The organism is Streptomyces sp. CB02980, assembly GCF_014451325.2.
Classification (GTDB): domain Bacteria; phylum Actinomycetota; class Actinomycetes; order Streptomycetales; family Streptomycetaceae; genus Streptomyces.
Genome location: NZ_JACSCH020000016.1, coordinates 156,346 through 214,016 on the forward strand (window position 1 = coordinate 156,346; position 57,671 = coordinate 214,016).

Consider the following 57,671-nt stretch of genomic DNA (forward strand, 5'->3'; position numbering starts at 1 on the left):
CCCCAGCCCGCGTACCCGGCGAAGATCCGCAGCGAGCCGAGGGCCGGTCCGAGCAGCTCGGGCGGGGTCTCCAGGTCGACCAGGCCGATCGCCCCGTGCACCCGCCGCCAACCGAGGGGCCCCTCGTCACCGGGGATCACGGCGACGCCGAGCGCGGCGTCGAGGGAGACCGGGCCGCCCTGGAAGACCACCCCGGGTTCGCCGGCGAGGCCGGCCCAGGGGGCGAGGATGTCGCCGACGGTCACCGGCGTCGGCCGGTTGAGGACCACACCGAGGGAGCCCTCGTCGTCGTGGTCGAGCAACAGCACCACCGCGCGGTCGAAATTCGGGTCCGCGAGGGCGGGGGTGGCGACGAGCAGCCGTCCTGTGAGCGAGGACACCTCGGTCATGCGACACATGATCCCGCATCTTCGGCGTTCGCGGGGGGTCTCGGACGGTACCGAGGGGCGCGATGTCCGGAACTCGCCGACCGTCGCAGTTCAGAGGGGACGGGGCGGGCCCGTGACGGCGCCCGGGCGGCACAAGCGGACGGTAACGCTCCGCAAGATCATGAGAACAGAGGGTGTTGTGCCGAATTCATTACATCTGACAGGCCCCCCGAGGCACCCAACAGAGGTCTCATGGCCCCTTACCCTTTTCACTGGCCACCCGACCGACCCACTCCGGAACGCGAGATTCATGACCGGCACAGACGATGTCCTGCTTGTCCACGGCGGAACCCCGCTGGAGGGCGAGATCCGCGTCCGCGGCGCGAAGAACCTCGTGCCCAAGGCGATGGTCGCCGCCCTGCTCGGCAGCGGCCCCAGCCGCCTGCGCAATGTGCCCGACATCCGTGACGTCCGGGTGGTCCGCGGGCTGCTCCAGCTGCACGGCGTGACGGTCCGTCCGGGCGAGGAGCCCGGTGAGCTCGTCCTCGACCCGACGCACGTCGAGTCGGCGAACGTCGCCGACATCGATGCCCACGCCGGCTCGTCCCGCATCCCGATCCTCTTCTGCGGCCCGCTGCTGCACCGCCTCGGCCACGCCTTCATCCCGGGCCTGGGCGGCTGCGACATCGGCGGCCGGCCCATCGACTTCCACTTCGACGTGCTGCGCCAGTTCGGCGCCACCATCGAGAAGCGGGACGACGGGCAGTACCTGGAGGCCCCGCAGCGTCTTCGCGGTTGCAAGATCCGGCTGCCGTACCCCTCGGTCGGTTCGACCGAGCAGGTGCTCCTCACGGCGGTACTCGCCGAGGGCGTCACCGAGCTGTCGAACGCCGCCGTGGAGCCCGAGATCGAGGACCTCATCTGCGTGCTGCAGAAGATGGGCGCGATCATCTCCATGGACACCGACCGGACCATCCGGATCACCGGTGTCGACCGCCTCGACGGCTACACCCACCGGGCGCTCCCGGACCGCCTGGAGGCGGCCTCCTGGGCGTCCGCTGCGCTGGCGACCGAGGGCAACATCTACGTGCGCGGTGCCCAGCAGCGCTCGATGATGACCTTCCTCAACACCTACCGGAAGGTGGGTGGCGCCTTCGAGATCGACGACGAGGGCATCCGCTTCTGGCACCCGGGCGGCTCGCTCAACGCGATCCACCTGGAGACGGACGTGCACCCCGGCTTCCAGACGGACTGGCAGCAGCCGCTGGTCGTGGCCCTGACGCAGGCCTCCGGCCTCTCCATCATCCACGAGACGGTGTACGAGTCGCGGCTCGGCTTCACCTCCGCGCTCAACCAGATGGGCGCTCACATCCAGCTGTACCGCGAGTGCCTCGGCGGCTCCGACTGCCGCTTCGGCCAGCGCAACTTCCTGCACTCGGCGGTCGTGTCCGGCCCGACGAAGCTCCAGGGCGCCGATCTGGTCATCCCCGACCTGCGCGGCGGCTTCTCGTACCTGATCGCGGCGCTCGCGGCGCAGGGCACCTCCCGGGTGCACGGCATCGAGCTGATCAACCGCGGCTACGAGAACTTCATGGAGAAGCTCGTCGAGCTCGGCGCCAAGGTCGAGCTCCCGGGCAGCGCGCTGGTCTGACCGGCCGTACGCGCGCCTGACCGCCCGTACGCGCGCGCGGGGACCCGCTCCCCGCGCGCGCACCCGGCGTCCGACCGCGTCAACGGGCCTCTGACGGGCAAACGAAAGGGCGGCCACCCCCTGACAGGGTGGCCGCCCTTTCTGTGCCTCCAGGCGGCCTTACGCGGCCTTGGCGGCCTTACTTGCCCTTGGCGGCTTCCTTGAGCTTCGAGCCCGCGGAGACCTTCACGCTGTAGCCGGCCGGGATGTTGATCGGGTCGCCGGTCTGCGGGTTACGAGCGGTGCGAGCGGCACGGTGGGTGCGCTCGAAGGTCAGGAAGCCGGGGATGGTGACCTTCTCGTCGCCCTTGGCGACGACCTCACCGACGGTCTCGGCGAGAGCGGCCAGCACGGCGTCGGCGTCCTTGCGGGTCACCTCGGCGCGGTCGGCCAGGGCGGCCACCAGCTCACTGCGGTTCATGTTGTTACTCCCGTGTTCTTCTTGCCTGTGAGGCGTGCCACGCGGCGGAAGCCGCGTGATTGGGTACAGCGAAGCCGATGCTGCCAGGGCCTTCGGACAGTCCCCGGACCCGGGTCTAATGACAGACCCTCGCGCCCAAACACGCATCCTGCCCCCACCAGCGGCGGGAACGCCAATCCGGCACCCCCTGGGGTCACACGAAAAGCGCCAGAGCCCCGTGGTGGTGACGTTCTGTCGACTCCGCGAAAACCATGCGGAGCCGAAAAGCCACCCTAAAGGCGGGTTTACGCCTCCGCGAATCGCGACGCGCCGTCAGCGCCCGGTCGCCGCAGGGCCGCCGGCCGCCGCCTTGGCCGCGTTGCGCACGGCTCCGGCGACCGCACCCGCGACCTTGTCGTTGAAGACCGACGGGATGATGTAGTTCGGGTTCAGCTCGTCCTCGGTGACGACGTCGGCGAGGGCCGTGGCGGCCGCCAGCATCATCTCCGTGTTGACGGTACGGGACTGGGCGTCGAGGAGACCGCGGAAGACACCCGGGAAGACCAGCACGTTGTTGATCTGGTTCGGGAAGTCCGAGCGGCCGGTGGCGACGACGGCGGCCGTCTGGCGCGCGGCGGCCGGGTCGACCTCCGGGTCGGGGTTCGCGAGCGCGAAGACGATCGCGCCCTCCGCCATCGCGGCGACGTCGTCCGCGCCCAGCAGATTCGGGGCCGAGACGCCGATGAAGACGTCCGCGCCGACCACGGCCTGCTTGAGGGTGCCGGTGACGCCCTCGGGGTTGGTGTTGTCGGCGATCCAGCGCAGCGGGGTGCCGGGCGCGGCGTCGACGAGGTCCTCGCGGCCCGCGTGCACCACGCCGTGGATGTCGGCGACGACGGCGTGCTTGACGCCCGCGGCGATGAGCAGCTTGAGGATGGCCGTACCGGCGGCGCCGGCACCGGACATGACGACCCGTACGTCGCCGATGCCCTTGTTGACCACGCGGAGCGCGTTGGTGAGCGCGGCGAGGACGACGATGGCGGTGCCGTGCTGGTCGTCGTGGAAGACGGGGATGTCGAGGGCCTCGCGCAGCCGGGCCTCGATCTCGAAGCAGCGGGGCGCGGAGATGTCCTCGAGGTTGATGCCCGCGAAGCCGGGGGCGATGGCCTTGACGATGGCCACGATCTCGTCGGTGTCCTGCGTGTCGAGGCAGATCGGCCAGGCGTCGATGCCGGCGAAGCGCTTGAAGAGCGCGGCCTTGCCCTCCATGACGGGCAGGGAGGCCATCGGGCCGATGTTGCCGAGGCCGAGGACGGCGGAGCCGTCGGTGACGACCGCGACGGAGTTGCGCTTGATGGTGAGGCGGCGGGCGTCCTCGGGGTTCTCGGCGATCGCCATGCACACGCGGGCGACGCCCGGGGTGTAGATCATGGAGAGGTCGTCACGGTTGCGGATGGGGTGCTTGGACGCCATCTCGATCTTGCCGCCGAGGTGCATCAGGAACGTACGGTCGGAGACCTTGCCCAGGACGACGCCCTCGATGGTGCGCAGCTGCTCGACGATCTCGTCGGCGTGCGCCGTGGAGGTCGCGGCGATGGTGACGTCGATACGGAGCTTCTCGTGGCCGGAGGCGGTCACGTCGAGGCCGGTGACGGATCCGCCGTGGGACTCCACCGCCGTGGTGAGCTGGGAGACCGCGGTTCCGCTCGCGGGAACCTCCAGCCGGACCGTCATCGAGTACGAGACGCTGGGCGCCGTTGCCATGGCCGAGTTCCTCTGCTTTCCCTGAGCTTCGTTGCTACGCCGCCCCGGCTGGTTGCCCGGCGGCGCCCTCCGATGGTCGCACCTACCTGCCGGTAGCAGGTAATGCGGTCATTTTGTTTTCGGAAAGTAGTTTCCACCATACGAGAAGTGCCGGGGAAACAGAAGAGGTCCCCGTCACCAGCGGTGACGGGGACCTCAACTTCGTACATACGTCTAAGTGGCACCGACCCGCCATGCTCGCCTCGCGGCAAGTGGTCCCTCTGAGGGACGAAGGTTGGGCCCGGGGGCTTGGATCGAGCCGGTGCCACGACAAGGCTAACAAACCACCCTGGTTGGTGATTCCAGCGCCGCAGGTTGACCTGAAATCGGCGTCGCCCGCTCCGCGGGATCAGTCCCTCAGCAGGTCCGGGACCCCCGCCTCGTCCGGCATGTCCGCCGCCGCCGCGACCACCGTGAGCTGCTGCGTCGCCCGGGTCAGGGCCACGTAGAGAACCCGCAGTCCGGCCGGGGACTCGTCCGCGATCTCCGCGGGCGAGACGACCACCGTGGCGTCGTACTCCAGGCCCTTCGCCTCCAGGGAGCCGAGCGCCACGACCCGGTCGCCCAGCTCGGCCAGCCAGCGGGCCGCCTCCTGGCGCCGGTTCATGGCGACGACGACACCGACGGTGCCCTCGACCCGCTCCAGGAGCAGCCGCGCCTCGGACCGAACAGTTTCAGCCAGATCGGGCTTCCCCGCCGTCTCCCCGACCCGTACGAAACGGGGCTCGACGCCCGTCGAGCGGACCGCGCGCGGCGACTCCTTGCCCGGCATGGCGAGGGCGAGCACCTTGGCCGCGAGCTCGGCGATCTCGGCCGGGTTCCGGTAGTTCACGGTCAGCTCGAAGCGGCGCCGCGGCCGGGACCCGAGGGCCTCGTCGCGGGCCGCCGCGGCCTCGTCCGGGTCCGACCAGGAGGACTGCGCCGGGTCGCCGACGACCGTCCAGGTGGCGTGCCGGCCGCGCCGCCCGACCATCCGCCACTGCATGGGCGTGAGGTCCTGCGCCTCGTCGACGATCACGTGCGCGTACTCGGTGCGCTCCGCGGCGAGCCGTTCGGCCCGCTCGCGCTGGGTCTCCTCCCGTACGGGCATGAGCTCCTCAAGGCCCGTGAGCTGGTCGAGCGGGTCGTACTCGCGCTTCCTCCGGGGCCGGGCCGGGGTCCCGACCAGGGTGTGCAGCTCGTCGAGGAGCGCCACGTCGTGGACGGACAGCTCGGTGCGGCGCAGCGAGCGGGCGAGCCGGCGCACCTCGCCCGGGTTGAGGATGCGGCGGGCCCAGCGGCCGAGCCGGCGCTCGTCGGCCATCGCGTCGAGGACCCGGCGCGGGGTGAGTTCGGGCCACCAGGCGTCGAGGAACCCGAGGAAGGAGTCCTCCGTCGACACGTCCTCGTCGAAGGAGGAGCGCAGTTCGGCGGCGAGCTCGGGGTCGCTGTGCCGGCCGACCGCGCCCGACTTGGCGTACAGCGCGTCCAGGAGCAGCCGGCGGGCGCGCGGGCGCAGCAGGTTGACGGGGGCGGTGCCGCCGAGGACGTTGTGCCGGATGCGCCGCAGGTCGTCGGCCTCCAGCTCCAGACGGCGGCCGAAGGCGACGACCCGCAGCCGCGTCGGCGTGCCCGCCGGGACGGGAGCGTCCTCCTCCCCCAGCTCGGGCTGGATCCTGGGCGGCGGGGTCTCCAGGGCGCCGCGGGCGGCCTTGCGGAGCACGTGCAGCATCCGGGAGGAGCCCTTGATCCGGGCGACGGCCGGGTCGTCGTAGGCGGTGGCCTCGGCGCCGTCGACAAGGCTGCCGACCGCGCGGATGGCGACCTGCCCCTCCTCGCCCAGGGAGGGCAGGACACCCTCGGTGTACGAGACGAGGAGCGGGGTCGGCGAGACGATCAGGATGCCGCCCGCGTACCGCCGCCGGTCCTGGTAGAGCAGGTAGGCGGCCCGGTGCAGGGCCACGGCGGTCTTGCCGGTGCCGGGCCCGCCCTCGACGTACGTGACGGAGGCGGCGGGCGCGCGGATGACGAGGTCCTGCTCGGCCTGGATGGAGGACACGATGTCCCGCATGGTGTGGCTGCGGGCCTGCCCGAGGGCGGCCATCAGGGCGCCGTCGCCGATGACGGGCAGCTCGCGCCCGTCCAGGGTGGCCCGGAGCTCGGGACGCATCAGGTCGTCCTCGACACCGAGGACCTTGCGGCCCTTGGAGCGGATGACCCTGCGCCGTACGACCCGGCCCGGATCGACCGGCGTGGACCGGTAGAAGGGCGCGGCGGCGGGTGCGCGCCAGTCGATGACCAGCGGCGCGTAGTCGGAGTCGAGGACGCCGATCCGGCCGATGTGGAGGGTCTCGCCGATCTCGGCGGTGTTGTCGGGCCGTACGGCGTCCTCGGCGGGCTCGACGGAGGTGTAGGCCCCGTCGGGGCCCTTCTTCCCGTCCTTGCCGTACAGCAGATCGATCCGGCCGAAGAGGAAGTCCTCGAACTCGTTGTTGAGCCGGTTGAGGTGGATGCCGGCCCGGAAGACCTGCGCGTCGCGCTCGGCGAGCGCGCCGGGCGTGCCGACCTGGCCCCGCTGGGCGGCGTCGTTCATCAGGAACTCCGCCTCGTGGATCTTCTCCTCCAGTCGGCGGTAGACGTGATCCAGATGTTCCTGCTCGACACCGATCTCACGGTCTCTGACCGTGTCCACGGCTTCCTGCGCGGCCACCTAAGGCCCCCTTCTGACGTGCACTGGGCAGCCGTCGAGCGTACGCCACCGGAAGGCACCGTGTCAGGCGAGATCACGGTACGCCGCCCGACACCCACCCGACACGGCCCCCCGACCGCCCTCGCTACGGGCATTCACCCCACCGGGGCGACACCCAACCGTGGGCAACGGCCCCGCGGCGGCGGTGCCCGCCCGCCGCCCCCGTTGTGGGCACCCGTCCCCGCCGATGCGGCACCCACCGTCCCGGGACGGCGCCCCCGCCCGCCGCCCTCGTTGTGGGCACTCGTCCCCGCCGAGGCGGAGCCCACCCGCCCGCCGCCCACCCCGTTGTGGGCAGTCGTTCCGCTGGGGCGGAACGGGTGGGCACAACGGAACGGTGCCCTTTGCCGGGCCTAGGCTTCCGGGCCTGAACCCGCACCACAGGTGCGGTGCACAGTCGGGTGCGGGTCCAGGCACAAGGGGCGGAGGCGCCGCCGAGCGCGCCGTCCCGTGTGCCCACCCGTCCCGCCCAGCGGGACGATTGCCCACACGGCGGGGGGCGGGGTGGCGGGCACAGCCCGCACGGCGGGTGGCGAGGCGAGGCGCGGCGTGTGCCCGCACGGCGGGTGAGGGTGGCGCGGGCGCAGCCCGCACGCGCGGCCCGGCGTGTGCACGCACGGCGGGGTGGCGAGGGCGAGGCCGCGGCCCGCACGGGGCGGAGGCAGAGGCGCGGGCCCGCACAGGGCGGAGGCAGAGATGCGGGCCGCACGGGGCGGAGGCAGAGGTGCGGGCCCGCACAGGGCGGAGGCAGAGATGCGGGCCGCACGGGGCGGAGGCAGAGGTGCGGGCCCGCACGGGCGCGGAGGCAGAGGTGCGGGCCGCAGGGGGCGTCGGCCCCCGCACGTGGTGGAGGCGGAGGTCCCGGTGGGGGCCCGCGCCACGAGCCCCGCACGCGTCCCGCCGCTAGTCGTCGTACTTCGCGTCCGCCGCCGCATCCAGCGCCAGCCGGTAGCCGCGCTTGACGACCGTCTGGATCAGCTTCGGCGTGCCCAGGGCCGCCCGCAGCCGCGCCATCGCCGTCTCCACCGCGTGCTCGTCCCGCCCCGCGCCCGGCAGCGCGCGCAGCAGGTCCGCGCGGGAGACCACCCAGCCGGGGCGGCGGGCGAGGAGCCCGACGAGGGCCATTCCGGCGGGCGGGACGGGCCGCAGGAGGCCGTCGACGAGGACGGCGTGCCCGCGGACCTCCACCCGGTGGCCCGCCACGGGCAGGACCCGCGAGCGGGCCGGCAGCTCCTTGCAGAGCAGCTGGACGAGCGGCCCGAGCCGGAACCGCTCGGGTGCGTACGTGTCGATGCCCTCGGCCTGGAGCGGGAGCGCCGTCACGGGCCCCACGCACACCGCGAGGACGCCGTGCCTCAGCGCGGCGACGAGTTCGGCCCGTACGCCCCTCTCCTCGGCCCGCGACAGCAGCGACACCGCGGCGGGCGCGCTGGTGAAGGTGACCGCGTCCAGGCCCCCGGACAGGGCCCCGTCGAGGAGCCGGTCGAGCGGCCCGATGTCCTCCGGCGGCATCCAGCGGTAGACGGGCACGCCGACCACCTCCGCGCCGCCTGCCGTGAGCGCCTCCACGAAGCCGGGCAGCGGCTCCCCGTGCAGCTGGAGCGCGATCCGCCGGCCCGCCACGCCCTCGCCGAGGAGCCGGTCGAGGACCTCGGCCATGGACTCCGAACCCGGCGACCAGGACTCGGTGAGCCCGGCGGCCCGTACGGCTCCCTTGACCTTGGGTCCCCGGGCGAGCAGCTCGACGTCCCGAAGCATGGCGAGGAGCTCCTCGCCGCACCCCCAGCCCTCCGCCGCCTCGACCCAGCCGCGGAAGCCGATCGCCGTCGTGGCGACGACGACGTCCGGGGCGTGGCCGATGAGTTCCTTGGTGGCGGCGAGGAGTTCGGTGTCGTCCGCGAGGGGCACGATCCGCAGGGCGGGTCCGTGGACGACGGCCGCGCCCCGCCGGCGCAGCAGCGCGATGAGTTCGTCCGCGCGCCGCGCCGCGGTGACGCCGACCGTGAAGCCGGCGAGGGGCCCGGCGGGGCCGTGTTCTTGCTGCTCGTCCATGGGGTCAGAGCCTGACGGGGACGCGTGACGGTCTCGGTTCGCCCGTATTTCCTGATCGTTACGGTCCGCGCCGGGCACCGGACATCACACCTTCGCGTAGCCGGGCCGCGGCTCCGGCTCGGTGACGTCCCCGGCGTTCTCCGGGACCGTGGAGGGGACCGCGGCCGGAGCGCGAAGGTATACCGCCCAGGTGACGACCATGCAGGCCCCGTAGAAGGCCAGGAAGGCGACGAAGGCCGCCGTGCCGGTGCCGGAGGTCTGGAAGGACTGGCGGAAGGCGAGGTTGATGCCGAGGCCGCCGAGCGCGCCGACCGCTCCGATGAGGCCCATCGCGGCGCCGGAGAGCCGTCGCCCGTAGGCCTCGGCGGTCTCTCCCGCGAGGCCCTTGCGGTGCCCCTGGGCGAGGAAGATCGCCGGGATCATCTTGTACGTGGAGCCGTTGCCGAGGCCGCTGAGGACGAAGAGGCCGATGAAGCCGACGAGGAAGACGGAGAGGGACTCGACCACGGAGGCGTAGATGACCACACCGGTGGCGAGGGCCATCGCGGCGAAGGTCCCCAGGGTGATGCGGGCGCCGCCGTGCCGGTCGGCGAGGGAGCCGCCGATCGGCCGGATGAGGGAGCCGAGCAGCGGGCCGATGAAGGTGAGCGAGGCGGCCTGGAGCGGGGTGCGGCCGAACTGGGTCTGGAGGACCAGGCCGAAGGCGAAGCTGTACCCGATGAAGGAGCCGAAGGTGCCGATGTACAGGAAGGCCATGATCCAGGTGTGACGGGCCCGGACGGCTTCCTTCGCGGCACCGGTGTCGTTCTTCACGGGGGCGAGGTTGTCCATGAAGAGCGCGGCGCAGACGGCGGCGACGATGATCAGGGGCAGGTAGACGCCGAGCACGATCCTCGGGTGCAGGGCGCCCGCCGTACCGATGACGAGGAGGCCGACGAGCTGGACGACGGGGACGCCGATGTTGCCGCCGCCCGCGTTGAGCCCGAGCGCCCAGCCCTTCTTCCGCAGCGGGAAGAAGGCGTTGATGTTGGTCATCGAGGAGGCGAAGTTGCCGCCGCCGACGCCGGTGAGCGCCGCCACCAGCACGAAGGTGGTGTACGAGGTCCCGGGCTCCATCACCGCGAAGGCGAAGCCGGTGGGCAGCAGGAGCAGCAGGGCGCTGAAGACCGTCCAGTTGCGGCCGCCGAAGCGGGCGACGGCGAAGGTGTACGGGATGCGGATCAGCGCGCCGACGAAGGTCGCGGTCCCGATCAGGAAGAACTTGCCGGCCGGGTCGACGCCGTACTGCGGCCCCATGAAGAGCACCATGACCGACCACAGGCTCCAGATGGAGAAGCCGATGTGCTCGGAGATGACGGAGTACAGCAGGTTCCGCCGCGCGATCCGCTCCCCCTTCTCGCGCCAGAAGGTCTCGTCCTCCGGCTCCCACTGCTCGATCCACCGGCCGCCCATGTCGTACCTCCGCGGGTGTCGGGTCCTGGGGCGTCCACAGCCCCGGTCCACCTGTCCCCGACGCTAGGGAGGCCGCGTTTCGGCCCGGTGCCGCGAGGTGACGTCAACGGAACCTTGCTCTCACCCGGAGCGCGAAGCCCCTGTGAGCGCCCCCCTTCTTCTCGGGCTCGGCTCTCCCCCTCGCTTCGCTGGGGGACCCCCGCCGGGGCGCTGAAGCCGGAGGAACAGGGCTCACTCGCCGGGTCCTACGGGTGGACGTGACCGGGTCTCCACGCGTGCCGCCCCTCAGGCGCCCGGCAGCCCCGGCTCCCCCTCCGGCAGCCAGGACCCGGCCGGGCGGGCGTGCCAGCCCTCCCTGGCGCCGATCTCGGCGGCCGCGGTCCGCAGCGCGTCCAGACCGGGGTGGCGCAGCCCCTTGCGCCACACCAGGCTCACGGGCGACAGGGGTACGGGGTCGACGAGCGGCCGCAGCACACAGCCGGGCATGGGCGGGAAGTCGACGACGGCGAGCACCGGGTTGCGGTGCTTGGCCATGATGCGGCGGAACTCCTCCTTGCCGATGGCGAGCGGCGCGGGCGGGGCGATCTCGATGCCGCGCCCGGCGAAGAGCCGGGCGGCGAGGTCGGTCCACTCGGGCGTGCGGTCGTTCCCCGCGCCCGCGTAGATCCGTTCCCCGGCGAGAGCGGCGAGCGGCACCTCGGTCAGGTCGGCGAGCGGGTGGTCGTCGGGGAGGATCACGGCCATCCGCTCGTACCGCACGAACTGGGACTCGAGCCGTGCCCGCAGCCCGGAGTCGAGCCCGCCGTACCGGCCGAAGGAGGTGTCGAGCCGCCCGGCGAGCATCTCCCGTACGGCGCCGGTGAGTCCGCTCTCGTAGCGGGCCATCAGTTCTTGGTCCGGGGCGAGTTCACGAGCCCGGCGCAGCACGTTCTCGGGGGCGAGGCCGGGGCTGTTGAGGTCGACGAGGAGCGGCCGGGGCGCGGCCCGGAAGGCCTCGGTCAGCTCGTCGTGCGCGGCCAACACCCGGAGCGCGTACGGGAGGAGGCGCTCGCCGTCCGGTGTGAGGGAGACCTGCCGGGTGGTCCGTACGAAGAGCTCGGCGCCCACGTCGCGCTCCAGGCGCCGGATGTCACGGCTGAGGGCCTGCTGGGCCACGTAGCGGCGGGCGGCGGCGCGGGTGAAGTGCAGCTCCTCGGCGACCGCGGTGAAGGCGCGCAGGAGGCGGGGGTCGATGTCGCGCGGCACGGCGGACGCCGACGCGGCGGACGCCGGCACGGCAGACGCCGACACGGGAGACGCCGGCACGGGAGACGCCGGCATGGGAGACGCCGGCACGGGAGACGCCGGCATGGGAGAAGGTACCGGGGAGGGCATCGCCGCATTTAACAACACAGCCGAGTGAATGGCCACCGAACAGGTGTTGGACCCGTCCTGCCCCCTCCGGCGAGCCTTGATCCATGCCGCACCCGGACCTCACCCTCACCCCGGCGGGCCCGGCCCTCGCCCCCCGCTACCGCGACCGGCGCACCGCCGTCCCCAGCAGCCCCGCCGCCGCCCACCCGCCCCGCAACTCCTACCTCCGCCTCTTCACCGTCCCCGGCGCCCGCGGCTTCGTCGTCGGCAATCTGATCGCCCGGCTGCCCATGGGCATGTTCGGCGTCAGCGCCGTGATCATGATCGCGGCGGCCTACGACTCGTACGCCCTCGCGGGCGGCGTGACCGCCACCGGCATGGCCGCCGGGGCCCTCACCGCCCCCTGGATCGCCCGGCTCGTCGACCGGTACGGCCAGGCGCGGATCGCGGTCCCCGCCACCGCCTACGCCGTCCTCGGCCATCTGGTGCTGCTGCTCTGCGTCCACGAGAAGGCACCCGTCTGGGCCCTGTTCGCCACCACGGCGCTCACCGCCACCTCGCCCAATACGGGCGGCATGTCCCGGGCCCGCTGGGCCCATCTCCTCAAGGGCGACCGGGACGCCCTGCACACCGCCAACGCCTTCGAACAGGCCACCGACGAGCTCTGCTTCATGCTCGGCCCGGTCGTCGCCGCACTGCTCTGCGCCACGCTCTTCCCCGAGGCCGGCACCCTCGTCGGCGCCGCCCTGTTCCTCACCGGCGTCCTGATCTTCGCCGCCCAGCGCTCCACCGAGCCACCGGTCTCACCCCGTACCGCCGCGGGCTCCCCGCTGCGGGTCCCCGGCATGGCCCCGCTCCTGGCGGTCTTCCTCGCCACCGGCGCGGTCTTCGGCTCCATGGAGGTGGTGACCGTGGCGTACGTGGACGGACCCGTCGCCGGTCCGGTGCTGGCACTCCAGGCCGCGGGCTCCTGCGCGGCGGGCCTCCTCTACGGCCGCGCCCACCGCACCGTCCGGCTCCGCACCTGCCTGGCCGCGATGGCCGTCCTGATGACGATGCCGCTGCTCGCCGCCTCGACCGGCTCGCTGCTCGCCCTCGCCGCCGGGCTCCTCCTGGCGGGCATGGCGACGGCTCCGACGATGGTGACGGGCATGGGCCTGGTGCAGCGCCTGACCCCGGCGTCCCAGCTCAACGAGGGCATGACGCTGGCCGTGACCGCCCTGCTCGGCGGCATCGCGGCCGGCTCCGCCACCGGCGGCTGGGCCGCCGACCACGCCCCGTTCGCCTCTTTCGGCTTCCTGGTCCCGGCCACCGCGGCCGCCGCGGCGCTGGCGCTCTGCGCGGCGACCAAGGTGGGGAGCCGGGCATGACGAAGGCCCGGCAGTCGGATGACTGCCGGGCCTTCGCCCACATGGGATGAGATGTCCGAGGAGGCGAGCTTCTCGGACGCTCGGTGGAGATGGCGGGAATCGAACCCGCGTCCAACGGTACGGAAACAGGGCTTCTCCGTGCGCAGTCCGCTACGAGTTTCTCAGCCCCGGAGATCACACGGACAAGTCTCCGACGGGCTCAGTCACTGTTTGATTTCCCTCTCACCCCCGTGACCGGGGTGAGAGGTTTAGATCCCTAAATGACGCCAGGATCCGGGTCGGGACCACCCCCGGGCTGACGCTCCTCACAGAGGCTTCTTGTCGTTACCTAAAATTAGGCAGCGAGGGCGAAGCGGGAGTTATCGCTCTTGGAGTTGGCGATTATTGGTTGCGACATATGGTTAACGAGATCATTGCCGCTTCCTCGACACGCTTCCCCTGCATCGGTATCCGCTGTCGAAACCGATCATCCCCATGTTTATTTTTCAAAGTGCGCACCCTTGCGGGGTGTGCACGGCCCATCGTACGTGACCGACGGGTGCTGTCGCCAGCGTATTAACCGTGGCCGCGCCGCTCCGCAGAACCGCGCCGCCGGGGGCCACGCCCACGCCGCGGGGCGGGGCTACGCGGCCTGAGCCGCCCGCTGCTTGCGCTTGGCCGCCGCGATGGCCCGGTTCGTCTCGCGGGTGTCCTGCTGCTCGCGCAGGGTCTGGCGCTTGTCGAACTCCTTCTTGCCCTTGGCGAGCGCGATCTCGACCTTGACCCGGCCGTTCAGGAAGTACAGCGCGAGGGGCACGATCGTGTGACCCGTCTCCTGCGACTTCGCCTCCAGCTTGTCGATCTCCTCGCGGTGCAGCAGCAGCTTGCGCTTCCGCTTCGCCGAGTGGTTGGTCCAGCTGCCCTGCATGTACTCGGGCACATGGATGTTGTGCAGCCACGCCTCGTGCCGGTCGATCTGCACGAAGCCGTCGACCAGCGAGGCGCGGCCCATCCGCAGCGACTTCACCTCGGTGCCCATGAGCACCAGACCGCACTCGTAGGTGTCGACGATGTGGTAGTCGTGGCGCGCCTTCTTGTTCTGCGCGATGATCTTGCGCTCGGGCGCCTTGTCCTGGTTCTTCTTCGCAGGCTTGCCCTGCACGTTCACGAGTCCCTTTGCCATAGTGCGGTCATTTTCGCACTACGACCCCCCTCCGAGGCCACTCAATACCGTCTTCGCCCGTTCTTCCGCCCGTTCCCCGGCGGTCAGGTCGGGCGTGATGCCCCGGCCGTCGACGGCGTGACCGGCCGGGGTGCGGTAGTGGCCGACGGTCAGCTCGGCGACGGAGCCGTCCGGCAGGGCGCTGGGCATCTGGACCGAACCCTTGCCGAAGGTGCGCGAGCCGACCGTGACGGCCCTGCCCCGGTCCTGGAGGGCGCCGGTGAGCAGCTCGGCCGCGCTCATCGTGCCGCCGTCGATCAGCGCCACCAGGGGCCTGCCGGTGTCGCCACCGCCCTCCGCGTACACGGCGCGCTGCTCGCCCTCCACGTCGTACGTGGCGACCAGACCGCCGTCGAGGAAGGCGGAGGCGGCCACGGCGGCCTCCACGACCAGGCCGCCGGAGTTGCCCCGCAGGTCCAGGAGGACGCCGGCGCCGGCCGGGGCGGCCCGTACCGCGTCCCGCACGCGCGTGCCCGCGCCCTTGGTGAAGGCGGCGACCCGGATCAGCAGGGTCCCGTCGTCGAGGCGGCGAACGGTGACGGGGTCCGTGGCGAGCCTGGCCCGGTGCAGGGTCTGGGTCCAGGCCGCGCGGCCGCGCTCGACCCGGAGGGCGACGGCGGAGCCGGGTACGCCGTCGCCGCGCAGGAGGGCGACGACCTCGGAGACCGAGAGCCCGTGGACCGGGCGGCCGTCGACGGAGACGAGCCGGTCCTCGGCCCGGAGCCCGGCCCGCTCGGCGGGGCCGCCGCTCTGCACCCGGGTCACCCGGACCCCGCCCTCGCCGGCCCGGCCGGCGGAGAGCCCCACGCCGGTGTAGGTGCCGTCGAGGGCCTGCTCGAACTCGGCGTACTCCCTCTTGTCGTACACCGCGCCCCAGCGGTCTCCGCTGCGGCTGACGAACTCCTCGGCCGCCTGCTTGCCCGACTTGCCGTCCGCCATGGCGTCGGCCGCGGCCCGGTTCAGGGCGGCGCTGTCGACCGTCGCGGAGTCCCGGGACCCCTCCCCCGCGCGCAGGGTCGCCTCCGTGCGCCCGGCGGCGGATTCCTGCCGGGGCAGCGAGCCGGTGGCGGCGGCGGTGGCCAGGACCCCGGTGAAGACCAACGTCAGAACGGCCCCACGGAGCACTCCGCGGGGCCGGATACAGAGATGGTCGGTGCCGGCCGGCATGGCGCCCACTCTAGGACAAGGCAATGGCGCCGCACGGGCTTTGCCCGTACGACGCCATCCGCCGTCACTGGTGTCTTCTCACACCTTCAGGTACTTGCGCAGCGCGATGAAGGCGGCCACCGCGGGCATCAGCAGCCCGATGGCGATCACCAGCGGCAGCTTGGCGAGGACGGCGTCCCAGCCGATGAAGTTGACGAGCTGCATCTTCTCCGCGAGCGCGATGCCGTGGTCGATGAGGAAGTACCGGCCGACGAGCAGCAGCACACAGGCGACCGCGCCACCGAGGAGTCCGGCGAACGCCGCCTCCATGATGAACGGCATCTGGATGTAGAAGCTGGACGCGCCGACGAGTCGCATGATCCCGGTCTCGCGGCGGCGGCTGAAGGCCGAGACGCGGACCGTGTTGACGATCAGCATCAACGCGATGACCAGCATCAGCCCCATGACGCCGAGGGCGGCGATGTTCATGCCGTTCATCAGGTCGAAGAGGTTCTGCAGGATGCCCCGCTGGTCCGCGACCGACTCGACGCCGTCACGGCCGGCGAAGGCGGTGGCGACCACCTTGTACTTCTCCGGGTCCTTGAGCTTGACCCGGAACGACTCCTGCATCTGGTCCGGCGTCACGACGGAGGCGATGGCGGTGTCGCCGTACTGCTCCTTGTAACGCTTGAACGCCTCGTCGGCCGTCTCGTGCATGACGGTGTCGACGATGTCCATCTTCTTCAGATCGGCCTCGATCTGCTCCTTCTGCTGCGCCGTGACCGCACCCTTGGCGCACTTGGCCGCCGAGGCCGCGTCGGCCTTGTTGCAGAGGAAGATGGAGACGTTGACCTTGTCGTACCAGTAGTCCTTCATCGTGCTGACCTGCTCGCGCATGAGCAGCGCACCGCCGAACAGGGCGAGCGAGAGGGCCACGGAGACGATGACGGCGAACGTCATCGTGAGATTGCGCCGGAGACCGACGCCGATCTCGGAGAGCACGAACTGAGCGCGCATGGTGTGTTGAGTCCCCTACCTGCTCAGTGCTGGTAACCGTAGACGCCGCGGGCCTGGTCGCGGACGAGGCGGCCCTTCTCGAGCTCGATGACGCGCTTGCGCATCTGGTCGACGATGTTCTGGTCGTGGGTCGCCATGACGACGGTGGTCCCTGTCCTGTTGATGCGGTCGAGCAGCTTCATGATGCCGACCGAGGTCTGCGGGTCGAGGTTGCCGGTGGGCTCGTCGGCGATCAGCAGCATCGGGCGGTTGACGAAGGCCCGGGCGATGGCGACGCGCTGCTGCTCACCGCCGGAGAGCTCACCCGGCATCCGGTCCTCCTTGCCGCCGAGCCCGACCAGGTCGAGCACCTGCGGCACGGCCTTGCGGATCTCGCCGCGCGGCTTGCCGATGACCTCCTGGGCGAAGGCCACGTTCTCGGCGACGGTCTTGTTGGGAAGGAGGCGGAAGTCCTGGAAGACGGTGCCGAGCTGACGCCGCATGTGCGGCACCTTCCAGTTGGAGAGCCGGGCCAGGTCCTTGCCGAGGACGTGCACCTGGCCTTGGCTGGCGCGCTCCTCACGGAGGAGCAGCCGCAGGAAAGTCGACTTTCCGGAGCCGGACGAACCGACGAGGAAGACGAACTCCCCCTTCTCGATCTCCAGGGATACATCCCGGAGCGCGGGGCGGTTCTGCTTCGGATAGGACTTGGAGACGTTGTCGAATCGGATCACGGATGCACCACGGTCGGCCGGGAGTAGGTGTGCGTGACCTTACGCGACCGGGGAAGACCCGCGCAGTCGCGGTTCCGGCTTGCGGCGTTTATCCTTTTCGCCCTCGCGGACGAAACGGTCGCGAACCGGCGGGGCGCGCCGAAACGCCGTCGAGCTGGCACAGTGGTAGGGGGAACGTCCGGACCCCGTCGGGCGTTGTCCTGGTGTGAAGCCCAGTGCGGGAGGAGGAGAGCGCATGACCTACGACCGACTGGTGTGCGCCAACTGCGCGGCCCCGGTCGCCGAGGGCCGCTGCCCCGTCTGCCGCGCGAACCGGGAGCGACTGACCCCGCAGGGTGGTCTCTCGCCCGCGATGCTGCTGGCACTGGTGATCGCCCTGCTGGCTGCGATCGCCCTGCTCGCGGCGGTCCGTACGGTCTAGCGGGACCGCACGGCGTCCACACGAGCCGGAACCATGAGGAAGGGCCGGGGAGCATCTCCCCGGCCCTTCCTCATGCTCTGTACGTCATACGCCGTACGGATCCACGCTTGCGACGGGATCAGACGGCGGCGCGGCCACCGCCGACGAGACGCGGCAGCATACGGAAGCCGATGCCACCGGCGATCATGGTCGCGGCGCCGATGATCAGGAACGAGGTCTCGGCCGCACCGGTCTCGGCGAGCTCCTCCTTGGCCTGACCCTGCTGCACGGGCTGCGAGCCGGCGTTGTTGGTGTCGGTGTTGCTGTTGCCGCTGTCCACGCACTCGGCGCCGTCGAGGTCGACGGTGCAGGTGCCGGCGTCACCGTTGTCGGTGTTGTCGTCACCCGGGGTGGTGGGCGTCTCGGTCTGGCCCGGACCGTCCGTGTCACCCGGCTCCGGCTCGGTCGGCGGCTCGGTGACCGGCGGCTCCGTCGTCGGCGGCTCGGTGACCGGCGGCTCGGTGGTGGGCGGCTCCGTCGTCGGCGGCTCCGTGGTGGGCGGCTCCGTCGTGGGCGGCTCCGTGGTCGGAGGCTCCGTGGTCGGAGGCTCGGTGGTGGGCGGCTCCGTCGTCGGCGGCTCCGTGGTCGGAGGCTCCGTCGTGGGCGGCTCGGTGGTCGGAGGCGGCGTCGTCTCGCACCCGGCTCCACCCGGCATGCAGGTGTCCGACGGGATCGGAAGGTCGTCGCCGAAGGCACCTACGGCCTGCGCCGCACCCGCCGCGGTCAGCGACGCACCGGCCGCGATCACCGCACCGGCGGCAATGCGCGCGATACGGACTCGCATCTGCTTGGTCATCTGGCTGCTACCCCCAGTAGCTCATCTCGTCATGGGGCAGCGCTCGGGGCACGCGACAGAGGCGGCTCACTACTGGGCCCGCCCCCGTTCGCACGCGCCCCAGAAATGCGCATGCCAGTACGTCACCCTTCCGAGTTTCCGATGAAGCGTCAAGGTCGTTGCGCGTGCGATGCCCGAAAGATCACACCGTGTCCCACATGCGACGATGCAACTGTGACGTAAACCCAGAACTCCGGGTCCCGAGCCGCCAGTTCCCTTGTCGACAAAGCTCCCCAACGGCCTCGTTTCCGCTTGCGTCAGCGAATCCGCCGACCGGGCGGAGGCCACCGCGCAGAACGACGACGGGCCCCGCACCATGACGGTGCGGGGCCCGAACGTGCCGTGTTCCGGGGTTACTTCTCCTGCTGCTTGCGCCAGCGGATGCCCGCCTCGAGGAAGCCGTCGATCTCGCCGTCCAGGACGGACTGCGGGTTGCCGACCTCGAACTCCGTACGGAGGTCCTTGACCATCTGGTACGGGTGCAGGACGTACGAGCGCATCTGGTTGCCCCAGGAGCTGCCGCTGTCCTTCAGGGCGTCCATCCTGGCCCGCTCCTCCTGGCGCTGGCGCTCGAGGAGCTTGGCCTGGAGGACGTTCATGGCGCTCGCCTTGTTCTGGATCTGCGAGCGCTCGTTCTGGCAGGAGACGACGATGCCGGTCGGGAGGTGCGTGATGCGCACGGCCGAGTCGGTCGTGTTGACGCCCTGGCCGCCGGGGCCCGAGGCGCGGTAGACGTCGACGCGCAGCTCGGACTCGTCGATCTCGACGTGGTCGGAGGACTCGACGACCGGCAGGATCTCGACACCGGCGAAGGAGGTCTGGCGACGCCCCTGGTTGTCGAAGGGCGAGATGCGGACCAGACGGTGGGTGCCCTGCTCGACGGAGAGCGTGCCGTAGGCGTACGGCGCCTTCACCACGAAGGTGGTCGACTTGATGCCGGCCTCCTCCGCGTACGAGGTCTCGTAGATCTCGGTCGAGTAGCCGTGGCGCTCCGCCCAGCGCAGGTACATGCGCTGGAGCCGCTCGGCGAAGTCGGAGGCGTCGACGCCACCGGCCTCGGCGCGGATGTTGACCAGGGCCTCGCGCTCGTCGTACTCGCCGGAGAGGAGGGTGCGGACCTCCATCTCGTCGAGGGCCTTGCGGACGGAGGTGAGCTCCGTCTCGGCCTCGGCGAGGGTGTCCGGGTCGTCCATCTCCTCGGCGAGCTCGAAGAGCACCGCCAGGTCGTCGATGCGCCCGCGCAGGGTCTCGGCCTTGCGGACCTCGGCCTGCAGGTGCGAAAGCTTGCTCGTGATCTTCTGCGCCGCCTCCGGGTCGTCCCACAGGGACGGGGCCGCGGCCTGCTCTTCGAGCACGGCGATGTCGGCCCTCAGCTTCTCGAGGTCCAGGACGGCCTCGATCGACCCCATGGTCGAGGAGAGGGACTTCAGCTCTTCGGATACATCGACGACTGCCACGCGTCCAGCGTAACGGCTCGCCGCCGCTGTTACGGCAGTGAGGACTGCCTGGAGTCCTGCGGCGGGGTGTCGGCGTCCCCGGAGACCGCCAGGTAGCCGCCCGCGCCGAGGGCGCCCGCGACCACCACGGCCGCGATGGTGAGGGTGATCCGGCGCTTGCGGACCGCCTCGGCCTTGTGGCGGGCCGAGCCGGGTCTGCGGGCCCCCGCGGGGCGCGGGGCGCGGGCCGTGCCCAGGGGACCGCCGGAGAGCTCGTCGGGGGCCGGGACGCGCATGGAGGTGTGGGTGTCGCGGTTGGAGTCGGCGGAGGCGCCGGGGACGAGCGGGACGGCGGCCCGGCGCGGACCGGGCTCCCCCGCGCCCGTACCGGTCGCGTACGCGTCCTCCTCGTACGGCTCCGGCGCCGGCTCCGCGTCCGGCTCGTCCACGTCGAGCGGCGGGATGCCCTTGAGCAGCGGCAGGACGTCCTTGAGGCGGGTGGCGAGCTCGGAGGCGCGCAGCCGGGAGGCCGGGGCCTTGGCCAGGCACTGCACGATCAGCTGCCACAGCTCCTCGGGGATGCCGGGCAGCGGGACGACGGTCTCGGTGACGTGGCGGCGCAGCACGGCGCCGGGGTGGCCGCCGCCGAAGGGGGTGAAGCCGGCGAGCAGCTCGTACAGGACGGTCGCGAGGGCGTAGATGTCGACGGCGGCGCGCGGCGGGAGGCCCTCGACGATCTCGGGGGCGAGGTAGTCGGGGGTGCCGATGATCCGGGTGGCCTTGGTGCGGCCCGGCGTGTCGATCAGCTTGGCGACGCCGAAGTCGGTGAGCAGGGCGGGGTGCGCGCCGCCGGGTCCGAGCGGTCCCTCCATGTCGAGCAGGATGTTCTCCGGCTTGACGTCCCGGTGGACGATCCCGGCGGCGTGCGCGGCCGCGAGGGCGTCGGCGACGTCGGCGACGATCGCGACGGCGGCCTCGGGGGCGAGCCTGCGTTCCCGGTCGAGTCGGGTACGCAGGTCGGTGCCGCGCACGAGGTCCATGACGAGCGCCAGGTCGTTGCCGTCGACGACGAGGTCGCGGACCTTGACCACGCGGGGGTGGTCGAGACCGAGCAGGGCGGTGCGCTCCTGGACGAAGCGGCCGACGAGCTCCTGGTCGGAGGCCAGGTCCTCGCGCAGCAGTTTGACGGCGACGGGACCCTCGGGCCCCTCGCCCAGCCACACCGTTCCTGCACTGCCCCGCCCCAGGATCTGGTGGGTGGTGTAGCGGCTGCCGATGTTCCGTGCCAAGACTGCTCCCTCAGCGGCTGCGGTTCGCGTGCAAAGTTACGCGTACGCAGCCGCCGGACGTCACTTCCGAGGGGAAATCACCCCTCGGAAGTCGATAAATCGGCAGTATTACGTGGTCCCAGGGCCTCACTGCCCGGTCGTACCGCCGGTAGCACCGGTGGAATCGGTGGCCTCGCCGATCTTGGAGACCCAGTCGGTCACCTTCGAGATGCCGTCGCCGATGGCCTCCCAGTAGCCCTTGCCCTCGGCGATCCAGTCCTGGAGGGGGGTCAGTTCCCAGACGAGCCAGCCCGCGACCACGAACAGCACGATCATGACCAGGCAGCCCTTGAGGCAGCCGAGGCCGGGGATCCGCACCGGGTTGGCGCTGCGCTGACGCGGCGGACGCGGCTCGCGCGGGGCCGGGGCCTGGGGTGGCGGCTGCGGCGGCGTGTACTGCTGCTGGGGCTGCGCGTACTGCTGCGGGGCGGGCGGCGGCGCGTACTGCTGCGGCTGGTGCTGCTGCTGGTGCTGCGGCGGGTACGGCTGCTGCGGCCGCTGCTGCGCGGGACGCTGCTGCTGCTGGTACGGCTGCGGCGGCTGCTGCCCGTACTGGCCCTGCTGGCCCTGCTGGCCCTGCTGGCCCTGCTGGCCCTGCTGCCCGTACTGGCCGGGCCGCTGGTCCTGCGGGGGCTGCTGCCGCTGCGGGCGGCGGCGCAGCGGGTCCTGGCTCGGGTCCAGGTACTGCACCTGCGTCTGCTCGTTGCGGTCGCGGGCCGCGCGGAGCTGGCTCTGCCAGGGATGCGGCTCCTCGGACTGCGCGCCCTGCCCGGACTGCGGCGGCTGCGGCGGTACGGGGGGCATGACGGCCGTCGGGTCGGCGGAGCCCGCCGTGCCGCTGGTCGGCATGACGCTGGTCGCGCCGGCGGGGTCGTACTGCGGCGGCATCCCGGCACCGCTGGGCAGCACCTGGGTGGGGTCGGCGGCCCCCGCCTCGGGGGTCTGCGGGACGGGCGCGGGCGCCGGGTCCGGGGCGAGGAGCGCGCCGACGCCTTCGGCCGCCTCGATCTGGGCGGGCGTGGAGTGCACGCCGATGCCGGCGGCGACCGCGCGCAGACCGCGCGCGAGGTTCACCGCGCTCGGCCGCCGTTCCGGGTCCTTGCTGAGGCAGCGCTCTATGACCGTCCACAGGGGTCCGGGCACGGTCGAGGGCCTGCGGGGCTCCTCGCTGAGGTGCCGGTGGAGGACCTCGAGGGCACTGCCGCCCGCGAACGGGGGCCGGCCGGTGACCAGCTCGTAGAGCAGGATGCCGGCGCCGTAGATGTCGACGGCGGAGGTCTGCGGGCGGCCCTCCGCGGACTCCGGCGCCACGTACGCGGGCGTGCCGACGAATTCGTGGGTGCGGGTCAGGCCCGGGGAGTCCGCGAGGCGCGCGATGCCGAAGTCGGTGAGCATCGGGTGCATCTGGCCGCCCTGCTCGGCGAGCAGGACGTTGGCCGGCTTCAGGTCGCGGTGGACGACGCCGTCGGCGTGGCTCGCGGCGAGCGCGTCCGCGATCTGGGCGGTCAGGAGGGCGGCGGCGACCGGGGTGAGCGGGCCGCTGTCCCGGATGTACCGGTGCAGGTCGGGGCCCTCGACGAGGTCCATGACGAGCGCGAGGACATCGCCCTCGACGACCAGGTCGCGGGTGCGCACGATGTTGGGGTGGGTGAGCCGGAGCAGCACGGACCGCTCGCGCAGGAAGCGCATCACGATGTCCGCGTCGTTGGCCAGCTCCTCCTTGAGGACCTTGATCGCGACGGTCTCGCCGGGCTGGCCGGCCACGGCCGCCTCGGCGCCCGCCGTCTCCCGCTGGCGGGCTCGCCAGACGGTGCCCGTGGCGCCGCGGCCGAGCGGCTCCTCGAGCAGGTACTTGCTGCCGATAGGCCGCACGTCACGCGCTCCCTGCTGATCGTGGTCCTGGGGTGATCCGGTGATGCTCCCGGGGTCCCTGTTCTCTGTTGTGACCCGTCCGGGTGTCCGACCCACTTTAGTGCCGCCGAACGGGGTACCGACCGGTCGTCCACAGGCCGATTCCGATTGCGACGGCCTGCCGACGGCCTGCCGGGTGCGGGCCGGCGCCGTGCCGACGCCGGTGCCGACGTGCGCCTTCGCGGGCCGGGCCCGGGCGGGTCCGGTCTGTCCGAAAGAAGACGCTTCCGGAGGCGGGACGGTTGCCGGGCATGTTCCGAAGGCATGCTCAACCAGGCACTTTTGCGTCCACAGTCGACCATTCAAGATCACTTCCGGCCGACCCGGGGGCGGGTTGTCGGTGGCAGGTGCGAGGATGCCTCCAGCACGTCGCATCGGTGGGGTCGGGAGCCCCCGCGCCGTGCCGACCTGTACCGGGCGACGCGTCCGTGCCGGGTGGGGGGAGTCACAGGGCGGTTCCCCTGCCGGGCATCACGCAGAAGGGACCGCTGACGGCGATGCAGATCCGGCTGACCGTCCTCGCGCCGTACGCCGGCCATGGCGCCGGACGTACCTGCGACGTGCTCGTCACGGCCCCCGCCGGGACGGCCCTGGCCGCCGTGGCCTCGAATCTCGCCGCCGCCGTCACCGGCCCCGACACCTCCGCCTCGGGCACCACCGTGCTCTACGCGGGCGCGGAGCGGCTCGACGGCCGCCGCTGTGTGCTCGGCGAACCCCCGCTGGTCGACGGCGCGGTCCTCTCCCTCCAGGTCCCGGGCCCCGACGACCGCGTCGGTGAGGCCGCCGCGGCCCGGCTGCACGTGGTGGCGGGCCCGGACGCGGGCGGAGTGCACCTGCTGCACGGCGGAGCGATCAGAATCGGCCGTTCCGTGGACGCCGACGTACCGCTCGACGACCCGGACGTCTCCCGCGCGCACTGCACGGTGACCGTCGGCGAGGACGGCCGGGTCACGGTCGCCGACCGGGGCTCGACGAACGGCACGACCCTCGACGGCGCACCGGTCGGCGACCGCCCGGTCGCCTTCCGGCCGGGCGCGCTGCTGCGCCTCGGCGAGTCCGCCCTCCGTCTGACCGGCCCCGGCGACGACCTCGGGGGTACGGAGACGAGGGCGCCGGCCCCGGACGGCGAGGGCCACCTGCGCGTGGCACCGCCCGAAGCCGACGGACGGGCTCCGGCGGTGGGCGACCGGCCCGCCCACGCGGGCGTGCCCCGCCCGGCGGCCGGCGGCCCGGTGGACGACACCACCCACGGCGGGGCGCGCGGCGTCCCGCCGGGCGAGGCCCCTCAGCGCGCGTACGACGACCCGTACGGCCCGGGCGCCCGCGACCGCGGTACGGACTCCCCCGGCGCGGGCCACGCCCGCGCGGGCGACCACCCCGGCGGTCACGACGGGCCCGACGGCGGCGGCGAGGCCCACAGCCGGACCCGCCCGCCCCGCGGCGACACTCCCCCGGCCCCGGCAGGCTCCCCGCGCGCGGGCGGCGGGGGCAAGCGGGGCCTCGGCGCCTGGGCCCGGCGCCTGGCCGGCGGACGCGAGGAACTCCCGGCGCCCGCCGCCGACCCCCGTACGGCTCCGGACACCCACGCGGGCGCCCGGCTCGGCGCCGGAGCCCGGGACGGTTCCCCCGCGCCCGTGCCGATGGCCGACACCTGGCCCGATCCGGCCACCGTCCTGCTCACCGCCCTCGGTCCCGGCCCGCGGCTCTGGGAGCGCGGCCAGGACCACCCCGAATCCCTGGTGGTCCGGCTCGGCACCACGGACCGCGCCGACCTCTCCGGCGTCCCGGTCACCGTGGGACTGCGGGAGGCCGGTTCGCTGGGCCTCGCCGGCCCCGCCGACCGGCTCGCCGGTCTCGCCCGCTCGGTCGTCGCCCAGCTCGCCGCCCTGCACTCCCCCTCCGACCTGGAGATCGTGCTGATCAGCGCCGACCGGAACCGCTCCGTCGAGGAGCGGCGCCGGTCCTGGGGCTGGCTCGGCTGGCTCCCGCACGTCCGGCCGGCCCACGGCCAGGACTGCCGGCTGCTCCTGGCGTACGACCGCGAGCAGGCCCAGGCCCGTACGGCGGAGCTGACCCGGCGGCTCGACGACGGTCCGCTCGGCCCCGGCTGGCCCAGCGCCGACCGCGCGTCCGTCGCGGAGGCGGCGGCCCGTCACGAGGGGCCGACGACGGTCGTGGTCGTCGACGGCGACCCCGGTTCGGCGGCCCTGCGCGAGACCGTCGCGCGGCTGGCCGGAGCCGGTTCGGCGGCCGGGATCCATCTCCTGTGCCTCGCCGAGGCGCCCGCGGCCTCCCCGGTCTCCCCGGTGGCCGCCACCTACGAGACGGCGTGCGCCGCGTCCCTCGCGTTCCGCGAGTGCGGGGCCGCCGCGCTCCTCAGCGGCGACGTGGCGACGGCGCTGCGGCTGCTCAGGACGGCCGGCGGACGGGTCGCCGGCCACGGCACGGTCGGTGTGGTCGACGCGGTCTCCGTCGCCTGGGCCGAGCGGTTCGGCCGGGCGCTCGCCCCCTTGCGCACGGACACGACGGCGGCGCCCGGCGCGCGGGCCGCCGCGCTGCCCCCGTCGTCCCGCCTCCTCGACGAGCTCGGGCTCGCCCGTGCCACCCCCGCCTCCCTGATGGCCCGCTGGGCCTCCGCCGGGGACGGCACGGCCGTCCTGGGCGCGGGGCCGCGCGGCCCCCTGGCCGTGGACCTCACCCGCGAGGGGCCGCACCTGCTGATCGAGGGACCCGCGGGAAGCGGGCGGACGGAGCTGCTCCGTTCGATCGCCGCCTCGCTCGCGGCCGGCGGCCGCCCCGACCGGCTCGGCCTGCTCCTGGTGGACGGGGCGGGCGGCGACCGCGGCGAAGGGCTCGCGGTCTGTACGGAGCTGCCGCACGTCACGGAGCACCTGGTCGCCTCGGACCCGGTGCGGATGCGGGAGTTCGCGCAGGCCCTGGGCGCGGAGCTGAAGCGCCGGGCGGAGCTGCTCGGCGACGGCCACTTCGCCGACCGCCGGGGGACGCGCGCGGCGCCCGCGGCGACCGCCGCCGACCGGCTGATCGGCCAGCGTGCCCCGAGCGCGGCGGAGTCCGTGCCCCAGGGCGCCCGCGCGACCGTCCGCCTCCAGGACTCCGGCGACCTCACGGACCGCCCGAGCGGCCGCACCCTGCGCACGGGCGACGGCACGATCGGCGCCCTCCCGAGCACGCGCGGCGGCCGCACGGACGGCCCGTACCCCACGTCGGACGACCTCGGCGGCCGCCCGAGCGGCCGGATCACGTACCCGGGCGACCTCGACGGCCGGTCGAGCGCGCGGAGCGCGTACCCGGGCGATGTCGACGGCCGGCCGAGCGCGCGGAGCGCGTACCCCGGAGACCTCGACGGCCGGTCCGGCCGGATCGCGTACCCCGGTTCCGATGACCCGAGCGGGCGCCCCAGCAGCCGCACCCTGCGCACGGGCGACGACGACCTCACCGACCTCCCGAGCGGCCGCGTGGCCCGCGCGGGTGCGGAGGACCTGGGCGGCCACGGCAGTGGGCGCGTGTCCCGCGGCGGTGCCGAGGACCTTGGCGGCCACGGCAGTGGACGGGTGCCCCGGCTCGGCGCGGACGACCGCGGCGGACCCGGCGGCGGGCGCGTGCCCCGGCCCGGCGACGGTTCGCTCGACGAGCGGTCCGGTTCCCGGCCGCGGGCAGGCGCCGACGCCTTCCTGACCGACACGCCCAGCGGGCGGCTGCCGCGCCGGGACGGCGACGACCGCTCCGGCGGCCGCACCCTCCGCACCGGCGACGGCGACCTCACGGACCGCCCGAGCGGGCGCGTGTCCCGCACCGGGGCGGAGGACCTCGTGGGCCACGGCAGCGGGCGTGTGTCCCGGCCCGGGGACGGCGACCTCGGCGGGTACCCGAGCGGCCGGGTGCCCCGACCCGGCGACGGCGACCTCGCCGACCGCTCCGGCGGCCGCGTGCCCCGCCCCTCCGGCGAGGAGACGGCCGGGCGGATCCCCCGGCCCGCCGGCGGCGAGCAGGGGTCCGGGCGAGCCTCGGGCGGACCCGCCCACCTCCCCCGGCTCATCGTTCTCGTCGACGACTTCGACGCCCTCGTCGCCCCCGCGCTCGGCGCCTCCGGGCGGCCCGCCGCCGGGTCCGTCGTGCGGGCCCTGGAGGCCGTCGCGCGGAACGGCGAGCGGCTCGGCGTGCACCTCGTCGCGACCTCCGCGCGTCCCGACCGGACCGCCGACACGGAGCTGGCCCACGGGGCCCGGCTGCGCATCGTGCTCGACGCGCCCCCGGTGACCGGCGGACCGGACGTACCGGCCGCCGGGCGCGGGCGCCTCGGCCATCCGGACGGCCGGGTGACGCCCTTCCAGGCGGGCCGCGTCACCGGCCGGATTCCCCGGACGGCGACGCTCCGCCCCACCGTCGTGCCGCTGGAGTGGGAGCGGATGGGCGATCCGCCGACCCGCCGTCCGGTCCGCGAGCTGGGTAACGGGCCGACGGATCTGGCCCTCCTCGCGAGCGCCCTCGACCGTGCCGCCCGCTCGGTCGAGGCGACGCCCGTGGCCCCGCTGACCCCCGCGACCCACAGCTGACACCACGTCACGGGGGCGTCGCGATCGCCCGCTCGACCCGGTCGGCGGTGATCCCGTCGGCGGCTCTCCTCGCGCTCAGGCCTTGAGCGCCGCCACCGCCGACCGCGCCAGATCGTCCACGTACCCCGGGGGCAGCGGCGTACGGACCACGACGAGGCGCCAGTAGAGCGGCCCGACGACCAGGTCGAGGGCGCGGCCCGGGTCGGTGCCCTCGGGGAGTTCGCCGCGGGCGACGGCCTCGCGGACGACCTGGGTCATGACGCCGCGCTGGCCGTCGAGCAGTGCCGCCGTGACGGCCTCGGCGATCTCGGGCTGCCGGGCGGCCTCGACGAGCAGGTCCGGGATGACCTGCGAGGCGACGGGGTGGCGCAGCGCGTGCGAGGCCACCTGGAGGAGCGCGCGCACGTCCCCGTGCAGGGAGCCGGTGGCGGGCGCCGGCAGGCCCTGGGCGGCGAAGGCCCCGACGAGGTCGAGGACGAGGGCGAGCTTGGACTTCCAGCGCCGGTAGACGGCGGTCTTGCCGACTCCCGCGCGGCGCGCGATGCCCTCGATGGACATCCGGGCGAAGCCGACGGCGGCGAGTTCCTCGAAGACGGCGGCGCGGATGGCCTCGGTCACGTCCTCGCGGAGTACGGCCGCTCCGGCGGGGGCGCGGCGTGGGGTCGGATCGGTCATGAACGGCATCCTAGCCAACGGCGACGCCCCGAGGTCGTCACGACGATACGGTTGCGTTCCGACGCAGGATCACTCTAATCTCCCCGTAGCGACGATACGGACCCGTTCCATCGCCGAGGATGCCCGCACCCTTCGTCGAAAGCGCCCACCCGTGACCACCCAGACGCTTCCCCCGCCCCTGCAGAAGCCCCCTCCCGGGGAGGCCCCTCCCCAGGAGACCTGTCCCCGGGCGGCCCCCACCGAGGACCTGCGCGAACTCGCCCGGCGCCACGGTCTCACCGTCAGCGGCGCCCGCCCCTCGCTGCCCGCCTACGCCCGGCAGATCTGGTCTCGCCGCGACTTCATCACCGCCTTCGCGACCGCCCGGCTGACCGCGCAGTACAGCCAGGCGCGGCTCGGCCAGGTCTGGCAGGTGATGACCCCGCTGCTCAACGCCGCCGTCTACTACCTGATCTTCGGCGTGCTCATGGACGCCGAGGACGGCGTCGCCGACTACGTGCCCTTCCTGATCACCGGCATCTTCGTGTGGACGTTCACCTCGAACACGATCCTGGCCGGCACCCGGGCGATCAGCGGCAACCTGGGCCTCGTCCGCGCCCTGCACTTCCCCCGCGCGAGCCTGCCGATCTCGCTGTCGCTCCAGCAGCTCCAGCAGCTGCTGCTGTCGCTCGCCGCGCTGGTCATGATCCTTCTCGCGCTCGGCGAGTTCCCCACCTGGAGCTGGCTCCTCGCCGTCCCCGCACTGCTCTGCCAGGCGCTGTTCAACACGGGCGTGGCACTCGTCCTCGCCCGGCTCGCGGCCCGCACCCCGGACATCTCCCAGCTGATGCCGTTCGTGCTCCGCACCTGGATGTACGCCTCGGGCGCGATGTGGTCGATCCAGAACCTGGCGGCGAGCGGACGCTTCCCCGACGGCGTGGTGCTCGCCCTCCAGTGCAACCCGGCGGCGGTCTACATCGACCTGATGCGCTTCGCGCTCATCGAGAGCTACACCTCGGCGCAGCTGCCGCCGCACGTCTGGGCACTCGCCGCCGGCTGGGCCCTGCTGGCCTTCGGGGGCGGTCTCATCTGGTTCTGGAAGGCGGAGGAGACGTACGGCCGTGGCTGACCCCCGGAGCACCCCCACCCCCACCCCTGCGACCAGCCCCACCCCCGCGACCAACCCCGCGACCACCCACACCCTCCCCCTCACCCCCACCCCCACCCCCACGCCCACGCCCACCGTCGTGGTCGACGGAGTCCACATCACCTACACGGTCAACGGCGGCGGCACCGGCGGCCGAGGCGCCGCGACGGCCGCGCTCAGCCGCATGCTCCGGCGCGGCGAGAAGCGGCCGACCGGCCGCCGGGTCCACGCCGTGAAGGGCGTCAGCTTCGTCGCGTACCGGGGCGAGGCAATTGGCCTGATCGGTTCGAACGGATCTGGGAAATCCACCCTCCTGAAGGCCATCGCGGGCCTCCAGCCCGTCGAGCGGGGCCAGGTGTACACCGAAGGACAGCCCTCGCTCCTCGGCGTCAACGCGGCCCTCATGAACGACCTCACCGGCGAGCGGAACGTGATCCTGGGCGGTCTCGCGATGGGCATGAGCCGCACGGAGGTCCGCGAGCGCTACGACGAGATCGTGGACTTCTCCGGCATCAACGAGAAGGACGACGCCATCTCCCGCCCCATGGGGACGTACTCCTCCGGCATGGGGGCGCGACTGCGCTTCTCCATCGCCGCCGCGAAGAGCCATGACGTCCTGCTCATCGACGAGGCCCTGTCCACCGGCGACGCGCGTTTCCGCCGACGGAGCCAACGGCGGATCGACGAACTGCGGGCGGAGGCGGGGACGGTCTTCCTGGTCAGCCACTCGAACTCGACGATCACGGAGACCTGCGAGCGGGCCCTGTGGCTTGAGGCGGGGACGCTGCGGATGGACGGCCCGGCGAAGGAGGTGGTGGCGGCGTACGAGGAGTTCACCGCGACAGGAGCCGGAACAGGAGCCAAGGAAAAGGGCAAATGAGACATTAAGGGCTACAGTGCGGAGGGATGACGAACGATCACCCCCAGTCGCCGCCAGGGACCCGCTCCGAGCCCTCCAAGTTCACCGGGTCCCCCTTCGACTCGGACACCTTCACCTCCGCCACCTTCGTCACGGTCGGCCGCGGCCCCTACCTCGCCGTCGCCGCCGTCTGGCTGATCACCCGCGTCGGCATGGTGCTGCTGCTCCTCCGCGACACCCTCGGCATCGGCGGCGTCGGCCGCGAGGTGGACCTCTACCAGCACTGGTACGAGCAGTTCGCACAGGGCACCTTCCCGCCCGGCGACGCCACCTGGCAGTACCCGCCCGGCGCGGGGCTCGTCATCATGTCGCCGGGCGTCCTCCCCTGGCTGACGTACGTGCAGGCGTTCGTCGCGCTCACCCTCCTGGCCGACGCGGTCGTCACCGCCGCACTGGCCCGCGCCGACAGCGCCCGGCTCACCCACGGCACCTGGATCTGGGTCTGCGGACTGCCGCTGCTCCTGCACCTGCCGCTCGCGCGGTACGACGTCCAGACCACCGCCCTCGCCGTCCTCGCGCTGCTCGCGCTCACCGCCCGCTCGACCGCCGCCCACCAGCTCGGCGGGGCGCTCGCGGGCATCGGCGCGATGGTCAAGGTCTGGCCGGCGCTCGCCCTGATCGGCACCCCCCGGGGCCGTACCACCCGCGAGGCCTGGACCGCCGCGGTCGTCGCGGCCCTCGCCCTCCTCGCCACCCTCGCGCTGTTCTTCTCCGACTCCCTCGGCTTCCTGCGCCAGCAGGGCAGTCGCGGCATCCAGATCGAGTCGCTCGGCGGCACCGCCCTCGCGCTGGCCGAGGCCGGCGGCATCTGGCCGGGCAGGGTCGAGTTCCGATACGGGGCCTTCGAGTACGTCGGCCCGTACGTCTCCAGCCTCGGCCACCTCGCCCTGCTGCTCACCGTCATCGCCTTCGGCTGGCTGCTCCTGTGGCGCGTACGGGCCCACCGCTGGACCGCCGCCACCCCTCTCGACGCCGCCCTCGCAGCCGTACTGCTGTTCACCGTCACCAGCCGGGTGATCAGCCCCCAGTACATGATCTGGCTGCTCGGCCTCGCCGCCGTCTGTCTGACCTCGCGCAGCACGGTGATGCGCCCGGTGGCGCTGCTGCTGCTCCCGGCGGCCGCCCTCAGCTCCCTCGCGTACCCCGTCCTGTACGACCACGTCGTCGCCGGCACCGCCCAGGGGCTGACCGTCATGGTCCTCCGCAACGCCCTGCTGCTCGCCGCGACCCTGCTCGCCGCCCGCCGCCTGTGGACGTCGACGGTCACCGGACCGCCCGAGGAAGCCGTGTAGGACAGACAGGAGAAGGGCCCCGTCGGACGACCGGTGGGGCCCTTCTCACGCCACTACTGCACGGCTAGCTGTGCGTACGAAGCAGCGTGCGCATCGTCCGCATCGCCACCGACAGGTTCGCCAGGTCGAAGGTGTCCGAGCCCTGGATCTCCTCCAGGGTCGTCCGCGCGCGGCCCAGGATCGCCGCGTTCTTCTCCTCCCAGTCCTTGAACCGCTGCTCCGGGCTCGACGCGCCGTTTCCGGCCGCCAGGACGTCCGCGGTCAGCGCCGAGTGCGCCGCGAACAGGTCCTCACGGATCGACGCACGGGCCATCGACTGCCACCGGTCGTCGCGCGGCAGCTCGATGATCCGGTCCATCAGGTCGGTGATCCGCAGCCGGTCGGCCAGGTCGTAGTAGACCTCGGCCACCGCCAGCGGGTCCTTGCCCGTCCGGTCCGCGATCGCCACGATGTCGAGGATCGGGAAGGCGGAGGAGAAGCCGGCCACCCGCAGCGCGAGCTCCTCCGGCACGCCGACCTCGGTCAGCTCCTCCACGATCGACTGGTACCACTCCAGGTCCGCGCCGCGCAGCAGGTTCGGCAGCTGCGCCCAGACCTGCTCGACGCGCTCGGCGAAGAACTCGATGGTCTCGGTGAGCTGGAGCGGCTGCGGCCGGTTGTTGAGCAGCCAGCGCGTGCCGCGCTCGACGAGCCGGCGGGAGTGCAGTCGCATCCGGGTCTGGACGTCGGCGGGCACCTGGTTGTCGAGGGCCTCGACGGCGTCCCAGACCCGGCCGAGGCGGAAGACGAACCGGGCCGCGGTCTGCGCCCGGACGATCTCCTCGATCGACGCGCCCGTCTCCTCGCGGAGGCGGTGCAGGAAGGTCGAGCCACCGGCGTTGACGGTGTCGTTGACCAGGACGGTGGTGATGATCTCGCGGCGCAGGGGGTGGTTGTCGACCGCCTCGGTGAACTTCTCGCGCAGCAGCGTCGGGAAGTACGCGTGGAGCAGCCCGCGCAGGTACGGGTCGTCCGGCAGCTCCGTACCGATGAGCTCGTCGGCCACCGTGATCTTGGTGTACGCGAGGAGGACGGCAAGCTCCGGCTGGCTCAGACCGCGGCCGTTGTTGAGCAGGTCGCGGATCTGCCGGTCGTTGGGCAGGAACTCCAGGGACCGGTCGAGGGCCCCGTCGCGGCCCAGCCGGCGCATGAAGCGCTGGTGGGCGTGGAGCAGGGACGGCGACTGGGCGACGGCGTTGGCGAGGGCCGTGTTCTGCGCGTAGTTGTTGCGCAGGACGAGCATGCCGACCTCGTCGGTCATCTCCGCGAGGATCTTGTTGCGCTGCTTGACGGTCATGTCGCCCTCGGCGACGAGCCCGTTGAGCAGGATCTTGATGTTGACCTCGTGGTCGGAGGTGTCGACGCCGGCGCTGTTGTCGATGGCGTCGGTGTTGACCTTGCCGCCCCGGCCCTCGGGTCCGCCGGTGCGGGCGAACTCGATACGGCCCAGCTGGGTCGCGCCGAGGTTGCCGCCCTCGCCGATGACCTGGGCGCGGACGTCCTGGCCGTCGACGCGGATGGCGTCGTTGGCCTTGTCGCCGACGTCGGCGTTCGACTCGGCCGAGGACTTGACGTACGTACCGATGCCGCCGTTCCACAGCAGGTCGACGGGCGCGTGGAGCACGGCCTTCATCAGCTCGGCCGGGGTCATCTTGGTGATGCCGTCCTCGATGCCGAGGGCGGCCCTGACCTGCGCGTTGACGGGGATCGACTTGGCGCTGCGGGGGTGGATGCCACCGCCCGCGGAGAGCAGCGAGGTGTCGTAGTCGGCCCAGGACGAGCGGGGCAGCTCGAAGAGCCGGCGGCGCTCGGCGTACGAGACGGCCGCGTCCGGGTTCGGGTCGATGAAGATGTGCCGGTGGTCGAACGCGGCGACGAGCCTGATGTGCTCACTCAGCAGCATGCCGTTGCCGAAGACGTCGCCGGACATGTCACCGACGCCGACGACCGTGAAGTCCTCGGTCTGGGTGTCGTGGCCCAGCTCGCGGAAGTGCCGCTTGACGGACTCCCAGGCGCCGCGGGCGGTGATGCCCATGCCCTTGTGGTCGTATCCGGCGGAGCCGCCGGAGGCGAACGCGTCGCCGAGCCAGAAGCCGTACGACTCGGCGACCCCGTTGGCGATGTCGGAGAAGGTCGCGGTGCCCTTGTCGGCGGCGACCACCAGGTAGGTGTCGTCCTCGTCGTGGCGGACCACGTCGACCGGCGGCACGACCTCGCCCGCGACCAGGTTGTCGGTGATGTCGAGCAGCGCCGAGATGAAGGTCTTGTACGAGGCGATGCCCTCGGCCAGCCAGGCGTCACGGTCCACGGACGGGTCCGGGAGCTGCTTGGCGACGAAGCCGCCCTTGGCGCCGACGGGCACGATGACGGTGTTCTTGACCATCTGCGCCTTGACCAGGCCGAGGATCTCCGTACGGAAGTCCTCACGGCGGTCGGACCAGCGCAGACCGCCTCGGGCGACCTTGCCGAAGCGCAGGTGGACACCCTCGACGCGCGGGGAGTACACCCAGATCTCGAAGGCCGGGCGGGGCGCCGGAAGGTCCGGGATGGCCTGCGGGTCGAACTTCATCGACACGTACGAGTGCGGTGTGCCGTCCGCCGTCAGCTGGCCCCTCCCTTCGCTGCCCTCGCTGGCGCTCTGGAAGAAGTTCGTCCGCAGCGTGGCCTTGATGACGGTCAGGAAGGACCGCAGGATCCGGTCCTCGTCCAGGCTCGCGACCTGGTCGAGGGCGGCGTCCAGCTCCTCCAGGAGCGCGTCGATCAGCTCGGTGCCGGCGCGCTGGCGCTCCGGGGCCATCCGGGCCTCGAAGAGGTTGACGAGCAGCCGGGTGGTGTGGACGTTGTTGCGGAGGGTGTCCTCCATGTAGTCCTGGCTGAACGTCGCACCGGCCTGGCGCAGGTACTTGGCGTAGGCGCGCAGCACCATCGCCTCGCGCCAGTTGAGCCCGGCGGAGAGGACGAGCGAGTTGAAGTTGTCGTTCTCGGCCTCGCCGGTCCAGGTGGCGGCGAAGGCCTCCTGGAAGCGCTCGCGGGCGTCGTCGCCGAGGTAGTCGCCGTTGCCGGTCGCGAGGGGCATCCGCAGACCGAAGTCGTAGACCCAGGCGTGCGTACGGTCGGCGCAGCGCAGCTCGTACGGCCGCTCGTCGGTCACCTCGACGCCGAGCCGGTTGAGCACCGGGAGCACGGCGGAGAGGGAGATCGGGTCGCCCGTCTTGTAGATCTTGAAGCGGCGCTCGCCGGGGCCCGCGCCGACCGGCTCGTAGAGCGAGAGCGCGAAGTCCTTGCCGCCGCCGGTCCGGGCGAGGGCCTCCAGGTGCACCAGGTCGGCGACGGCCGCGCGCGGCGAGTGGTCGGCCTTGTAGCCCTCGGGGAAGGCGTTGCCGTAACGGCGGTGCAGCTCCGCGGCACGCTCCTCGCCGCACTCGGCGTTGAGCGCCTCGGCGAAGCCGTCGGACCAGGAGCGGGCGGCCTCGACGAGCCGCGTCTCGATGCGGTCGACGTCGGCGTCGGTGAGCTTCGCCAGCTCGGTGCCGGGCTGGACGCGGACGACGAAGTGCAGCCGGGACAGGATCGACTCGGTGTTCCAGGCGGTGAAGTCGACGCTGGTGCCGTCGAGCTCCTCCTTCAGGATGTCGATGATCCGCAGCCGGACGCGGGTCGTGTAGCGGTCGCGCGGCAGGTAGACGAGGGCCGAGTAGTAGCGGCCGTACTCGTCCTGGCGCAGGTACAGACGCAGCCGGCGCCGCTCCTGCAGGTACAGGACGCTGGTGACGACGGACCGGAGCTGGTCGGCCGGGGTCTGGAAGAGCTCGTCGCGCGGGTACGTCTCCAGGATCTGGAGCAGGTCGCGGCCGTCGTGGCTGTTCGGCGAGAAGCCGGCACCCTCCAGGACCTCCTGGACCTTGCGCTTGACCACGGGAACGCGGCGCACGGACTCGGTGTAGGCGGCCGAGGAGAACAGGCCGAGGAAGCGGCGCTCGCCGATGACGTTGCCGTCGGCGTCGAACTTCTTCACACCGATGTAGTCGAGGTACGAGGGGCGGTGCACGGTCGAGCGGCTGTTGGCCTTCGTCAGGATCAGCAGCTTGTGCTCGCGCGCCTTGGCGCGGACGTCCTCGGGCAGCCGGCTGAAGGACGGCGAGACGGGGTGGGCGTGGTGGCCCTCGTCGTCGCCCGCGTGCTGCGGGTCGGAGCGCAGGATGCCGAGGCCGGTGCCGGGCACGGCGGCCAGGGCGTCACCGTTGACCAGCTGATACTCGCGGTAGCCGAGGAACGTGAAGTGGTCGTCGGCGAGCCAGCGCAGCAGCTCGCGGGCCTCCTCCACCTCGGTCGGACGCAGGTCGGACGCGGTGGGCTCGGCCGGGAGGCCCTCGGCGATCCGCAGGGCGGCGTCGCGCATCTTCTCCCAGTCCTCGACCGTCTCACGGACGTCGGACAGGACACGCAGCAGATCGGCGGTGATCTGCTTGAGGTCGGCGCGGTCGGTCTCCCGGTCGATCTCGACGTGGATCCACGACTCGGTGAGCGCATCGTGCGGCAGCTCGCCCTGGATCTGCGCCGACAGGACCTCGATGAGCTTGCCCGTGAGGTCGCGGCGGACGAGGACCTGCGGGTGGATCACGACGTGGATGCCGCGGCCCTGGCGCGAGAGCTCGTTGGTGACCGAGTCCACCAGGAACGGCATGTCGTCGGTGACGACCTCGACGACGGAGTGGCTGCTCGTCCAGCCGTTCTCCTCGACCGTCGGCGTGTGGACGCGCACGTTCGCCGTGCCCTGCGGACGGTTCTCCGCGAGGCGGTAGTGAGAGAGCGCCGCACCGAACACGTCGACCGGGTCCCGGTCGCCGAGGTCCTCCGGCGCGGTGTGCAGGTAGTAGCGCTGGAGGTACTCGAGCACGGTGTCCCGGTCCGGGCGCTCCCCGGCACCCTCCGGGCCCGTCGGAAGTCGCCCCCCGACCGGGCTGTGCTCAGCTACCCGAGCGGCCCTTTCGAGCAGCTCGGCCTTGGCTTCGTCCAGCTTGGTCTGCATGTCCTCTGACTCCTGTCGCGCGCCGTTGCGTGACGTCGGTGGAAGAAAGGACACAACGACGCCTCGACGCGGTGATTCCGGTCGAAGACGACGTTATGCCCGAATGAGAGATGCCCGGGTCGTTATCGGCCACGGAGAGCGGCGCGCCCGGACGGAGAGGATCGGCGAACGCGCTGTCGGCCCGGCCGCTGTAGCGGGTCGGGCGGCAGCCGGGGGCTTCACTGCCCCCACGGCGTATCGCGCTGATCACGGCAAAAGCCTATCGCCCTCGCCCCCCGAACCGTCATGGTCCGTATGTGTACAAAAGACGGGGGGGAAGTTTGACGTTCTGGACAGCGACACATGTCCTCTTGGCAAAGCGCCCCGACGCGGGCAGCGTGTACGCGAGCATGGGCGCAGCACGGCAGACCGACCATCTGTGATCTGGGAGAGCCATGGCGAAGATCCTGATCGTGACCGGGGACGCGGCGGAGTCGCTGGAGGTGATGTACCCCTACCAGCGGCTGCTGGAAGAGGGCTACGAGGTCGACATCGCCGCCCCGGCCCGCAAGCAGCTCCGCTTCGTCGTCCACGACTTCGAGCCGGGCTTCGACACGTACACCGAGAAGCCCGGCTACACCTGGCCCGCCGACCTGGCCTTCTCGGAGGTCGATCCGGGCGCGTACGTGGCGGTGGTGATCCCGGGCGGCCGGGCGCCGGAGTACCTGCGCAACGACCCGGAGCTCCGCAAGATCCTCAAGGCCTTCTTCGACGCGGACAAGCCGGTGGCCCAGATCTGCCACGGCCCGCTCCTGACGGCGGCGGTCGGCGGCCTGGAGGGCCGCCGGGTCACGGCCTACCCGGCCCTGGAACTGGACATGCAGGCGGCCGGCGCGACCTTCCAGGACAGCGCGGCGGTGGTGGACGGCCTCCTGGTCTCCTCAAGGGCCTGGCCGGACCACCCCACCTGGATGCGCGAATTCCTGAAGGTCCTCCGAGCCAAGGCCTGACGCAGGGGGCTGTGGGCGGCGCACCGCCGGTGGGTGGCCGTGCGCGACGCACCGGCGGTGTGCCGCGCACGGCTACCCACCGGCCGGCGCCCGGCCCCCAGCCCCGCCCCACCACCGGGCGGACCCGTCAGACCAGCTCCTCCGCGACAGCCACCGCCTCCTCCAGGGAGTCGACCACCGGCACACCGACCCGCGAGAGCGACGCCCGACTGTGCGATCCGCCGGTGTACAGCACCGCCTTCGCCCCCACATGCTGCGCCGCGATCGCGTCATCCGCCGCGTCCCCGATGACGACGACCCGCTCGGGAAGCACCCCTCCCAGCGCGGCCAGGTGCCGCACCATGTGCCCCGACTTCCCGTCCGTGGACGCGTCGGCCCGCCCGTCCATCCGCACGAACCGCTCCGCGATCCCGTGCCTCCGCACCAGCGGGATCAACTCCGCGTGCGGCGCGAGCGACAGCAGTGACTGCGTGAACCCGGACTCCTGCCGCGCCGCGAGCAGCTCCGCGGCCCCCGAGGTCAGCCCACAGCCCTCGGCCCGCTCCCAGTAGTGCCGATGGAAGGCGCCGTCCATGACGGACCACTCGGCGTCGGTGGGCAACCGCCCCATGAGCCGCTCGTAGAACTTGGGCACGGGCACCGTGTAGAGCTCCCGGTACCGCTCAAGAGTGATCGGTTCGAGCCCCAGCTCGGCGAACGCCGCGTTGGTCGCCCCGATGACCGCACTGATGTCGTCGAGCAGTGTGCCGTTCCAGTCCCAGACCAGATGCTTGCCGCGCAAGCCGTCGTGCTTCCCCATGGGGAGACGGTACCCGGCCGCACCGACAGGCAGCCAAGACAGGCGGCCGGGACCCAGGACCCGACGCGTCAGCCCAGCAGCCCGGGAATCTCCTGCACCCCGAACCACAGCAGCTCATGGTCCTCGGCCCCGTCGACGACGAACTGCGCGTCGTCGTCCCCCTGGTCCGCCGCGCCCAGCGCGTCCGCCGCCGCCGTCACGTCCGCCTGCGCGTCGTCCGCGTCCGCGTGCACGGCCGCCGCCTTGGCGAGCCGTACGGGCCCGGCGACGCGGACCTCGCCGATGGAGCTCACGGTCAGCGCCCCGTCGGGGTCCGTGGCCGCGTCCTTGTCGGCGACGTCGAGGGCGACCACGATCCGGCGCCGGGGCGCCTCGGGATCCCCGGCAAGCAGCCGCAGGGAGGCGGAAGCGGCCCGGTTGAGCGCCGCGTACTCCAGCTCCTCGATGTCGTCGGAGACGTACCACTCGCGTAGGGCGGGGGTGACGGCGTAGGCGGTCAGTGGACCGGGGCCCAGCTCGCCCGCCTTGTGCGCCTGTGCGAGACCGGGGAGGGTCAGGGGGACGTACACGCGCATGGCTGGCCGCTTTCGTAGACGGAGAGGCCCTCAGGATACGTGCGGAGTCCCCCTTCGGGGTGGCCGACCGGGGCAGGCGTACGTCCACTCCGGGAGGCCCTTCTCAGGACCCCCGGGAGCCGATTTTCTTCCGCGTCACCCGGATAGGTGATTCCGTTTTCGAGGCGTCGAGCGGCGGCGGACTCCTTGCGGCCCCTCCGAGCCCACCCGTACAAGATCCCCAACGGAAAGTTACCGACCGGTATCCCTCGGTGACGCGACGACAGGGGCAGGCCCACGATGACCACCACCACCCTCACCACGACCGGCACCCCGCGCCCCCGCAGGGCGCCCGGCGGCCCCGCGGGCACGCGCCCCCGCGGCCCGGCGGGCACCCACCCCCGCACGAGCCACCCCCGCGCCCTCCCCCCGCACACCGTCTTCGCCGAGCGCCTCCTCGCCGTGCTCAGCGGCGAACGCCCGGTCCACTGGATGCTCGGCCACACCGTCGGCGAGGCGTACGAACAGCTCGTCCGGATCGCCCCGGAGACGCCCCTCCGCTCCCTCGGCCCCCGCCCGGTCCTGCGCCGCTGCTCGGTCCAGGTGGACGACGACCGGACCGCGGTCGAGGCCTTCGCGACGATCGCCACCGGCGCCCGCGTACGGGCCATGGCGTTCCGCCTAGAGCGCGGCGAGGACCAGCGCTGGCGCTGCGCTGCGGTGGAGCTCGACGGCCTGGGCGCGACGACCCGCCCCGCACCCCACCCGGCATGACGAAGGGGCCGGCCGCCCACCGGGCAACCGACCCCTCCGCAACGAACTCACCGCGTCAACGGCACCGCACGAGCAGCACCGCACGAGCAGCACCGTACGAGCAGCGCCGTACGAGCAGCACCGCGTCAACGGCACCGCACGAGCAGCACCGTCTCAACGGCACCGCACGCGCGGCTCCGCGTCACTTCTTGCGACGACGCCCGCCGCCACCCGCGTTCTTCTGCGCCTTGCGGCGTTCCGCCCGCGTCATCCCGTCACCGGCGTCGACGTCGTCCGAGGCGAAGTCGCCCTCGACGACACCGCCGTCACCGTCCACCGTCGGCGCGGAGAAGTGCAGCCGGTCCGGCCGCTGCGGGGCGTCGAGCCCCTTGGCGCGGATCTCCGGACGCCCGGCACCGGGCACAGCGTCACGAGCCGCTGCCGCGGCGGGCGCGCCCTCCTTGTCGAGCGACGGACCGCTCGCCTGCACCGGGACCTCCTCGACCTGCTGCTCGACCTGGACCTCCAGGTTGAACAGGTAGCCGACTGACTCCTCCTTGATGCCCTCCATCATGGCGGTGAACATGTCGAAGCCCTCGCGCTGGTACTCGACCAGCGGGTCCTTCTGCGCCATGGCGCGCAGGCCGATGCCCTCCTGGAGGTAGTCCATCTCGTAGAGGTGCTCGCGCCACTTGCGGTCCAGGACGGACAGGACCACGCGGCGCTCCAGCTCACGCATGATCTCCGAGCCGAGCTGCTTCTCCCGCGACTCGTACTGCTCGTGGATGTCGTCCTTGATGGACTCGGCGATGAACTCGGCGGTGATGCCCGCCCGGTCCCCGGCCGCGTCCTCCAGCTCGTCCACGGTCACCTTCACCGGGTAGAGCTGCTTGAAGGCGTTCCACAGACGGTCGAGGTCCCACTCCTCCGCGAAGCCCTCGGCGGTCTCCTGGCGGATGTAGTCGTCGATCGTGTCGTCCATGAAGTGCTGGATCTGCTCGTGCAGGTCCTCGCCCTCCAGGACGCGACGGCGCTCGCCGTAGATGACCTGACGCTGCCGGTTGAGGACGTCGTCGTACTTCAGGACGTTCTTGCGCGTCTCGAAGTTCTGGGTCTCGACCTGCGACTGGGCGGAGGCGATCGCCCGGGTGACCATCTTGTTCTCGATCGGCACGTCGTCCGGCACGTTGGCCATGGCCATCACGCGCTCGACCATCTGCGCCTTGAACAGACGCATCAGGTCGTCGCCGAGCGAGAGGTAGAACCGGGACTCGCCCGGGTCGCCCTGACGGCCGGAACGACCGCGCAGCTGGTTGTCGATACGACGGGACTCGTGACGCTCGGTACCGAGCACGTAGAGCCCACCGAGGTCCTTGACCTCCTCGAACTCCGCCTTCACGGCCTTCGCGGCGCGCTCCAGGGCGGCGGGGAGGGCCGCGGCCCACTCCTCGACGTGGTCGACCGGGTCGAGACCCGCCTGGCGCAGCTCGGCCTCGGCGAGGTCGTCCGGGTTGCCGCCGAGCTTGATGTCCGTACCGCGACCGGCCATGTTCGTGGCGACGGTGACGGCGCCGCGGCGGCCGGCCTGGGCGACGATGCTCGCCTCGCGGTCGTGGTGCTTGGCGTTGAGGACCTCGTGCTGGACACCGCGCTTGGAGAGCTGCTGCGAGAGGTACTCGGACTTCTCGACGGAGGTCGTGCCGACGAGGATCGGCTGACCCTTCTCGTGCTTCTCCGCGATGTCGTCGACGACGGCGGCGAACTTGGCGACCTCGGTCCGGTAGATCAGGTCGGACTGGTCCTTGCGGATCATCGGCCTGTTCGTCGGGATCGGGACGACGCCCAGCTTGTAGATCTGGTGGAACTCGGCGGCCTCGGTCATGGCCGTACCGGTCATGCCGGAGAGCTTCGAGTACAGGAGGAAGAAGTTCTGCAGGGTGATCGTGGCGAGGGTCTGGTTCTCGTCCTTGATCGCCACCCCTTCCTTCGCCTCGATCGCCTGGTGCATGCCCTCGTTGTAGCGGCGGCCGGCGAGGATACGGCCGGTGTGCTCGTCGACGATCATGACTTCGCCGTCCATGACGACGTAGTCCTTGTCCTTCTTGAACAGTTCCTTCGCCTTGATGGCGTTGTTCAAGTAGCCCACGAGCGGGGTGTTCACCGACTCGTAGAGGTTGTCGATGCCGAGCCAGTCCTCGACCTTGGCGACACCGGCCTCGTGGATGGCGACGGTGCGCTTCTTCTCGTCGACCTCGTAGTCGCCGGTCTCCTCGATGCCCTTGAGCTGGTTGCCGGGCTCACCCTTGGAGAGGCGGGTGACGAGCTTGGCGAAGTCGCCGTACCACTTCGTCGCCTGGTCGGCCGGGCCGGAGATGATCAGCGGCGTACGGGCCTCGTCGACGAGGATGGAGTCGACCTCGTCGACACAGGCGAAGTTGTGGCCGCGCTGGACGAGCTCGTCCTGGGACCACGCCATGTTGTCGCGGAGGTAGTCGAAGCCGAACTCGTTGTTCGTGCCGTACGTGATGTCGCAGCTGTACTGCTCACGGCGCTGAGCCGGCGTCATGTTGGCGAGGATGCACCCGATGGACAGACCCAGGAAGCGGTGCACCCGGCCCATGAGCTCGGAGTCCCGCTCGGCCAGGTAGTCGTTGACCGTGATCAGGTGCACGCCCTTGCCGGAGAGCGCGTTGAGGTACGCCGGGAGGGTGCCGACGAGGGTCTTGCCCTCACCGGTCTTCATCTCGGCGACATAGCCGAGGTGCAGCGCGGCGCCGCCCATGATCTGGACGTCGTAGTGGCGCTGGCCGAGGACGCGCTTGGCGGCCTCGCGCACCGTCGCGAAGGCCTCGGGCATCAGGTCGTCGAGGCTCTCGCCGTCGGCGAACCGCTGCTTGTACTCCTCGGTGAGCGCCCGCAGGTCGGCGTCGGAGAGGTTGACGAAGTCCTCTTCGATGGAGTTGACCTGGTCCGCGATGCGGTGCAGTTTGCGCAGGATCTTTCCTTCGCCTGCACGCATGAGCTTGTTGAAGACGGACACTGAGGCTGGTCTCCTTGCCGGTCGGGCCTGGCACTGGGTCTTGTGATGGACGCGAGCGCGGGCACGGCAGGTGGTCCCCACCGCAACGGCCATCGTAAGCGAGACCGCCCTCGCGAAGGGAGGCCCACAGTGCCGGAGCCGTACGTCCGCCCGGAAAGAGAACGCACGAGGTGGGCGGAAGGTGCCGCCCCACCCGAAAAGTGTTCGCTTCCGGTCCGGCGGCTCATCACAATCCCGGCATGGATCCGATCACCCTCACCACCGACCGCCTGCGCCTGCGGAACTTCGTCCCCGAGGACGTCGACGCGGTGTACGCCATCTGTCAGGACCCGGACATCCGGCGCTGGACGGTCGTCCCCGACCCCTATACGCGGCAGGACGCCGAGCTCTTCCTGAACCGCCTCGTGCCCGAGGGCTGGCGCGAGGACACCGAGTACGCCTTCGCCGTCGAGCCGCTGGCCGGCGGCCCGCTGCTCGCCGCCGTCTCCCTGACCAGTCGCGGCATGGGCGTCTGGGAGGTCGGCTACTGGCTGGCCGGTGAGCACCGCGGCAGCGGCTACATGACGGAGACCGTCCGGGCCGTCGCCCACTGGGCCTTCACCGGACTCGGCTGCACCCGCCTCGTCTGGCGTGCCGAGATCGGGAACACCGGCTCGCGCGCGGTGGCCGAGCGGGTCGGCTTCGTCGTCGAGGGCGCCCAGCGCGCCGGCCTCACCAACAAGGGGACGCTCCGGGACAGCTGGATCGCCGCCCTGATCCCCTCCGACTTCGGCCTCCCGAGCCCCCTGCCCTACCTCCCGGCCCGCGACCTGCCGGCCCCCTCCTGAGCCCCGGCCCCCCGTCCGCCGAGGGGAACTGTCAGTGCCGGGGCCTAGGGTGCGGTCCATGACGACTGTGCCGCGCCCCGCCGCCGAACTGTCCGCCGACGACGCCCGCCGGATCGCGCTGCGAGCCCAGGGCTTCCTGGGTGCGCCCGACCGCCGCGCCGGGGTGCGCGGCGTGCTGCGCGGGCTCGGCCAGGTCCAGCTCGACACGATCTCCGTCCTCGCCCGCTCGCACGAGCTCATTCCGTACGCGCGCCTGGGCGCCGTCGGCCGTACGACGGTCGAGGACGCCTACTGGACCGGCTCCCACGCCTTCGAGTACTGGTCGCACGCGGCCTGTGTGCTGCCCATCGAGGAGTGGCCGCACTTCGCCTTCCGCAGGCGCGCCTACCGCAACCGCCCGCACTGGGGCCACGAGCTGTCGGCGGGGGCGTACGACAAGGTGATCGACCAGCTGCGCGCCGAGGGGCCGCGGACGGCGACCGAGCTGGGCGGCGCGAAGAACAAGGGCGAGTGGTGGGACTGGTCGGACGCCAAGATCGCCGTCGAGCGGGCGCTGATGTACGGCGAGGTGGTCGTGGTCGAGCGGCGCGGCTGGAAGCGGGTGTACGACCTGGCGGAGCGGGCGATCCCGCAGACGCTGCTCCACGACGACCTGGACGACACCGAGTGCGTGCGACGCCTCGTCCGCCAGGCGGGCGAGGCGCTGGGCGTGGGCACACGCACGGACATCGCCGACTACCACCGGCTCAAGGGGGAGCAGTTCGACGCGGTGGTCGAGGCGGCGGGCCTGGTGCCGGTCACGGTGGCGGGCTGGGGGAAGCCCGCCTGGGCGGACCCGGCGGCGCTGGCCTCGGAGCCGCGCGGCCGGCACCGTACGACCCTGCTGTCGCCGTTCGACTCGTTGATCTGGGAGCGGCCCCGCACGGAGCGGATCTTCGGCTTCACGCACCGCCTGGAGGCGTACGTGCCGAAGCAGAAGCGGATCCACGGCTACTTCGCGATGCCGGTCCTGGCAGGCGGCCGTCTGGTCGGCCGGGTGGACCCCGCGCGGGAGGGCGGGACGCTCGTCGCCCGCCAGGTGACGCTCGACGGCCCGAAGGCCGTACCGGCGGTGGCGCGGGCGCTGCGCGAGGCGGCCGAATGGGTCGGCTGCGACGCGGTGAGGGTGGAGCGGGTGGACGCCCCGGGTCTTGCGAAGGACCTGGTGGCGGCGCTGGGCTAGCCCGGCCGGCTACCGGATCTCGAGGATCTTCTCCCGCATCGCGTAGACCACGGCCTCCATCCGGGAGTGCAGCTGCAGCTTCTCCAGGATGTTCCGGACGTGGTTCTTCACCGTGTTCTCGGAGATGAACAACTCCTTGGCGATGTCCCGGTTGTTCATCCCGGTCGCGACGAGCTTGAGGACCTCCAGCTCACGGTCGGTCAGCCGGGGCGCGGGCACGAGCCTGCGCTCGTCGGTGCGCTGGATCATCGACTTGAACTCGGTGAGGAGCTTCGACGCCATCGAGGGGCTGATCTGCGACTGGCCGTCGGCGACCGCGCGGATCGCCGTCGCGACCTCGTCGGTGGAGATCTCCTTGAGGAGGTAGCCGGTGGCCCCCGCCTTGATCGCGTCGTAGAGGTCGGCCTCCTCGTCGCTGATCGTCAGCATGATGATCTTCGCGCTGGGGGCCACCTCCTTGATGGAGGTGCACGCCTCGATGCCGCCGCGCCGGGGCATCCGTACGTCCATCAGGACGATGTCCGGCAGCAGATCGGCCGCCTTGTCGACGGCCTCCGCCCCGTCACCGGCCTCCCCGACGACCTGGATGTCCTCCTCCTGCGCGAGGACGATCTCGAGTCCGCGGCGGAAGAGCGCATGGTCGTCCACGACGAGGACTCGGATCGGCTCCTTGCGGAATGCGCCGCTGTCCGAATCCGATCCCTCCGGGATCGCACCACCGTGCTCGCGCCCGCTGAGCACCGGCCCGAAGCTGTCCGCCATCGTTCCTCCCCCTGAAGGCCGTGGCCTGAATTCGTTTCCGGTCCTCCAACCGCTACTCAGGGAGCACCGGTTGGCGTGCACGCCATGCTTTCATGCTCCGGCGGCTACGGGGTGATCCGCGGGCGCACGGGGGTGCCCCTGGGGGGCGCGAAGGGCACTCCAGGGGCACCGTGAGGGGCAATTGGGGTGTGGGGGGCGCGAGACGGCGGTCAGCCGCCGAGTGCACCACCGGCGCCGCCACCCTCGGCGAGCGGGTCGCTCTCCACGTGGATGACGCCGTAGTCGTACGCGTGTCGGCGGTAGACGACACTCGGCTGCTTCGTGTCGGAGTCGACGAAGAGGTAGAAGTCGTGTCCGACCAGCTCCATCTCGTAGAGAGCCTGGTCGAGCGTCATCGGTGCGGCCCGGTGGGTCTTCTCGCGGACCACCAGCGGGCCTTCGCCCTGGACTTCGATCGAGCCCATCATCGTGGTGGGCACCTTGTCGGACTCGTCGGCGACGAGCTGGCCGTCTCCGTTGAGCTGGGCGGCGCCGGGCACCACGTCCCCGACCTCCGCCGCCGAAAGCCTGCCGTTTCCACGGCGGGTGTACCGCTTGTCGTGCTGCTTGCGCAGTCGTGCCTCGAGCTTGTCGCTGGCGAGGTCGAGGGCCGCGTACGGGTCCGCCGCCGCGGCTTCCGCCCGGATCACCGGGCCTCGGGAGTGGAGGGTGATCTCCACGCGGTCGGACCTGTCGGCCTGCCGCGGGTTGTGTTCCTTGGACACCTCGACGTCGAGGCTGATCACCTTGCCGTCGAGCTTCTGGATCTTCTCCAGCTTCAGCTTCTCGGCCACGTGCTTGCGGAACCGCTCGGGCACCTCGGTCTTGCGGCCCTTGACGACGATGTCCACGCAGAACTCCGTTCCCGGATCGCCCTGGTCGGCTCTCTCGGCCGCAGGGCTTCTCCCTTTGCACCAGACTCCGGTGGTTACCGGAGCTCGGACTCGGCGACTTTCACCTCCTCCTCCCCAGTCGACAAGATCCCCACCCCATCGACAAGAGGTTAATTCGCCCTGAACTCCTGTCCTGTAGGCGCAACCATGTATTCGGCTAGGCGATGGCTTTCGCCATTCCTCACAACCGAACATAGCCCCTTCGGACGGGTGTCGGCACCCGGTACCGCGACATACCTCCGTTCGGGCACCTTCACCTCTCACCACCTGCAACGTTCCAAGTTCCTTGCGAGTTCCGGTTTATTTCGAACGAAGCGGGAGAGGATGCGATCACAGCCGCCGCCCGCTGTTCGAATCCGCGCTGCGCCGAACCACTCGGTAAGCCGTGCGGTATTCCAGGAATGAACGGAAGGTGTACGCCTCCGAGGGCGCGCGCCGCCTCCGCAAGCGAGGCGCCCGTGGTCATCAGATCGTCGACGAGCACCACCTTTCCCGCCCGGAGCAGCCGCCCGCCGCCGGGCACGACCTCCAGTGCGCCGGAGAGGTTCGCGAGCCGTCCGCGCGCCCCGAGACCCGCCTGGTCCGCCACGTGCCGCCGCTGCCGCAGCACCGGCACGACCCGCGCCTGTCGCCCCGCGCCCCGCAGCCGGGCCGCCGCGGCCAGCGCGATCCGGCGCGTCGGATCGTGGCCACGCGCCCGTACGGAGCGTCGTGAGGAGGGCACCGGTACAAGGAGCAGCGGTCGCGCCGCGAGGCCCTCGGTGCCCCCGGCAGCGGCCTCCACGGCGACGGCAAGGGCGCCGCCCAGGGGGCGGGCGAGGGTGAGCGCCCCGCGTTCCTTGTGGGCGATGAGCAGTTCGCGTACGGCATCGGCGTACGGCGCGACGGCATGGACGACGGGCAGCCCCGCCGGCTCGGGCGACGGCCGGACCCTGCGCGGCCCCTCCCCCGCCCCGGTCAACGCGGCCTCGCACGACGGGCACAGCTCGGTGCGCTGCCTGCCGCAGCCTCCGCAGGCGACCGGCAGCACCAGCCCGGCGATCTCGCGCCACCACCCCCGCATGGCTCCACTGTGCGCCTTCCCGGGCGCCTCGGCCACCCCTGTGGAAAACGCCCACGGGTGCCCCCGGAGTACGTCAGGTACCCGGTACGGATGGCGGCCGCCACCCCGGAAAGACCGCCACCCCGGACGGGCCGCCCCCGGACGGGCCGCCCCCGGACAGGCCGCTACCCCGGATAGACGGGCGAGGTCCCGGTCTTGACCACGGGCTGCCAGTTCGTGCCCGGCACGAGCCGCACGATGCCGTCGTTGCCGGAGTCGGCGACCAGCGGCACGGAGCCCTTGTACGGCGCGGCCACCGAGGTCACCCCGTTCAGACCGGGGAGCACCGAGGTCGCCGAGGTCGAGCCGTCGGTCTGGAGGTAGCGGATCTGCTGGACGCCGCCCGCCTCCTTGCCGACCACGACGAGCCGGCTCGGACCGGCCCAGGAGACGGCCGTGACCGACTCCATCCGGGGCGCGGCGGGCTGGAGGTCGAGCACGGAGACGACCGGCTCGTCGCCCGGCGTCTGCCGCTGGACCCGGCCGATCTGCAGGGTCGTGTCCCCGCCCCGGGTGACCACGAGCGCGATCCGGACCCCGTCGGCGGAGACCCGCAGCGACTCGATCCTCGCGTCGTCCGCCAGCCACGGCGTACGCACCTTGACGGGGTCACCGGTGCCGTCGGGCACCATCCACAGCTGGGGCGCGGCGGGGTCGCGGTCGGCGATCCACAGATTGCCCCGGCCGTCCCAGCTGGGCGCGGACAGCCGGTCGGTGGGCTTCGCGGCCTTGCTGCGCAGGATCGCCGGGGCCGCCTCCTCCTCGGTGGTGATGGAGGAGACGAACAGCTCGCGGCCGCTCTCCCCGACCCCTGCGGCCCTGTTCTCGCCCCGGTCGACGGCGACCGACCCGAGCCGCAGAGTGCCCTTGCCCAGCGGGCCGGGCACCTCGACGGGCGCGTTGGACTCCTTGCCCGCGCCGACCAGCATCATCAGCTTGCGGTGCTCGTCGACGAAGTACGGGTTCTCGTCCCGGTCCGTGTTCCGCACGGGAGCGAACGCGTCGGTCGCCTGTCCCTTGCCCAGACGGCACAGCGCCTGCCCCTTCGACCCCTGGAGCTCCACCTGCTCGGCGTTCACGGAGGTCAGGTCGCGCAGCGTGAACAGCAGCTGCGCCGCCATCCGACGGCACGGCTCGCCGCCCACCAGGTCCGCCTTGCCGTTCAGCGGCACCTTGAGGGTGGACTGGTCGTCGGGCGTGAGCGTGGTGACGCCCTTCCGCAGCTCCGTACCGGAGGGGAAGCTGGAGTCGACGGCCGGCTTCAGCCAGTCCGTGGGGCCTTCGAGGAGCGCCCTGACCGTCTGCGTCACCGGGTCCATCCGGGTGACGGGGTCCTGGCGCTGCCGGATGTAGACCGGGTCGGCGACGACCCAGTCCTCCCCGGAGGCGAAGTAGTACTTGTTGACCGACCGGTAGTTGCGCAGGAAATCGGCCTCGCCGAGCACCAGGCCCGGCGGCAGGCTGTCGATGCGCCACTCCTTGCCCTTGCCGTTGCCCGAGGGCTGCTGCACGACGTGGATCGACTGGAGGTACGCGGCGGGGCTGTACGGCTGGTACGCGTGCCGGTCGTCCACGGTCGCGATCCTGCGGCCGGAGAGCGGATAGGAACGGCCCTGGTTGTCGGGGTCGGCATTGCGGTCGGCCAGGTCGCGGTTGGGCGCGGTGGTGAGCACGGTGATGCTCTGCTCCGGCTTCCAGGTCCGCGCCGCCTGGTTCGTCAGGTACTTGCGGGCCGTGGCGAAGCCGGGGTCGTCACTGGTCATGGCCTCGAGGAAGCCGTCGACGATCTCGTCCGGGTCCGCGTTCTCCCGGGGCGCCACCGCGTAGACCCGCACCTGCGAGTCGCCCTGGTTGGCCCCCTTGACCGGCTGGACGTCGCCGCTGTCGGGCATGGTCGCGCACCCGGTCACCAGCAGCCCGCCGCAGGCGGCGAGGACCACCGCGCGCGCACTCCGGCCCTGCCCCCGGCCCTGCCCCGGAGGGAGATCCGGATCGGCGTGCCCCACGCGGAAGCCTGGGAAGCACCACACCACGTGCCCCTTTCGGAAGCCCCGCCCCGCGTGCCCCTCTGAGGAGTCAGCGCCCACGTGTCCCGTCCTCCCGCTCCGCGTTCCCGTGTGCGTCGGCCGTGGCCGAACCCGCCCCAGCACCGTCGTTCTCCGCCGCCGCACGCGCCACGACCCGGGCGCCGCTGCCGGGCAGGGCCGTCGGGTCGACGGTCGCCCGCGACGGCGCGGGCAGCCTCGGCGGTACGGGGAGCTGCGGCCGGTCGCCGACGGGCTGCGCCGGCACCGCCGTGAGGCGGGCGTTGTCCTGGGCGCGTCCGGCGGCCGCCTGCTCGCGGTTACGCCGCGAGTCCTCGGGCTCCAGGGGTATCGGGGAGCCCCGCAGCGGCTCGTCCGCGGTCCGCGGCAGGGTGAGCCGGAACTGCGAACCTCCGCCGGGCTCGCCCCAGGCCTGGAGCCAGCCGCCGTGCAGCCGGGCGTCCTCCACCGCGATCGACAGGCCGAGGCCGGTGCCGCCGGTGGTCCGCGCGCGGGCGGGGTCGGCGCGCCAGAAGCGGTTGAACACCCGGGTCGCCTCGCCCGGCTTGAGTCCGACGCCGTAGTCGCGCACCGCGACGGCGACGGCCCCGCCGGCGGCGGCCAGCTTCACCACCACGTCCCTGCCCTCGCCGTGCTCGACGGCGTTGACCACGAGGTTGCGCAGCACCCGCTCGACCCGGCGGGCGTCCGCCTCGGCCACCACGGGCTGCTTGTCGCCGACGACCACGATCCGGGTGCCCTTGCGTTCGGCGAGCGGCTCGGCGCCGCCGATGACCCGGCGCACGACCTGCCGCAGGTCTATCGGCTCGGCCTCCAGAGCGGCCGCTCCCGCGTCGAAGCGGCTGATCTCCAGCAGGTCGGAGAGCAGCGACTCGAAGCGGTCGAGCTGGTCGCCGAGGAGTTCGGCGGAGCGGGCGGTGATCGGGTCGAAGTCGACCCGGGCCTCGTGGATGACGTCGGCGGCCATCCGGACCGTGGTGAGCGGGGTGCGCAGCTCGTGCGAGACGTCCGAGACGAACCGCCGCTGCATCCGTGACAGCTCCTCCAGCTGCTGGATCTTGAGCTGGAGGTTCTGGGCCATCTTGTTGAAGGCCTCGCCCAGCCGGGCGATGTCGTCCTCGCCGGTGACCTTCATGCGTTCCTGGAGGCGGCCGGCCGAGAGCCGCTCGGCGATCCCGGCGGCCATCCGTACGGGGGTGACGACCTGGCGCACCATGAGCCACGCGATGGCGCCGAGCAGCACCATGACGAAGAGCCCGGCGGTCGCGAGGGTGCCCTTGACCAGGGTGAGGGAGTCCTCCTCCTGGGTGAGCGGGAAGAGGTAGTACAGCTCGTACTGGGTGCCCTCGGCGTCGTTCAGCCGCTGGCCGATCACCAGACCGGCCTCGGACGGCTTCCCGCTGGTGTAGTGGATGCGGGTGAACTTCTGGAAGGTGTCCGTGCCCTGGGCCACCGAGTGCCGCAGTTCCGCGGGGATGCTGGTGGTCGGGTCGACCTCCCCGGAGGCACGGGCTCCGCGGCTCGCGGCATCACCGGTGTCGAGGGAGAGCGCGACCACGTTGAACGCGCTCTGCCCACCGCTGGCGAGCTGCTCGACCAGCGTGGAGCGCCAGTTCACGGAGGCACCGGCCCGCGCACCGTCCTGCTGACCGGGCACCGAAGCAGTCGTCGCCGCCCGGTCCTGTGCGGCGGAGAACCCGCCGGCGGCCTGGCTCTGGGCGGCCCTCTCCTTGGCGTCGAGCAGTCCGTTGCGGACCTGGCCGATCACGACCAGGCCGAGCAGCAGCACCACACCGAGCGACATCAGCAGGGTGCCCGCGACGATCCGCAGCTGGATGTTGCGCCGCCACAGCCGCACAGCGGGCAGCAACGGCCGGCGCACCCAGCGCGCGAAGAGCCGGAGAACCGGTCCACCCGGCGTCCCGTCCCGGAACAGCCGTCCGCCCCGCGGCGGACGGCCGGAACGCGAGCCCCCCCGCCCCGGTCCGGCAGCCCGCCCCGTACGGTCTCCCGGGTCCCCGGGCTTCGGAGCAGTACTGCCTGTACTCATGTCAGCTCGGTCCCGCCTTGTATCCGACGCCACGCACGGTCACCACGATCTCCGGCCTCTCGGGGTCCTTCTCGACCTTCGAGCGCAGCCGCTGCACGTGCACGTTCACCAGCCGGGTGTCTGCCGCGTGGCGGTAGCCCCAGACCTGCTCGAGGAGCACCTCACGGGTGAACACCTGCCACGGCTTGCGCGCCAGCGCGACGAGCAGGTCGAACTCCAGCGGGGTCAGGGCGATGGACTGCCCGTCCCGCTTCACGGAGTGCCCCGCCACGTCGATGACCAGGTCACCGATGGTGAGCTGCTCGGGCGCCGGCTCCTCGGACCTCCGCAGCCGCGCCCGGATACGGGCCACGAGCTCCTTCGGCTTGAACGGCTTGACGATGTAGTCGTCGGCCCCGGACTCCAGACCCACGACCACGTCGACCGTGTCGCTCTTCGCGGTGAGCATGACGATCGGCACACCCGACTCGGCCCTGATCAGGCGGCACACCTCGATGCCGTCCCTCCCGGGCAGCATCAGGTCGAGCAGCACCAGGTCAGGCTTGGCCTCCCGGAATGCGGCAAGCGCCTTGTCACCGTCCGCGACGAACGACGGCTCGAACCCTTCACCCCGCAGCACGATGCCGAGCATCTCGGCCAGTGCGGTGTCGTCGTCGACGACAAGAACGCGTCCCTTCATATCGACATCATCCCATTAGCCAATCGTTACCTGCCGTGACGTGCCCCACAGCGTCTCCCCCAGCCCGGACCGCGATCCCGTCGACCACGCCCCGCTCGGCCCGCCACCGCACGGTTCGCGCGAGATGATCGGGTATCCGCACAGTGTGCCGTCTGCCGCTCGCACAATGAAGGTCCGGACAAAGGTACGAAGGTCACGGACGCTCCGGACCACGGGCGGGTCCCGCGTGGCACGATGGCACCCGGCCCGCCGCCGTGTCAGGTGTCGGCCGCCGTGACCGAGCCGGTTCGCCGATCCGGCACCGCGACCATTCCTCCGAGGTGGACGACCGTGAACGACACTCCGGGCTGGACCTCGCCCGGATCCGCCCCCTCCGACGACCAGGACGGCTCCGGGGTCCCCCGGCCCGCCGCTCCGGCCGACGCGAACGGCTCCGCCCCTCAGTGGTCCAAGGACCGGCCGCCCGCCGGCCAGTGGTCCCCGCCGACCGGCCAGACCCCGCCCCCGGCCCACGGCCAGGGCCAGGGCCAGGGCCAGGGCTGGGGGGCTCCTCCGCCGAACGCCCACTGGGGCCGGCCGCCGGCCGCGAAGCCCGGAGTGATCCCGCTGCGCCCGCTGGGCATGGGCGAGATCCTCGACGGCGCGGTGAAGACCCTCCGCACCTACTGGCGCACCGTGCTGGCCATCACGGTCACGGTCGCGGTGATCTCCCAGATCGCCGACATCCTGGCCCAGCGCTACCTCGCCCCCGACGTTCCGGCGGCGAGCCCGGACGCCACCCCCGCCGAAGCGCTCGAGCAGTCCCTCGACGCGGCCCAGTCGTCCCTGATCGGCCTGGGCCCCGCCCTCCTCGTGACGCTGATGGCATCCCTGGTCAGCGCCGCCCTGCTGACCGTCGTCATCAGCCGCGCCGTCCTCGGCCGCCCGGTCTCCCTCGGCGCCGCCTGGCAGGAGGCCCGGCCGCGGCTCCTCCAGCTCATCGGCCTGACCCTGCTGCTCGCGGCGATGAGCTCCGCCATCGTCATGGTCGGCCTGCTCCCCGGTCTTCTGATCGGCGGCGCCGCAGGTGTGGCCCTGACCCTCCTCGGCGGTCTCGGCGCCCTGGTTGCGGCCGTCTGGCTGATGATCCGCTTCAGCCTGGCCTCCCCCGCCCTGATGCTGGAGCGCGGCGGCGTGATCCAGTCGCTGAAGCGCTCGGCGAAGCTGGTTCGGGGCACGTGGTGGCGCATCTTCGGCATCACGCTCCTCACCCAGCTGCTGATCTTCATCTTCTCCATGATCATCGCGATCCCGTTCACCATCATCGGCATCGCGGTCGACGGAGACGGCTTCTCCGACATGCTCTCCGGCACGTCCACCACCTTCGGCTGGCCTTTCCTGATCATCACGGGCATCGGCGGTGTGATCACCAGCGCGATCACCTACCCGATCTCGGCCGGTGTCACGGTCCTCCTCTACGTGGACCAGCGCATCCGCCGCGAAGCCCTGGACCTCGAACTGGCACGGGCCGCGGGCATCTCCGGCTACGGCCCCACCCCGGGCACCCAGACCGTCGGAGGCTGATGCCGTGACGGTCACGGGGGGAGCGACCACGGCACTGGCGCGGCTCCGCGCCGACGACGACATCCCGGTGGACATCTCCCGCGTCCCCGCCCAGGAGGCGGCGGAACGGGAGCTGTCCAAGCCGATGTACCACGAGAACGACCCGAACCTCCTCCAGCGCGGCCTCGACCGCTTCTGGGAGTGGGTCGGCGACCTCTTCGACGCCGCCTCGGATGCCACGCCCGGCGGCGTGATCGGCCTCGTCGTGGTCGTCCTGTTCGTCATCACCGCGGTCGCCGCCCTCTGGTGGCGCCTCGGCACCCCCCACCGCGCACCCGGCACCACCGGCGACTCCCTCTTCGCGGACGGCCCCCGAACCGCCCGCGACCACCGCTCGGCCGCCACCCGCCACGCCTCCGCCGGCCGCTGGAACCAGGCCGTCCAGGAACGCACCCGGGCCATCGTCCGCTCCCTCGAGGAGCGCGCCCTGCTCGACCCCCGCCCCGGCCGCACCGCGGACGAGGCCGCCGCCGAAGCGAGCCGCTCCCTCCCCGCCCACGCGGACGACCTGCGCCTCGCCGTCCGCGTCTTCGACGACGTCACATACGGCGGCCGCACCGCCGACGAGCCCGCGTACCGCCGCATCGAGGAACTGGACACCGCCCTGGAGCGCACCCGTCCCACCCTCGACACCGCCTCCACGGGGACGCCCGCATGAGCCGCCCGGCCACCAGCACCACGTCGACCGCCCCCTCCCCCCGCCAGCTCTGGACCCGAGCCCGCGGCGCGGCCCTCGTCCTCGCCCTGATCCTCATCGGCGGCCTGGCCCTCGCGACACTGCGGTCCTCCGACGCCCACGGCTCCCTCGACCCCCGCTCCGCCGATCCGAACGGCAGCCGGGCCGTCGCCGAACTCCTCAAGACCCGTGGCATCGAGCTCACCCTCGTCACCACGCTCGACGAGGCCACCGCCGCGACCGACCCCGACACGACACTCCTGGTCACCACACCCGACCTGCTGACGCAGTCTCAGCAGTCCACGCTCCGCCGGACCATGACGAGCTCCACCGGCCGCACGGTCCTCGTAGGCGCGGGCCGGCCCTCCCTCGACACCCTCGCCCCGGGAGTCACCAGCTCCACCAGCACCCCCGTGGACAACCGCGCCCCCTCCTGCACCCTGGCGGAGGCCACCCGCGCCGGCAGCGCGGACCTCGGCGGCGAGCGCTACCTCACCGCCCCCGGCACCACCGCGGACTCCTGCTACCTCTCCGACGGCCTGCCGACCCTGCTCCGCCTCCCCGGGCAGGACACCACCGACACCGTCCTCCTCGGCTCGCCCGACATCCTCTACAACAAGCGTCTCGACCAGCAGGGCAACGCCTCGCTCGCCCTGCAACTCCTCGGCTCCCGGCCCCATCTCGTCTGGTACCTCCCCTCCCTGGCCGATGCCTCCGCCACCGCCGACGCACCCGCCGACGGCACCACGGGCGACTTCCTCTCCCTCATCCCCTCCGGCTGGCTGTGGGGCACACTCCAGCTCGCGATCGCGGCCCTGCTCGCCGCCATCTGGCGCGCCCGCCGCCTCGGCCCCCTGGTGACCGAACGCCTCCCCGTCGCCCTCCGCGCCTCCGAGGCCACCGAGGGCCGCGCCCGCCTCTACCGCAAGGCGAACGCCCGCGACCGCGCCGCCTCGGTGCTGCGCACCGCGACCCGCACCCGGATCGCCCCGCTGCTCGGCGTCGCCGTCCAGGACGCCCACTCCGCGGATCGCCTCCTCCCCGCACTCTCCGCCCGTCTCCCCGAGACCACCGCGGACCCCCGCCATCTCCTCTTCGGACCGGCTCCCGCCGACGACGCCACTCTCATCCGCCTGGCGGACCAACTCGACGCCCTCGAAAGAGAGGTACGCACCTCATGAGCGCCCCGACCCCCGAGACCGTTGCGAACTCGGACAGCGCCCGCGCCTCCCTGGAGGCCCTGCGCACCGAGATCGGAAAGGCCGTGGTCGGCCAGGACCCCGCCGTCACCGGTCTCGTCGTCGCCCTGCTCTGCCGCGGACACGTCCTCCTCGAAGGCGTGCCCGGCGTCGCGAAGACCCTGCTGGTCCGCTCGCTCGCCGCCGCACTCGAACTCGACACCAAGCGCGTCCAGTTCACCCCCGACCTGATGCCGAGCGACGTGACCGGCTCCCTGGTCTACGACACCCGGACCTCCGAGTTCTCCTTCCAGCCCGGCCCGGTCTTCACGAATCTCCTGCTCGCCGACGAGATCAACCGCACGCCCCCGAAGACCCAGGCCTCCCTCCTGGAGGCGATGGAGGAACGTCAGGTCACGGTCGACGGCACCCCGCGCGCCCTGCCCGAACCCTTCCTGGTGGCCGCGACCCAGAACCCCGTCGAGTACGAGGGCACCTACCCCCTCCCCGAAGCCCAACTGGACCGCTTCCTCCTGAAGCTGACGGTTCCTCTGCCCTCCCGCGCGGACGAGATCCAGGTCCTCACCCGTCACGCCGAGGGCTTCGACCCCCGTGACCTGAAGGCCGCAGGTGTCCGCCCCGTCGCGGGCCCCGCCGAGCTCGAAGCCGCCCGGGCCGCCGTCGCCAAGGTCTCGGTCTCCGCCGAGATCACCGGCTATGTCGTCGATATCTGCCGTGCCACGCGCGAATCCCCCTCACTCACGCTCGGGGTCTCCCCCCGAGGCGCCACCGCCCTGCTCTCCACCGCCCGCGCCTGGGCCTGGCTCACCGGCCGGGACTACGTCACCCCGGACGATGTGAAGGCCCTCGCTCTCCCCACCCTGCGTCATCGCATCCACCTGCGGCCCGAGGCCGAGATGGAAGGAGTCACCCCCGACTCCGTCATCAACTCGATCCTCGCCCACGTCCCCGTCCCCCGCTGAGGACGGCGCCCCATGGCCCTCACCGGACGAACAGCGCTGCTCGCCGCCCTCGGATCGCTCCCCGTCGGCATCCTCGCCCCCAGCTGGGCGGGGATGCTCGCGGTGAACGCGCCCCTCTCCCTCGCAATTCTGTGCGACTACATCCTGGCGGCGCCAGTACGAACGCTCCAATTCACCCGAAGTGGTGATACATCCGTTCGACTCGGTGACGCGGCCACCGTCCAGCTCACCGTCACCAACCGGTCCCGCCGCCCCCTCCGCGCCCAGCTCCGCGACGCCTGGCCGCCCAGCAGCTGGCTCCCCGGCACCGAACAGGCCTCCTCGCGCCACCGCCTGACGGTCCCCGCCGGCGAACGCCGCCGCCTCACCACGAGCCTGCGCCCGACCCGCCGAGGCGACCGCCGGGCCGAGCGGATCACGGTCCGCTCGTACGGCCCCCTGGGCCTGGCAGCCCGTCAGGGAAACCACGCGGTTCCCTGGACCGTCCGCGTCCTGCCCCCGTTCACCAGCCGCAAGCACCTGCCGTCCCGCCTGGCCCGGCTCCGTGAACTCGACGGCCGC

At 72.3% G+C, this 57,671-nt stretch carries 42 protein-coding genes and 1 other RNA gene (2 of these 43 only partly in view); 16 read left to right on the plus strand and 27 right to left on the minus strand.

The window, feature by feature from the left end:
• Window positions 1-389, minus strand: the 5' portion of a protein-coding gene (locus E0F75_RS29480; RefSeq protein ID WP_229313995.1) for a YqgE/AlgH family protein. 172 nt of this gene lie to the left of the window's left edge; only the first 389 of its 561 coding nucleotides appear in the window; it begins with the start codon at window positions 387-389; its stop codon lies off the left edge, out of view.
• 289 nt (window positions 390-678) lie between these two features.
• Here E0F75_RS29480 and murA point away from each other — a divergent pair, with 289 nt between their 5' ends.
• Entirely contained in the window at window positions 679-2,019 is a 1,341-nt protein-coding gene (murA, locus tag E0F75_RS29485; RefSeq protein WP_229313996.1) for a UDP-N-acetylglucosamine 1-carboxyvinyltransferase, read from the plus strand.
• Between the two features lie 178 nt (window positions 2,020-2,197).
• On the opposite strand, the gene E0F75_RS29490 is transcribed toward murA, so the two are convergent.
• The 6 genes from E0F75_RS29490 to E0F75_RS29515 form a co-directional block, all read right to left on the minus strand.
• The gene (locus E0F75_RS29490; RefSeq protein WP_017237029.1) at window positions 2,198-2,479 is read right to left on the minus strand and encodes an HU family DNA-binding protein; all 282 of its coding nucleotides are present in this window, start codon (window positions 2,477-2,479) and stop codon (window positions 2,198-2,200) included.
• A gap of 312 nt (window positions 2,480-2,791) precedes the next feature.
• A complete protein-coding gene (locus tag E0F75_RS29495; RefSeq protein ID WP_030324467.1) occupies window positions 2,792-4,222 on the minus strand; it encodes an NAD-dependent malic enzyme in 1,431 nt (476 codons plus the stop codon).
• A gap of 388 nt (window positions 4,223-4,610) precedes the next feature.
• Window positions 4,611-6,950 carry a UvrD-helicase domain-containing protein gene (locus tag E0F75_RS29500; protein WP_229313997.1) on the minus strand — a complete coding sequence of 780 codons (2,340 nt, stop codon included), beginning with the start codon at window positions 6,948-6,950 and terminating at the stop codon, window positions 4,611-4,613.
• Window positions 6,951-7,892: 942 nt separating this feature from the next.
• Complete coding sequence (locus tag E0F75_RS29505; RefSeq protein ID WP_229313998.1) at window positions 7,893-9,041, minus strand: uroporphyrinogen-III synthase; 1,149 nt, start codon at window positions 9,039-9,041, stop codon at window positions 7,893-7,895.
• An 84-nt stretch (window positions 9,042-9,125) separates the two neighbouring features.
• Window positions 9,126-10,493, minus strand: coding sequence for a NarK/NasA family nitrate transporter (locus E0F75_RS29510; protein ID WP_229313999.1), 1,368 nt, complete (start codon window positions 10,491-10,493; stop codon window positions 9,126-9,128).
• A gap of 285 nt (window positions 10,494-10,778) precedes the next feature.
• Complete coding sequence (locus E0F75_RS29515) at window positions 10,779-11,738, minus strand: LysR family transcriptional regulator (RefSeq protein ID WP_229314040.1); 960 nt, start codon at window positions 11,736-11,738, stop codon at window positions 10,779-10,781.
• Between the two features lie 212 nt (window positions 11,739-11,950).
• On the opposite strand from E0F75_RS29515, the gene E0F75_RS29520 reads away from it, so the two are divergent.
• Window positions 11,951-13,216 carry an MFS transporter gene (locus tag E0F75_RS29520; RefSeq protein WP_229314000.1) on the plus strand — a complete coding sequence of 422 codons (1,266 nt, stop codon included), beginning with the start codon at window positions 11,951-11,953 and terminating at the stop codon, window positions 13,214-13,216.
• Window positions 13,217-13,297: 81 nt separating this feature from the next.
• Here E0F75_RS29520 and ssrA read toward each other — a convergent pair.
• From ssrA to ftsE, 5 genes are all read right to left on the minus strand, one after another.
• Window positions 13,298-13,690: a transfer-messenger RNA gene (gene ssrA / locus E0F75_RS29525) on the minus strand.
• A 148-nt stretch (window positions 13,691-13,838) separates the two neighbouring features.
• Window positions 13,839-14,378 (minus strand): SsrA-binding protein SmpB, encoded by a 540-nt coding sequence (smpB, locus tag E0F75_RS29530; RefSeq protein WP_229314001.1) that lies wholly within the window; start codon window positions 14,376-14,378, stop codon window positions 13,839-13,841.
• Window positions 14,379-14,396: 18 nt separating this feature from the next.
• A complete protein-coding gene (locus E0F75_RS29535) occupies window positions 14,397-15,584 on the minus strand; it encodes a S41 family peptidase (RefSeq protein ID WP_229314002.1) in 1,188 nt (395 codons plus the stop codon).
• Window positions 15,585-15,662: 78 nt separating this feature from the next.
• Window positions 15,663-16,580 (minus strand): permease-like cell division protein FtsX, encoded by a 918-nt coding sequence (ftsX, locus tag E0F75_RS29540; RefSeq protein ID WP_229314003.1) that lies wholly within the window; start codon window positions 16,578-16,580, stop codon window positions 15,663-15,665.
• 23 nt (window positions 16,581-16,603) lie between these two features.
• On the minus strand, window positions 16,604-17,293 hold the full coding sequence (gene ftsE, locus E0F75_RS29545) for a cell division ATP-binding protein FtsE (RefSeq protein ID WP_030223113.1): 690 nt from the start codon (window positions 17,291-17,293) through the stop codon (window positions 16,604-16,606).
• 235 nt (window positions 17,294-17,528) lie between these two features.
• Between ftsE and E0F75_RS29550 the strand changes: the two genes are divergently transcribed.
• Complete coding sequence (locus E0F75_RS29550) at window positions 17,529-17,714, plus strand: hypothetical protein (protein ID WP_229314004.1); 186 nt, start codon at window positions 17,529-17,531, stop codon at window positions 17,712-17,714.
• A 118-nt stretch (window positions 17,715-17,832) separates the two neighbouring features.
• Here E0F75_RS29550 and E0F75_RS29555 read toward each other — a convergent pair whose 3' ends face one another.
• The 4 genes from E0F75_RS29555 to E0F75_RS29570 all read right to left on the minus strand — a co-directional run bounded on the left by E0F75_RS29555 (window position 17,833) and on the right by E0F75_RS29570 (window position 23,224).
• Window positions 17,833-18,549, minus strand: coding sequence for a hypothetical protein (locus tag E0F75_RS29555; protein ID WP_229314005.1), 717 nt, complete (start codon window positions 18,547-18,549; stop codon window positions 17,833-17,835).
• Between the two features lie 392 nt (window positions 18,550-18,941).
• Window positions 18,942-20,045, minus strand: a complete 1,104-nt coding sequence (prfB, locus tag E0F75_RS29560; protein ID WP_229314006.1) for a peptide chain release factor 2 — start codon at window positions 20,043-20,045, stop codon at window positions 18,942-18,944.
• 29 nt (window positions 20,046-20,074) lie between these two features.
• Window positions 20,075-21,313 carry a serine/threonine-protein kinase gene (locus E0F75_RS29565; RefSeq protein WP_229314007.1) on the minus strand — a complete coding sequence of 413 codons (1,239 nt, stop codon included), beginning with the start codon at window positions 21,311-21,313 and terminating at the stop codon, window positions 20,075-20,077.
• Window positions 21,314-21,439: 126 nt separating this feature from the next.
• The gene (locus tag E0F75_RS29570; protein WP_229314008.1) at window positions 21,440-23,224 is read right to left on the minus strand and encodes a serine/threonine-protein kinase; all 1,785 of its coding nucleotides are present in this window, start codon (window positions 23,222-23,224) and stop codon (window positions 21,440-21,442) included.
• A 536-nt stretch (window positions 23,225-23,760) separates the two neighbouring features.
• Between E0F75_RS29570 and E0F75_RS29575 the strand changes: the two genes are divergently transcribed.
• Complete coding sequence (locus E0F75_RS29575; protein WP_229314009.1) at window positions 23,761-27,837, plus strand: FtsK/SpoIIIE domain-containing protein; 4,077 nt, start codon at window positions 23,761-23,763, stop codon at window positions 27,835-27,837.
• Window positions 27,838-27,912: 75 nt separating this feature from the next.
• On the opposite strand, the gene E0F75_RS29580 is transcribed toward E0F75_RS29575, so the two are convergent.
• Window positions 27,913-28,512 carry a TetR/AcrR family transcriptional regulator gene (locus tag E0F75_RS29580; RefSeq protein ID WP_229314010.1) on the minus strand — a complete coding sequence of 200 codons (600 nt, stop codon included), beginning with the start codon at window positions 28,510-28,512 and terminating at the stop codon, window positions 27,913-27,915.
• Between the two features lie 151 nt (window positions 28,513-28,663).
• Here E0F75_RS29580 and E0F75_RS29585 point away from each other — a divergent pair, with 151 nt between their 5' ends.
• From E0F75_RS29585 to E0F75_RS29595, 3 genes are all read left to right on the plus strand, one after another.
• Window positions 28,664-29,620, plus strand: a complete 957-nt coding sequence (locus E0F75_RS29585) for an ABC transporter permease (protein WP_374115453.1) — start codon at window positions 28,664-28,666, stop codon at window positions 29,618-29,620.
• Between the two features lie 118 nt (window positions 29,621-29,738).
• Window positions 29,739-30,518 (plus strand): ABC transporter ATP-binding protein, encoded by a 780-nt coding sequence (locus E0F75_RS29590; RefSeq protein WP_229314042.1) that lies wholly within the window; start codon window positions 29,739-29,741, stop codon window positions 30,516-30,518.
• 26 nt (window positions 30,519-30,544) lie between these two features.
• Window positions 30,545-31,849, plus strand: a complete 1,305-nt coding sequence (locus E0F75_RS29595) for a glycosyltransferase 87 family protein (protein ID WP_229314011.1) — start codon at window positions 30,545-30,547, stop codon at window positions 31,847-31,849.
• Window positions 31,850-31,913: 64 nt separating this feature from the next.
• On the opposite strand, the gene E0F75_RS29600 is transcribed toward E0F75_RS29595, so the two are convergent.
• On the minus strand, window positions 31,914-36,917 hold the full coding sequence (locus E0F75_RS29600; protein WP_229314012.1) for an NAD-glutamate dehydrogenase: 5,004 nt from the start codon (window positions 36,915-36,917) through the stop codon (window positions 31,914-31,916).
• Between the two features lie 434 nt (window positions 36,918-37,351).
• Here E0F75_RS29600 and E0F75_RS29605 point away from each other — a divergent pair, with 434 nt between their 5' ends.
• Window positions 37,352-37,906 (plus strand): DJ-1/PfpI family protein, encoded by a 555-nt coding sequence (locus E0F75_RS29605; RefSeq protein WP_229314013.1) that lies wholly within the window; start codon window positions 37,352-37,354, stop codon window positions 37,904-37,906.
• A 127-nt stretch (window positions 37,907-38,033) separates the two neighbouring features.
• On the opposite strand, the gene E0F75_RS29610 is transcribed toward E0F75_RS29605, so the two are convergent.
• Window positions 38,034-38,705, minus strand: a complete 672-nt coding sequence (locus E0F75_RS29610; protein ID WP_229314014.1) for an HAD family hydrolase — start codon at window positions 38,703-38,705, stop codon at window positions 38,034-38,036.
• Between the two features lie 68 nt (window positions 38,706-38,773).
• Window positions 38,774-39,280, minus strand: coding sequence for a hypothetical protein (locus E0F75_RS29615; RefSeq protein WP_229314015.1), 507 nt, complete (start codon window positions 39,278-39,280; stop codon window positions 38,774-38,776).
• Window positions 39,281-39,559: 279 nt separating this feature from the next.
• On the opposite strand from E0F75_RS29615, the gene E0F75_RS29620 reads away from it, so the two are divergent.
• Entirely contained in the window at window positions 39,560-40,033 is a 474-nt protein-coding gene (locus E0F75_RS29620) for an Rv3235 family protein (protein ID WP_229314016.1), read from the plus strand.
• Window positions 40,034-40,214: 181 nt separating this feature from the next.
• Here E0F75_RS29620 and secA read toward each other — a convergent pair whose 3' ends face one another.
• Window positions 40,215-43,052: a preprotein translocase subunit SecA gene (gene secA / locus E0F75_RS29625; protein WP_229314017.1), complete on the minus strand. Its 2,838-nt coding sequence runs from the start codon at window positions 43,050-43,052 to the stop codon at window positions 40,215-40,217.
• 239 nt (window positions 43,053-43,291) lie between these two features.
• Between secA and E0F75_RS29630 the strand changes: the two genes are divergently transcribed.
• Window positions 43,292-43,879 (plus strand): GNAT family N-acetyltransferase, encoded by a 588-nt coding sequence (locus E0F75_RS29630; protein WP_229314018.1) that lies wholly within the window; start codon window positions 43,292-43,294, stop codon window positions 43,877-43,879.
• 58 nt (window positions 43,880-43,937) lie between these two features.
• Entirely contained in the window at window positions 43,938-45,101 is a 1,164-nt protein-coding gene (locus E0F75_RS29635; RefSeq protein ID WP_229314019.1) for a winged helix-turn-helix domain-containing protein, read from the plus strand.
• Window positions 45,102-45,110: 9 nt separating this feature from the next.
• Here E0F75_RS29635 and E0F75_RS29640 read toward each other — a convergent pair whose 3' ends face one another.
• From E0F75_RS29640 to mtrA, 6 genes are all read right to left on the minus strand, one after another.
• On the minus strand, window positions 45,111-45,863 hold the full coding sequence (locus E0F75_RS29640) for a response regulator transcription factor (RefSeq protein WP_229314020.1): 753 nt from the start codon (window positions 45,861-45,863) through the stop codon (window positions 45,111-45,113).
• A gap of 209 nt (window positions 45,864-46,072) precedes the next feature.
• Window positions 46,073-46,753, minus strand: coding sequence for a ribosome hibernation-promoting factor, HPF/YfiA family (gene hpf / locus E0F75_RS29645; RefSeq protein WP_055603779.1), 681 nt, complete (start codon window positions 46,751-46,753; stop codon window positions 46,073-46,075).
• Window positions 46,754-47,048: 295 nt separating this feature from the next.
• Complete coding sequence (locus E0F75_RS29650; protein ID WP_229314021.1) at window positions 47,049-47,858, minus strand: ComF family protein; 810 nt, start codon at window positions 47,856-47,858, stop codon at window positions 47,049-47,051.
• A gap of 164 nt (window positions 47,859-48,022) precedes the next feature.
• Window positions 48,023-49,789 (minus strand): LpqB family beta-propeller domain-containing protein, encoded by a 1,767-nt coding sequence (locus tag E0F75_RS29655; protein WP_229314022.1) that lies wholly within the window; start codon window positions 49,787-49,789, stop codon window positions 48,023-48,025.
• Between the two features lie 184 nt (window positions 49,790-49,973).
• The gene (mtrB, locus tag E0F75_RS29660) at window positions 49,974-51,992 is read right to left on the minus strand and encodes an MtrAB system histidine kinase MtrB (RefSeq protein WP_229314023.1); all 2,019 of its coding nucleotides are present in this window, start codon (window positions 51,990-51,992) and stop codon (window positions 49,974-49,976) included.
• Window position 51,993: 1 nt separating this feature from the next.
• Window positions 51,994-52,671, minus strand: a complete 678-nt coding sequence (mtrA, locus tag E0F75_RS29665) for a two-component system response regulator MtrA (RefSeq protein ID WP_010356958.1) — start codon at window positions 52,669-52,671, stop codon at window positions 51,994-51,996.
• A 330-nt stretch (window positions 52,672-53,001) separates the two neighbouring features.
• Between mtrA and E0F75_RS29670 the strand changes: the two genes are divergently transcribed.
• The 5 genes in view from E0F75_RS29670 to E0F75_RS29690 are tightly spaced (at most 12 nt apart) and all read left to right on the plus strand, a layout consistent with a single transcriptional unit that may run on beyond the window.
• On the plus strand, window positions 53,002-54,234 hold the full coding sequence (locus E0F75_RS29670; RefSeq protein ID WP_229314024.1) for a hypothetical protein: 1,233 nt from the start codon (window positions 53,002-53,004) through the stop codon (window positions 54,232-54,234).
• A gap of 4 nt (window positions 54,235-54,238) precedes the next feature.
• The gene (locus E0F75_RS29675; RefSeq protein ID WP_229314025.1) at window positions 54,239-54,931 is read left to right on the plus strand and encodes a DUF4129 domain-containing protein; all 693 of its coding nucleotides are present in this window, start codon (window positions 54,239-54,241) and stop codon (window positions 54,929-54,931) included.
• Complete coding sequence (locus E0F75_RS29680) at window positions 54,928-56,130, plus strand: DUF4350 domain-containing protein (RefSeq protein WP_229314026.1); 1,203 nt, start codon at window positions 54,928-54,930, stop codon at window positions 56,128-56,130. The genes E0F75_RS29675 and E0F75_RS29680 overlap by 4 nt, the downstream gene beginning before the upstream one ends.
• The gene (locus E0F75_RS29685) at window positions 56,127-57,110 is read left to right on the plus strand and encodes a MoxR family ATPase (protein WP_229314027.1); all 984 of its coding nucleotides are present in this window, start codon (window positions 56,127-56,129) and stop codon (window positions 57,108-57,110) included. The genes E0F75_RS29680 and E0F75_RS29685 overlap by 4 nt, the downstream gene beginning before the upstream one ends.
• A gap of 12 nt (window positions 57,111-57,122) precedes the next feature.
• Window positions 57,123-57,671: the beginning of a DUF58 domain-containing protein gene (locus tag E0F75_RS29690; RefSeq protein ID WP_229314028.1), read on the plus strand. The gene runs 762 nt beyond the window's last position; only the first 549 of its 1,311 coding nucleotides appear in the window; the start codon lies at window positions 57,123-57,125; its stop codon lies off the right edge, out of view.

What these genes read in the sequence shown, in the direction of transcription:
- E0F75_RS29555 (WP_229314005.1), bottom strand. Translation starts at nt 18,549, where the DNA reads ATGACCAAGCAGATGCGAGTCCGTATCGCGCGCATTGCCGCCGGTGCG.
- E0F75_RS29600 (WP_229314012.1), bottom strand. Translation starts at nt 36,917, where the DNA reads ATGCAGACCAAGCTGGACGAAGCCAAGGCCGAGCTGCTCGAAAGGGCC.
- E0F75_RS29580 (WP_229314010.1), bottom strand. Translation starts at nt 28,512, where the DNA reads ATGACCGATCCGACCCCACGCCGCGCCCCCGCCGGAGCGGCCGTACTC.
- E0F75_RS29610 (WP_229314014.1), bottom strand. Translation starts at nt 38,705, where the DNA reads ATGGGGAAGCACGACGGCTTGCGCGGCAAGCATCTGGTCTGGGACTGG.
- smpB (WP_229314001.1), bottom strand. Translation starts at nt 14,378, where the DNA reads ATGGCAAAGGGACTCGTGAACGTGCAGGGCAAGCCTGCGAAGAAGAAC.
- mtrA (WP_010356958.1), bottom strand. Translation starts at nt 52,671, where the DNA reads ATGAAGGGACGCGTTCTTGTCGTCGACGACGACACCGCACTGGCCGAG.
- E0F75_RS29510 (WP_229313999.1), bottom strand. Translation starts at nt 10,493, where the DNA reads ATGGGCGGCCGGTGGATCGAGCAGTGGGAGCCGGAGGACGAGACCTTC.
- E0F75_RS29640 (WP_229314020.1), bottom strand. Translation starts at nt 45,863, where the DNA reads ATGGCGGACAGCTTCGGGCCGGTGCTCAGCGGGCGCGAGCACGGTGGT.
- E0F75_RS29490 (WP_017237029.1), bottom strand. Translation starts at nt 2,479, where the DNA reads ATGAACCGCAGTGAGCTGGTGGCCGCCCTGGCCGACCGCGCCGAGGTG.
- E0F75_RS29655 (WP_229314022.1), bottom strand. Translation starts at nt 49,789, where the DNA reads ATGCCCGACAGCGGCGACGTCCAGCCGGTCAAGGGGGCCAACCAGGGC.
- E0F75_RS29630 (WP_229314018.1), top strand. Translation starts at nt 43,292, where the DNA reads ATGGATCCGATCACCCTCACCACCGACCGCCTGCGCCTGCGGAACTTC.
- E0F75_RS29650 (WP_229314021.1), bottom strand. Translation starts at nt 47,858, where the DNA reads ATGCGGGGGTGGTGGCGCGAGATCGCCGGGCTGGTGCTGCCGGTCGCC.
- E0F75_RS29505 (WP_229313998.1), bottom strand. Translation starts at nt 9,041, where the DNA reads ATGGACGAGCAGCAAGAACACGGCCCCGCCGGGCCCCTCGCCGGCTTC.
- murA (WP_229313996.1), top strand. Translation starts at nt 679, where the DNA reads ATGACCGGCACAGACGATGTCCTGCTTGTCCACGGCGGAACCCCGCTG.
- E0F75_RS29575 (WP_229314009.1), top strand. Translation starts at nt 23,761, where the DNA reads ATGCAGATCCGGCTGACCGTCCTCGCGCCGTACGCCGGCCATGGCGCC.
- E0F75_RS29635 (WP_229314019.1), top strand. Translation starts at nt 43,938, where the DNA reads ATGACGACTGTGCCGCGCCCCGCCGCCGAACTGTCCGCCGACGACGCC.
- ftsX (WP_229314003.1), bottom strand. Translation starts at nt 16,580, where the DNA reads ATGCGCGCTCAGTTCGTGCTCTCCGAGATCGGCGTCGGTCTCCGGCGC.
- mtrB (WP_229314023.1), bottom strand. Translation starts at nt 51,992, where the DNA reads ATGAGTACAGGCAGTACTGCTCCGAAGCCCGGGGACCCGGGAGACCGT.
- E0F75_RS29550 (WP_229314004.1), top strand. Translation starts at nt 17,529, where the DNA reads ATGACCTACGACCGACTGGTGTGCGCCAACTGCGCGGCCCCGGTCGCC.
- E0F75_RS29595 (WP_229314011.1), top strand. Translation starts at nt 30,545, where the DNA reads ATGACGAACGATCACCCCCAGTCGCCGCCAGGGACCCGCTCCGAGCCC.
- E0F75_RS29535 (WP_229314002.1), bottom strand. Translation starts at nt 15,584, where the DNA reads ATGCCGGCCGGCACCGACCATCTCTGTATCCGGCCCCGCGGAGTGCTC.
- E0F75_RS29520 (WP_229314000.1), top strand. Translation starts at nt 11,951, where the DNA reads ATGCCGCACCCGGACCTCACCCTCACCCCGGCGGGCCCGGCCCTCGCC.
- E0F75_RS29685 (WP_229314027.1), top strand. Translation starts at nt 56,127, where the DNA reads ATGAGCGCCCCGACCCCCGAGACCGTTGCGAACTCGGACAGCGCCCGC.
- E0F75_RS29605 (WP_229314013.1), top strand. Translation starts at nt 37,352, where the DNA reads ATGGCGAAGATCCTGATCGTGACCGGGGACGCGGCGGAGTCGCTGGAG.
- E0F75_RS29620 (WP_229314016.1), top strand. Translation starts at nt 39,560, where the DNA reads ATGACCACCACCACCCTCACCACGACCGGCACCCCGCGCCCCCGCAGG.
- E0F75_RS29680 (WP_229314026.1), top strand. Translation starts at nt 54,928, where the DNA reads ATGAGCCGCCCGGCCACCAGCACCACGTCGACCGCCCCCTCCCCCCGC.
- E0F75_RS29495 (WP_030324467.1), bottom strand. Translation starts at nt 4,222, where the DNA reads ATGGCAACGGCGCCCAGCGTCTCGTACTCGATGACGGTCCGGCTGGAG.
- E0F75_RS29615 (WP_229314015.1), bottom strand. Translation starts at nt 39,280, where the DNA reads ATGCGCGTGTACGTCCCCCTGACCCTCCCCGGTCTCGCACAGGCGCAC.